General features: G+C 58.3%; 46 protein-coding genes and 1 pseudogene (2 of these 47 running past the window's edge). 33 read left to right on the top strand and 14 right to left on the bottom strand.

Annotated features, from left to right (window positions below):
• From P346_RS12035 to P346_RS12090, 12 genes are all read left to right on the top strand, one after another.
• Positions 1-3,685: the 3' portion of an alpha-2-macroglobulin family protein gene (locus tag P346_RS12035; RefSeq protein ID WP_032659431.1), read on the top strand. It extends 1,268 nt beyond the left edge of the window; the window shows 3,685 of its 4,953 coding nt (coding positions 1,269-4,953); its start codon lies beyond the left edge, outside the window; the stop codon is at positions 3,683-3,685.
• A gap of 1 nt (position 3,686) precedes the next feature.
• Positions 3,687-6,011, top strand: a complete 2,325-nt coding sequence (gene pbpC, locus P346_RS12040; protein WP_032659428.1) for a peptidoglycan glycosyltransferase PbpC — start codon at positions 3,687-3,689, stop codon at positions 6,009-6,011.
• A gap of 156 nt (positions 6,012-6,167) precedes the next feature.
• Positions 6,168-6,599 carry a nucleoside-diphosphate kinase gene (gene ndk / locus P346_RS12045; protein ID WP_003860625.1) on the top strand — a complete coding sequence of 144 codons (432 nt, stop codon included), beginning with the start codon at positions 6,168-6,170 and terminating at the stop codon, positions 6,597-6,599.
• Between the two features lie 169 nt (positions 6,600-6,768).
• Positions 6,769-7,935, top strand: coding sequence for a bifunctional tRNA (adenosine(37)-C2)-methyltransferase TrmG/ribosomal RNA large subunit methyltransferase RlmN (locus P346_RS12050; protein WP_014171168.1), 1,167 nt, complete (start codon positions 6,769-6,771; stop codon positions 7,933-7,935).
• Positions 7,936-8,228: 293 nt separating this feature from the next.
• On the top strand, positions 8,229-9,242 hold the full coding sequence (gene rodZ / locus P346_RS12055; RefSeq protein ID WP_032659426.1) for a cytoskeleton protein RodZ: 1,014 nt from the start codon (positions 8,229-8,231) through the stop codon (positions 9,240-9,242).
• A gap of 26 nt (positions 9,243-9,268) precedes the next feature.
• A complete protein-coding gene (gene ispG, locus P346_RS12060) occupies positions 9,269-10,387 on the top strand; it encodes a flavodoxin-dependent (E)-4-hydroxy-3-methylbut-2-enyl-diphosphate synthase (protein WP_023308814.1) in 1,119 nt (372 codons plus the stop codon).
• Between the two features lie 80 nt (positions 10,388-10,467).
• Entirely contained in the window at positions 10,468-11,742 is a 1,275-nt protein-coding gene (hisS, locus tag P346_RS12065; protein ID WP_032622984.1) for a histidine--tRNA ligase, read from the top strand.
• A 13-nt stretch (positions 11,743-11,755) separates the two neighbouring features.
• Complete coding sequence (locus P346_RS12070) at positions 11,756-12,376, top strand: YfgM family protein (protein WP_032659423.1); 621 nt, start codon at positions 11,756-11,758, stop codon at positions 12,374-12,376.
• A gap of 10 nt (positions 12,377-12,386) precedes the next feature.
• Positions 12,387-13,565: an outer membrane protein assembly factor BamB gene (gene bamB / locus P346_RS12075; protein ID WP_032659420.1), complete on the top strand. Its 1,179-nt coding sequence runs from the start codon at positions 12,387-12,389 to the stop codon at positions 13,563-13,565.
• 112 nt (positions 13,566-13,677) lie between these two features.
• Positions 13,678-15,150 carry a ribosome biogenesis GTPase Der gene (gene der, locus P346_RS12080; RefSeq protein ID WP_023308811.1) on the top strand — a complete coding sequence of 491 codons (1,473 nt, stop codon included), beginning with the start codon at positions 13,678-13,680 and terminating at the stop codon, positions 15,148-15,150.
• A gap of 300 nt (positions 15,151-15,450) precedes the next feature.
• On the top strand, positions 15,451-16,995 hold the full coding sequence (locus tag P346_RS12085; RefSeq protein WP_032659418.1) for a peptide MFS transporter: 1,545 nt from the start codon (positions 15,451-15,453) through the stop codon (positions 16,993-16,995).
• 55 nt (positions 16,996-17,050) lie between these two features.
• Positions 17,051-17,272, top strand: coding sequence for a zinc ribbon domain-containing protein (locus P346_RS12090; protein ID WP_032659416.1), 222 nt, complete (start codon positions 17,051-17,053; stop codon positions 17,270-17,272).
• Here the strand turns inward: P346_RS12090 and P346_RS12095 are convergent.
• The 3 genes from P346_RS12095 to xseA are packed head-to-tail and all read right to left on the bottom strand — an operon-like array spanning position 17,269 to position 20,071.
• A complete protein-coding gene (locus P346_RS12095) occupies positions 17,269-17,619 on the bottom strand; it encodes a protealysin inhibitor emfourin (protein ID WP_006811517.1) in 351 nt (116 codons plus the stop codon). The two genes, P346_RS12090 and P346_RS12095, sit on opposite strands and share 4 nt — an antisense overlap.
• Positions 17,620-18,639: a M4 family metallopeptidase gene (locus tag P346_RS12100; protein WP_032659414.1), complete on the bottom strand. Its 1,020-nt coding sequence runs from the start codon at positions 18,637-18,639 to the stop codon at positions 17,620-17,622.
• Positions 18,640-18,697: 58 nt separating this feature from the next.
• Positions 18,698-20,071: an exodeoxyribonuclease VII large subunit gene (gene xseA, locus P346_RS12105; RefSeq protein WP_032659412.1), complete on the bottom strand. Its 1,374-nt coding sequence runs from the start codon at positions 20,069-20,071 to the stop codon at positions 18,698-18,700.
• 158 nt (positions 20,072-20,229) lie between these two features.
• Between xseA and guaB the strand changes: the two genes are divergently transcribed.
• Positions 20,230-21,696 carry an IMP dehydrogenase gene (guaB, locus tag P346_RS12110; protein WP_023333022.1) on the top strand — a complete coding sequence of 489 codons (1,467 nt, stop codon included), beginning with the start codon at positions 20,230-20,232 and terminating at the stop codon, positions 21,694-21,696.
• A 67-nt stretch (positions 21,697-21,763) separates the two neighbouring features.
• The gene (guaA, locus tag P346_RS12115; protein WP_006811514.1) at positions 21,764-23,341 is read left to right on the top strand and encodes a glutamine-hydrolyzing GMP synthase; all 1,578 of its coding nucleotides are present in this window, start codon (positions 21,764-21,766) and stop codon (positions 23,339-23,341) included.
• Between the two features lie 146 nt (positions 23,342-23,487).
• Here guaA and P346_RS12120 read toward each other — a convergent pair whose 3' ends face one another.
• Complete coding sequence (locus tag P346_RS12120; protein ID WP_032659410.1) at positions 23,488-23,706, bottom strand: DUF7661 family protein; 219 nt, start codon at positions 23,704-23,706, stop codon at positions 23,488-23,490.
• A gap of 235 nt (positions 23,707-23,941) precedes the next feature.
• Here P346_RS12120 and P346_RS0121675 point away from each other — a divergent pair, with 235 nt between their 5' ends.
• The 3 genes and pseudogenes from P346_RS0121675 to P346_RS12130 all read left to right on the top strand — a co-directional run.
• Entirely contained in the window at positions 23,942-24,427 is a 486-nt protein-coding gene (locus tag P346_RS0121675) for a GNAT family N-acetyltransferase (protein ID WP_032659407.1), read from the top strand.
• Positions 24,428-24,712: 285 nt separating this feature from the next.
• Positions 24,713-25,048, top strand: a complete 336-nt coding sequence (locus P346_RS12125) for a YcgJ family protein (RefSeq protein WP_032659404.1) — start codon at positions 24,713-24,715, stop codon at positions 25,046-25,048.
• Between the two features lie 217 nt (positions 25,049-25,265).
• Positions 25,266-25,472 (top strand): annotated as a pseudogene (locus tag P346_RS12130) (NAD(P)/FAD-dependent oxidoreductase); the annotation flags it as partial.
• Between the two features lie 9 nt (positions 25,473-25,481).
• Here P346_RS12130 and P346_RS12135 read toward each other — a convergent pair.
• Positions 25,482-26,315, bottom strand: coding sequence for a MurR/RpiR family transcriptional regulator (locus P346_RS12135; protein ID WP_023338648.1), 834 nt, complete (start codon positions 26,313-26,315; stop codon positions 25,482-25,484).
• Positions 26,316-26,607: 292 nt separating this feature from the next.
• Between P346_RS12135 and P346_RS12140 the strand changes: the two genes are divergently transcribed.
• The 10 genes from P346_RS12140 (at position 26,608) to iolB (ending at position 39,820) form a co-directional block, all read left to right on the top strand.
• A complete protein-coding gene (locus tag P346_RS12140; protein WP_032659401.1) occupies positions 26,608-28,113 on the top strand; it encodes a CoA-acylating methylmalonate-semialdehyde dehydrogenase in 1,506 nt (501 codons plus the stop codon).
• An 11-nt stretch (positions 28,114-28,124) separates the two neighbouring features.
• Positions 28,125-30,050 (top strand): 3D-(3,5/4)-trihydroxycyclohexane-1,2-dione acylhydrolase (decyclizing), encoded by a 1,926-nt coding sequence (iolD, locus tag P346_RS12145; RefSeq protein ID WP_032659398.1) that lies wholly within the window; start codon positions 28,125-28,127, stop codon positions 30,048-30,050.
• A 391-nt stretch (positions 30,051-30,441) separates the two neighbouring features.
• Positions 30,442-31,428: an inositol 2-dehydrogenase gene (gene iolG / locus P346_RS12150; RefSeq protein WP_032659395.1), complete on the top strand. Its 987-nt coding sequence runs from the start codon at positions 30,442-30,444 to the stop codon at positions 31,426-31,428.
• 31 nt (positions 31,429-31,459) lie between these two features.
• Positions 31,460-32,389 (top strand): sugar ABC transporter substrate-binding protein, encoded by a 930-nt coding sequence (locus P346_RS12155; RefSeq protein ID WP_023333011.1) that lies wholly within the window; start codon positions 31,460-31,462, stop codon positions 32,387-32,389.
• A 48-nt stretch (positions 32,390-32,437) separates the two neighbouring features.
• A complete protein-coding gene (locus P346_RS12160) occupies positions 32,438-33,985 on the top strand; it encodes a sugar ABC transporter ATP-binding protein (protein ID WP_032659394.1) in 1,548 nt (515 codons plus the stop codon).
• A gap of 11 nt (positions 33,986-33,996) precedes the next feature.
• On the top strand, positions 33,997-35,025 hold the full coding sequence (locus P346_RS12165) for an ABC transporter permease (protein WP_028014045.1): 1,029 nt from the start codon (positions 33,997-33,999) through the stop codon (positions 35,023-35,025).
• Positions 35,026-35,033: 8 nt separating this feature from the next.
• Entirely contained in the window at positions 35,034-36,167 is a 1,134-nt protein-coding gene (locus P346_RS12170; protein ID WP_032659392.1) for a Gfo/Idh/MocA family protein, read from the top strand.
• A gap of 12 nt (positions 36,168-36,179) precedes the next feature.
• Complete coding sequence (locus P346_RS12175) at positions 36,180-38,084, top strand: bifunctional 5-dehydro-2-deoxygluconokinase/5-dehydro-2-deoxyphosphogluconate aldolase (protein ID WP_032659391.1); 1,905 nt, start codon at positions 36,180-36,182, stop codon at positions 38,082-38,084.
• Positions 38,085-38,095: 11 nt separating this feature from the next.
• The gene (gene iolE, locus P346_RS12180; protein WP_032659389.1) at positions 38,096-38,986 is read left to right on the top strand and encodes a myo-inosose-2 dehydratase; all 891 of its coding nucleotides are present in this window, start codon (positions 38,096-38,098) and stop codon (positions 38,984-38,986) included.
• Between the two features lie 9 nt (positions 38,987-38,995).
• Positions 38,996-39,820 carry a 5-deoxy-glucuronate isomerase gene (gene iolB / locus P346_RS12185; protein WP_032659388.1) on the top strand — a complete coding sequence of 275 codons (825 nt, stop codon included), beginning with the start codon at positions 38,996-38,998 and terminating at the stop codon, positions 39,818-39,820.
• Between the two features lie 253 nt (positions 39,821-40,073).
• Here iolB and P346_RS12190 read toward each other — a convergent pair whose 3' ends face one another.
• Complete coding sequence (locus P346_RS12190) at positions 40,074-40,541, bottom strand: DUF6130 family protein (protein ID WP_032659385.1); 468 nt, start codon at positions 40,539-40,541, stop codon at positions 40,074-40,076.
• Between the two features lie 51 nt (positions 40,542-40,592).
• Entirely contained in the window at positions 40,593-41,822 is a 1,230-nt protein-coding gene (locus tag P346_RS12195; RefSeq protein ID WP_032659382.1) for an MFS transporter, read from the bottom strand.
• Between the two features lie 97 nt (positions 41,823-41,919).
• Here P346_RS12195 and P346_RS12200 point away from each other — a divergent pair, with 97 nt between their 5' ends.
• Entirely contained in the window at positions 41,920-42,810 is an 891-nt protein-coding gene (locus P346_RS12200) for a LysR family transcriptional regulator (RefSeq protein WP_032659380.1), read from the top strand.
• Here the strand turns inward: P346_RS12200 and P346_RS12205 are convergent.
• A complete protein-coding gene (locus tag P346_RS12205) occupies positions 42,807-42,977 on the bottom strand; it encodes a YfgG family protein (RefSeq protein WP_023333002.1) in 171 nt (56 codons plus the stop codon). The two genes, P346_RS12200 and P346_RS12205, sit on opposite strands and share 4 nt — an antisense overlap.
• A gap of 370 nt (positions 42,978-43,347) precedes the next feature.
• On the opposite strand from P346_RS12205, the gene P346_RS12210 reads away from it, so the two are divergent.
• The gene (locus P346_RS12210) at positions 43,348-45,588 is read left to right on the top strand and encodes an EAL domain-containing protein (protein WP_032659379.1); all 2,241 of its coding nucleotides are present in this window, start codon (positions 43,348-43,350) and stop codon (positions 45,586-45,588) included.
• 4 nt (positions 45,589-45,592) lie between these two features.
• Here the strand turns inward: P346_RS12210 and ppx are convergent, their stop codons facing one another.
• The 4 genes from ppx to purM form a co-directional block, all read right to left on the bottom strand.
• On the bottom strand, positions 45,593-47,131 hold the full coding sequence (gene ppx / locus P346_RS12215; protein ID WP_023308773.1) for an exopolyphosphatase: 1,539 nt from the start codon (positions 47,129-47,131) through the stop codon (positions 45,593-45,595).
• Positions 47,132-47,134: 3 nt separating this feature from the next.
• Complete coding sequence (gene ppk1 / locus P346_RS12220; protein ID WP_032643595.1) at positions 47,135-49,195, bottom strand: polyphosphate kinase 1; 2,061 nt, start codon at positions 49,193-49,195, stop codon at positions 47,135-47,137.
• Between the two features lie 207 nt (positions 49,196-49,402).
• Positions 49,403-50,044 carry a phosphoribosylglycinamide formyltransferase gene (purN, locus tag P346_RS12225; RefSeq protein ID WP_032659377.1) on the bottom strand — a complete coding sequence of 214 codons (642 nt, stop codon included), beginning with the start codon at positions 50,042-50,044 and terminating at the stop codon, positions 49,403-49,405.
• Positions 50,041-51,078, bottom strand: a complete 1,038-nt coding sequence (purM, locus tag P346_RS12230) for a phosphoribosylformylglycinamidine cyclo-ligase (RefSeq protein ID WP_032659375.1) — start codon at positions 51,076-51,078, stop codon at positions 50,041-50,043. The genes purN and purM overlap by 4 nt, the downstream gene beginning before the upstream one ends.
• Before the next feature lie 266 nt (positions 51,079-51,344).
• On the opposite strand from purM, the gene P346_RS12235 reads away from it, so the two are divergent.
• From P346_RS12235 to P346_RS12250, 4 genes are all read left to right on the top strand, one after another.
• Positions 51,345-52,775, top strand: coding sequence for a 6-phospho-beta-glucosidase (locus P346_RS12235; protein ID WP_032659374.1), 1,431 nt, complete (start codon positions 51,345-51,347; stop codon positions 52,773-52,775).
• 227 nt (positions 52,776-53,002) lie between these two features.
• Positions 53,003-53,629 carry a uracil phosphoribosyltransferase gene (gene upp, locus P346_RS12240; protein ID WP_023308769.1) on the top strand — a complete coding sequence of 209 codons (627 nt, stop codon included), beginning with the start codon at positions 53,003-53,005 and terminating at the stop codon, positions 53,627-53,629.
• A gap of 211 nt (positions 53,630-53,840) precedes the next feature.
• Positions 53,841-55,130 carry a uracil permease gene (gene uraA / locus P346_RS12245; RefSeq protein WP_029739962.1) on the top strand — a complete coding sequence of 430 codons (1,290 nt, stop codon included), beginning with the start codon at positions 53,841-53,843 and terminating at the stop codon, positions 55,128-55,130.
• A 96-nt stretch (positions 55,131-55,226) separates the two neighbouring features.
• A complete protein-coding gene (locus P346_RS12250; protein ID WP_211438414.1) occupies positions 55,227-55,928 on the top strand; it encodes a DnaA inactivator Hda in 702 nt (233 codons plus the stop codon).
• 88 nt (positions 55,929-56,016) lie between these two features.
• On the opposite strand, the gene P346_RS12255 is transcribed toward P346_RS12250, so the two are convergent.
• Together P346_RS12255 and P346_RS12260 are read right to left on the bottom strand one after the other, a co-directional pair.
• Positions 56,017-57,438 (bottom strand): leucyl aminopeptidase family protein, encoded by a 1,422-nt coding sequence (locus tag P346_RS12255; protein WP_032659371.1) that lies wholly within the window; start codon positions 57,436-57,438, stop codon positions 56,017-56,019.
• On the bottom strand, positions 57,438-57,671 hold the end of the coding sequence (locus P346_RS12260) for a N(4)-(beta-N-acetylglucosaminyl)-L-asparaginase (RefSeq protein WP_032659369.1). 723 nt of this gene lie beyond the right edge of the window; the window shows 234 of its 957 coding nt (coding positions 724-957); its start codon lies off the right edge, out of view; it ends in the stop codon at positions 57,438-57,440. The genes P346_RS12255 and P346_RS12260 overlap by 1 nt, the downstream gene beginning before the upstream one ends.

Here is a 57,671-nt window from a genome sequence, read left to right as displayed (position 1 = left end):
CGTGCTGCGCCCGGATGGACAGGTCGCGCGTACGATTGTCGTCAAGCCAGAGAACGGGCTCTATCGCTTTAACTATCCGCTGGACAGCGGAGCGCAGACCGGTATGTGGCATATCCGCGCCAACACGGGCGATAACCTGCAGCGCCTGTGGGACTTCCACGTCGAAGACTTCATGCCGGAGCGTATGGCGCTCAACCTGAGCGGACAAAAAACGCCGGTTTCACCGCAGGATAACGTGGACTTTAACGTGGTGGGCTATTACCTGTATGGCGCCCCGGCCAACGGTAATTCTCTACAGGGCCAGCTTTTCCTGCGTCCGCTGCGTGACGCGGTGGCTGCGCTGCCGGGCTTCCAGTTTGGCGATATCGCCGAGGAGAACCTGAGCCGCAGCCTGGATGAAGTTCAGCTTACGCTTGATGAGCAGGGGCGTGGGCAGGTTTCTACCGAAAGCCAGTGGAAAGAGGTGCACTCTCCGCTGCAGCTGATCCTGCAGGCCAGCCTGCTGGAGTCGGGCGGTCGTCCGGTGACGCGTCGCGCTGAGCAGGCGATCTGGCCGGCGGCTGAGCTGCCGGGTATCCGCCCTCAGTTCGCCAGTAAAGCCGTTTACGACTACCGCACCGATACCACCGTCAACCAGCCGATTGTTGACGAGAACGGCAATGCCAGCTTCGATATCGTTTACGCCGATGCCAGCGGAGCGAAAAAAGCGGTGTCCGGTTTGCAGGTTCGCCTGATCCGCGAGCGCCGTGACTTCTTCTGGAACTGGTCTGAGAGCGAAGGATGGCAGTCTCAGTTCGATCAGAAAGACCTGGTTGAAGGCGAGCAGGAGCTGACTCTCAAGGCTGACGAGACGGGTAAAGTCACCTTCCCGGTGGAGTGGGGCTCATACCGTCTGGAGGTTAAAGCGCCTGATGAGATGGTTAGCAGCATGCGCTTCTGGGCTGGCTACAGCTGGCAGGATAACAGCGACGGCACCGGGGCCGCTCGGCCTGACCGCGTGACGCTGAAACTGGATAAGCCAGCCTATCAGCCAGGCGATACCATTAACCTGCACATTGCAGCGCCGTCAGCAGGTAAGGGCTATGCGATGATTGAGTCCAGCGAAGGGCCGCTGTGGTGGAAAGAGATCGACGTACCGGCAAACGGGCTCGATCTCGCTATCCCGGTCGACAAGGCCTGGAAACGTCACGATCTCTACCTGAGTACGCTGGTGGTACGTCCTGGAGATAAATCCAAATCCGCCACGCCGAAACGCGCGGTCGGCCTGCTGCATCTGCCGATGGGCGACGAAAATCGCCGCCTGAATATTGCGCTCGATAACCCGCAGAAGATGCGTCCAAACCAGACGCTCTCGGTGAAGGTGAAAGCCAGCGTTAAAGAGGGGGCGGTGCCGCAGAAAGTGAACGTGCTGGTCTCGGCGGTGGACAGCGGCGTGCTGAACATTACCGATTACGTTACGCCCGATCCGTGGCAGGCTTTCTTCGGCCAGAAGCGCTATGGCGCGGACATCTACGATATCTACGGCCAGGTCATCGAAGGGCAGGGCCGCCTGGCCGCGCTGCGCTTTGGTGGTGACGGTGATGAGCTGAAGCGCGGCGGCAAACCGCCGGTGAACCACGTCACTATTATTGCCCAGCAGGCACAGCCGGTAACGCTGGATGCCAACGGAGAAGGCACCATTACGCTGCCGATTGGTGATTTCAACGGCGAGCTGCGTCTGATGGCGCAGGCCTGGACGGAGGACGATTTCGGCAGCAGTGAAAGCAAGGTTGTGGTGGCCGCGCCGGTCATTACCGAGCTTAATACGCCGCGCTTCCTGGCAAGCGGAGATACCTCGCGGCTGACGCTGGATCTCACCAACCTGACCGACAAGCCGCAAACGCTGAACGTTGCCCTGACCGCGACAGGAAAACTGTCGCTGGAAGGCGGCCAGCCGCAGCCGCTTCAGCTGTCTCCTGGCGCGCGCAGCACCCTGTTTATTCCAGTGCGTGCGCTGGAGGGTTATGGTGACGGCGAGGTGACTGCTCAGGTGACCGGCCTGCAGCTTCCGGGCGAGACTTTCGCACCGCAGCAAAAGAGCTGGAAAATCGGCGTGCGTCCGGCGTTCCCGGCGCAGACGGTGAATACTGGTGCCATGCTGAATCCCGGCGAGTCCTGGACCGCACCGGCGCAGCATAGTAACGGTTTCTCTCCTGCTACCCTGCAGGGACAACTGCTGCTGAGCGGTAAACCACCGCTTAACCTGGCGCGCTATATTCGCGAGCTGCAGGCGTATCCTTATGGCTGCCTGGAGCAGACCACCAGTGGCCTGTTCCCGTCGCTCTACACCAACGCGGCGCAGCTGACTGCACTTGGCATTAAGGGCGACACCGATGACAAGCGCCGTGCGGCGATTGATATAGGCATCTCTCGCCTGCTGCAGATGCAGCGTGAAGACGGTGGTTTTGCGCTGTGGGATAAAAACGGTCCGGAAGAGTACTGGCTGACGGCCTACGTGACCGACTTCCTGGTGCGCGCGGGCGAGCAGGGATACAGCGTACCTGCCGATGCAGTGAATAACGCCAATAGCCGCCTGCTGCGCTATCTGCAGGATCCGGGCATGATGTCCATTCGCTATAGTGACGATACTCAGGCCAGCAAGTTCGCCGTGCAGGCCTATGCCGCGCTGGTGCTGGCACGTCAGCAAAAAGCGCCGCTGGGCGCGCTGCGTGAAATCTGGGATCGCCACGAGCAGGCGGCTTCCGGGCTGCCGCTGATGCAGCTGGGCATGGCGCTCAAACTGATGGGAGATGCGCCGCGCAGCCAGCAGGCGCTGGATCTGGCGCTCAAAACATCGCGTAACGACAGCAAAACCTGGATGGCCGATTACGGCAGCACGCTTCGCGATAACGCGCTGATGCTCTCTCTTCTTGAGGAGTACAAGCTGCTGCCGGATGCGCAAAATACGCTGCTGAATGCCCTGTCTGAACAGGCCTTCAGCCAGCGCTGGCTGTCAACGCAGGAGAGCAATGCGCTGTTCCTGGCAGGACGCTCGCTGCAAACCTTGTCCGGTACGTGGCAGGCGAAAACGTCTCTGTCTGAGACCGCATCAGGCGGCGATAAGTCACTGGTACAAAACGTGAGCGGCGACCAGCTTGGCGCGCTGCAGGTGACCAATACCGGGACAACACCGCTGTGGGTGCGCCTGGACAGCACCGGCTATCCGGAATATGCCCCTCAGCCGAGCTCGAACGTGCTGCAGGTTGAACGTCATATCCTGGCAACCGACGGTAGCAGTAAATCGCTCTCTTCGCTGAAGAGCGGTGAGCTGGTGCTGGTGTGGCTGGAAGTTAAAGCCAGCCAGAACGTGCCGGATGCGCTGGTGGTGGATCTGCTCCCAGCGGGTCTGGAGCTGGAAAACCAGAACCTGGCGAGCAGCAGCGCCAGCCTGCAGGACAGCGGCAGTGAGGTACAGAACCTGCTCAGCCAGATGCAGCAGGCGGATATTCAGCATATGGAGTTCCGCGACGACCGCTTTGTGGCTGCCGTGCCGGTAAACGAAGGTCAGCCGGTCACGCTGGTTTATCTGGCTCGTGCCGTGACGCCGGGAACCTACCAGGTGCCGGTGCCGATGGTGGAGTCTATGTACGTTCCGCAGTGGCGGGCAACGGGTGCGGCCAGCGGCCCGCTGATTGTTGTTCCGTAATATGCGAATGGCACGTCTGACACGCTCCCGCTGGCTATGGCTGGCGGGAGCGCTTCTCGTTTTATGGGGGCTGATTGTCGCCGCCGACCGCCTGTGGCCGTTGCCTCTGAAAGAGGTTAATCCCGCCCGGGTGGTGGTAGATGAGAAGGGCACGCCGCTCTGGCGTTTTGCCGATAGCGACGGGATCTGGCGCTATCCGGTTACGATTGAAGAGGTCTCTCCCCGCTACCTTGAGGCGCTGATCCAGTATGAAGATCGCTGGTTCTGGGATCACCCTGGCGTCAACCCGCTTTCTGTCCTGCGCGCTGCCTGGCAGGATCTCAGTTCTGGCAAAGTCGTCTCTGGCGGCAGTACGCTGACCATGCAGGTGGCACGCCTGCTGGACCCGCATCCGCGCACCTTTGGCGGCAAAATTCGTCAGCTCTGGCGGGCGATGCAGCTGGAGTGGCATCTTTCCAAGCGCGACATTCTCACCCTCTACCTCAACCGCGCTCCATTTGGCGGCACGCTGCAGGGCGTCGGGGCGGCAAGCTGGACCTATCTCGGCAAACCGCCGTCGCAGCTCAGCTATTCCGAAGCGGCGCTGCTGGCGGTGCTGCCACAGGCACCCAGCCGCTTGCGTCCGGACCGCTGGCCTGACCGGGCCGAGGCGGCGCGCAACAAAGTGCTCGACCGCATGGTCACGCAGGGCGTCTGGCCCGCGAAGCAGGTCAAAGAATCACGGGAAGAATCGGTATGGCTGGCGCCCCGACAGATGCCGCAGCTGGCACCGCTCTTTGCACGCATGATGCTCGGCAAAAGTCGCGACACTAAAATTGTCACCACGCTGGATGCCGGACTGCAGCGGCAGCTGGAAGAGCTGGCGATGAACTGGAAATCTCGCCTGCCGGCACGAAGCTCGCTGGCGATGATCGTCGTGGATCACACCGATATGAAAGTGCGCGGCTGGGTTGGATCGGTGGATATTAACGATGACACGCGTTTCAGCCACGTGGATATGGTCAATGCGATCCGATCCCCGGGATCGGTGTTAAAGCCCTTTATCTACGGCATGGCGCTGGACGATGGCCTAATCCATCCCGCCTCGCTGCTCCAGGACGTTCCCAGAAAAACCGGTGATTATCGCCCAGGGAATTTTGACAGCGGGTTCCACGGACCGGTCAGCATGAGTGAAGCCCTGGTGCGCTCCCTCAACCTGCCCGCGGTACAGGTACTGGAAGCCTACGGGCCAAAACGTTTTGCCGGGATGTTGAGCAACGCAGGCTTGCCGCTGATCCTGCCCGCGGGGGCGCAGCCGAATCTGTCTCTGATCCTCGGCGGGGCAGGCGCCCGGCTGGCGGATATCACAGCGGCCTACAGCGCGTTTGCCCGACACGGTAAGGCGGGAAGGCTGCGGTTACAGCCGGGTGACCCGCTGATTGAACGTCCGCTGCTGTCGCAGGGCTCGGCGTGGATTATTCGCCGTATTCTGGCGAACGAGGCGCAGCCGCTGCCGGATAATGCATTACCGCAGATCGCGCCGCTGGCGTGGAAAACCGGCACCAGCTACGGCTACCGCGATGCCTGGGCCATCGGTCTGAATGCCCGTTACGTGATTGGCATCTGGACCGGACGACCGGACGGCACGCCGGTGGCGGGGCAGTTTGGTTTTGCCAGCGCGGTTCCAATTTTAAATCAGGTAAATAACCTGCTTCAGTCACGCTCAACGGTAGACGAAGCCCGCCTGCCGCGCGATCCGCGCCCAAAGAGCGTCGGGCGGGGCGTGATTTGCTGGCCGGGCGGCCAGTCGCTGCCGGAAGGAAGTGAAAACTGTCGGCGTCGCCTGTCGACCTGGCTGCTGGAAGGGAGTGAACCGCCCACGCTGCTATTGCCCGAACAGGAAGGCATACGCGGCATTCGCTTCCCGGTCTGGCTGGATAAAACGGGTAAACGCGTGGCGGCAGATTGCCCTGATGCAACGGAAAAAGTCCTGGATGTCTGGCCGCTGCCGCTGGAGCCGTGGCTGCCGGCGACCGAACGTCGCGCGGTACGGGTCCCTTCTTCATCAACCACCTGTCCTCCGCTGTCGCAGGACGCACCTGCGCCACTCATCCTGACAGGCGTGCGTGAAGGGGCCGTAATCAAACGTCTGCCGGGAGAATCCCGCGTTTCGCTGCCGCTTCAGGCGACCGGCAATAGCGGTGAGCGCTGGTGGTTTTTGAACGGTGAACCGCTGAATGTGAAGGGAAGAGTTTACACATTACAGCTTGATAAATCTGGCGATTATCAGTTACTCGTTATGGATGAGACCGGGCAGGTCGCGACGGTGAATTTTACGCTGCAGTGATCTGAAAACAGCTTTCAGATGTGAGCTGTTGCTAAAACTCGTCTTATTTTAAAAAAATGTTACCTGAATCCATAGGCAATGGCGCTATTGCTCATTATAATCCGCGCCACACCATACTCAGGTATGCAAAACAACAGAACATTGACAGAGGTTATCATGGCTATTGAACGTACTTTTTCCATCATCAAACCAAACGCGGTGGCAAAAAACGTTATTGGCAGCATCTTCGCTCGCTTTGAATCTGCAGGGTTCAAAATTGTTGGCACCAAAATGCTGCACCTGACCGTTGAGCAGGCTCGCGGTTTCTACGCTGAGCACGAAGGTCGCCCATTCTTTGACGGCCTGGTTGAGTTCATGACCTCCGGTCCAATCGTGGTATCCGTGCTGGAAGGCGAAAACGCAGTACAGCGTCACCGTGACCTGCTGGGCGCAACCAACCCGGACAACGCGCTGGCAGGTACTCTGCGCGCTGACTATGCGGACAGCTTCACCGAGAACGGCACCCACGGTTCTGACTCTGTTGAATCTGCTGCGCGCGAAATCGCTTTCTTCTTCGCAGAAGGCGAAGTGTGTCCACGCACCCGTTAATTTAACGGTTTCGTTTACACATTATTTTCGTAAATGCCGCGTCCAGACGTGGCATCCCTGCGCCAGACTTTGTACAATGCAACGCCCCGGACGAGCAGACTGCTTTCCGGGGCGTTTCTATTCAACCCTCCATGGGCCATAACGTGTAACAACGAGGCCGGAAAATATTATGTCTGAACTAGTGAATACCTCCGAAGTCGCCATTCCTGCGGTTCCCAATAAAAATGGAAAAATCAACCTGCTGGATCTGAACCGTCAGCAGATGCGCGAGTTCTTTAAAGAGATGGGCGAAAAGCCGTTTCGTGCCGATCAGGTCATGAAGTGGATGTACCATTACTGCAGCGACAATTTTGATGACATGACTGACATCAATAAGGTCCTGCGCAACAAGCTCAAAGAAGTGGCTGAAATCCGCGCACCGGAAGTGGTGGAAGAGCAGCGCTCAGCGGATGGCACCATCAAATGGGCGATTGCGGTCGGCGATCAGCGCGTTGAGACCGTCTACATCCCGGAAGAAGACCGCGCCACGCTGTGTGTCTCCTCTCAGGTAGGTTGTGCGCTGGAGTGCAAATTCTGCTCTACCGCGCAGCAAGGCTTTAACCGTAACCTGCGCGTGTCTGAAATTATCGGCCAGGTCTGGCGTGCCGCGAAAATCGTGGGTGCGGCAAAAGTAACCGGTACGCGTCCTATCACCAACGTGGTGATGATGGGGATGGGTGAGCCGCTGCTGAACCTGACCAACGTTGTTCCGGCGATGGAAATCATGCTGGATGACTTCGGTTTTGGTCTGTCCAAGCGTCGCGTCACGCTGTCTACCTCTGGCGTTGTGCCTGCGCTGGACAAGCTGGGCGATATGATTGACGTTGCGCTGGCGATCTCCCTGCATGCACCAAACGACGAAATTCGTGACGAAATTGTGCCGATCAACAAAAAGTACAATATCGAAACCTTCCTCGCTGCTGTGCGTCGCTATCTGGAGAAATCCAACGCCAACCAGGGCCGCGTCACCATCGAGTATGTGATGCTTGACCACGTTAACGACGGTACCGAACATGCGCATCAGCTGGCTGAACTGCTGAAAGATACGCCATGCAAAATCAACCTGATCCCATGGAACCCGTTCCCGGGCGCGCCGTATGGCCGTAGCTCGAACAGCCGTATCGACCGTTTCTCCAAGGTGCTGATGGAGTATGGTTTCACCACTATCGTGCGTAAAACCCGTGGTGATGACATTGATGCAGCATGCGGACAGCTGGCAGGTGATGTTATTGACCGTACCAAACGTACCCTGCGTAAACGCATGCAGGGCGAGACGATCGCGGTTAAAGCTGTTTGATTATTATGCACTCACGGCGCATTATCTGCGCCGTGAAGCATACTCTTACTGAATAATCAGTCAGATTCGTGATGACTGAACAATAATTACGGTGCGTTTCATCCGACTTTCGGGCAGTATGTAACGACGTAACAACAGTTTAGCCGTACGGGCAGGGCTGTACTGTCATCTCCGGGCTGACAGTCTTATACTCTCTGTTCAAGGTTAACTGACCAGAAGTTTCGCGGTGCGGGTGGCATTGTGACTCACCGGCACCTGAACCCTTATTTTTCACGTACCAGTAGTTGTAGCGAATGAATACTGAAGCCACTCACGACCAACATGAAGCACTCTCCACTGGCGTTCGTCTTCGCAACGCCCGTGAACAACTCGGACTCAGCCAGCAAGCCGTTGCGGAACGCTTGTGCCTGAAGGTTTCCACGGTTCGCGATATTGAAGAAGATAAGGCACCCGCCGATCTGGCTTCAACGTTCTTGCGCGGTTATATCCGCTCTTACGCAAAACTGGTGCATATCCCCGAAAACGAATTACTGCCAATGATGGAGAAGCAGGCACCGGTCCGTGCAGCAAAAGTTGCGCCGATGCAGACCTTCTCCCTGGGGAAACGTCGTAAAAAACGCGATGGCTGGCTGATGAGCTTTACCTGGCTGGTGCTGTTTGTGGTGATCGGTCTGACCGGCGCATGGTGGTGGCAAAACCACAAGGCCCAGCAGGAAGAGATCACCACCATGGCCGATCAATCCTCCGCCGAACTCAACCAGGCCGGGAGTGAGAACGGTCAGAGCGTGCCGCTGAATACCGACGGCTCAGCTTCCTCAAGCGAGCCACAGACCGCAGCGCCAGACGCGTCGGCGACCGATGCAGCACAGGCTCCGGCAGCCACGGCTAACACCGCTGCGCCGCAGGCTCAGGATCAGAACGCGGTTGTTGCCCCTTCTCAGGCGAATGTTGATACTGCGGCGAACGCGCCTGCGGCTACTCAGCCTGCGGACAATAGCGCAGCGACTCTGCCAACCAGCCCGGCGGGTACGGCGACAGCAGCCGATCCCAACGCGCTGGTGATGAACTTCAGCGCCGACTGCTGGCTGGAAGTGACTGACGCGACAGGTAAAAAACTGTTCAGCGGCCTGCAGCGTAAAGATGGCACGTTAAACCTAACCGGCCAGGCTCCCTATAAACTTAAAATCGGCGCTCCGGCAGCGGTACAGATCCAATATCAAGGAAAACCTGTCGACCTGAGCCGCTTTATCAGAACTAACCAGGTTGCACGTCTTACCGTTAATGCCGAACAATCAGCAGCACAGTAACAGACGGGCAACGCGGGAGATTTTTCATGCATAACCAGGCTCCGATTCAACGTAGAAAATCGAAACGGATTTACGTTGGGAATGTGCCAATCGGCGATGGGGCACCTATCGCCGTTCAGTCGATGACCAACACGCGCACCACCGATGTGGAAGCAACGGTCAATCAAATCAAAGCATTAGAACGTGTAGGCGCGGACATTGTTCGCGTCTCCGTCCCGACCATGGATGCCGCTGAGGCGTTCAAACTGATCAAACAGCAGGTCAGCGTTCCGCTGGTGGCTGATATCCACTTCGACTACCGTATCGCACTAAAAGTGGCCGAATACGGCGTCGATTGCCTGCGTATTAACCCAGGCAACATTGGTAACGAAGAGCGTATCCGCATGGTCGTGGACTGCGCCCGCGATAAAAATATTCCTATCCGCATCGGCGTTAACGCCGGTTCTCTGGAAAAAGACCTGCAGGAAAAATACGGCGAGCCGACGCCACAGGCGCTGCTCGAATCCGCGATGCGTCATGTCGATCATCTCGATCGTCTTAACTTCGATCAGTTCAAAGTCAGCGTAAAAGCCTCCGACGTGTTCCTGGCGGTAGAGTCTTATCGTCTGCTGGCAAAGCAGATCGACCAGCCTCTGCACCTCGGGATCACCGAAGCGGGCGGCCTGCGCAGCGGCTCTGTAAAATCTGCGATCGGTCTGGGGCTGCTGCTCTCTGAAGGGATCGGTGACACCCTGCGCGTCTCGCTGGCGGCCGATCCGGTCGAAGAGATCAAAGTCGGTTTCGATATCCTGAAATCACTGCGTATTCGCGCGCGTGGGATCAACTTCATTGCCTGCCCAACCTGCTCACGTCAGGAGTTTGATGTGATCGGGACGGTGAATGCCCTGGAGCAGCGTCTGGAAGACATTATCACCCCGATGGACGTCTCCATCATCGGCTGCGTGGTAAACGGTCCGGGTGAAGCGCTGGTGTCAACTCTGGGCGTAACCGGCGGTAACAAGAAAAGTGGTCTCTATGAAGATGGCGTTCGTAAAGATCGTCTGGATAATAGCGACATGATCGACCAGCTTGAAGCCCGCATCCGCGCCAAAGCCGCCATGATGGACGAAACACAGCGTATCAGCGTTCAGCAGGTTGAAAAATAACGTGATGGGAAGCGTGCCGCTTCCCATGTATGATTGAACCCATTCTTTGGGTTTTTTTTGTATATAGAAAGAGAATAAACGTGGCAAAAAACATTCAAGCCATCCGCGGCATGAACGATTATCTGCCTGGCGAAACCGCCATCTGGCAGCGCATTGAAGGCACACTGAAGCAGGTGCTCGGCAGCTACGGTTACAGCGAAATCCGTTTGCCGATTGTAGAGCAGACCCCGTTATTCAAACGCGCGATCGGTGAAGTCACCGACGTGGTTGAAAAAGAGATGTACACCTTTGAGGACCGCAACGGCGACAGCCTGACCCTGCGTCCGGAAGGTACGGCGGGCTGCGTACGCGCCGGCATCGAACATGGTCTTCTGTACAATCAGGAGCAGCGCCTGTGGTATATCGGCCCGATGTTCCGCCACGAACGTCCTCAGAAAGGTCGTTATCGCCAGTTCAATCAGCTGGGGGTGGAAGTCTTTGGCCTGCAGGGCCCGGACATCGACGCTGAGCTAATTATGCTGACCGCCCGCTGGTGGCGCGCCCTCGGTATCGCCGATCACGTTTCCCTTGAGCTGAACTCTATCGGTTCTCTGGAAGCACGCGCTAACTACCGCGATGCGCTGGTGGCGTTCCTGGAACAGCATAAAGAGAAGCTGGACGAAGACTGCAAGCGTCGCATGTACAGCAACCCGCTGCGCGTTCTGGATTCCAAAAACGCGGATGTTCAGGCACTGCTGAACGATGCGCCTGCGCTGGGTGACTACCTGGATGAAGAATCTCGCGAACACTTCGCGGGCCTTTGCAAGCTGCTTGAAGCGGCAGGCATCGCCTATACCGTGAACCAGCGCCTGGTGCGCGGTCTGGACTACTACAACCGTACCGTGTTTGAGTGGGTGACTACCAGCCTCGGTTCTCAGGGCACCGTATGTGCGGGCGGCCGTTATGACGGTCTGGTTGAGCAGCTTGGCGGTCGCGCAGCCCCTGCTGTTGGCTTCGCGATGGGCCTTGAGCGACTTGTTTTGCTGGTTCAGGCAGTTAATCCGGAATTTAAAGCAGATTCCGTTGTCGATATATACCTGGTAGCTTCAGGCGCGGAAACGCAGTCTGCGGCAATGCAGCTTGCCGAACGCGTGCGCGATGCGCTGCCGGGCGTTAAGCTGATGACCAACCATGGCGGCGGCAACTTTAAAAAACAGTTTGCTCGTGCCGATAAGTGGGGCGCAAGTATTGCACTGGTGCTGGGCGAGTCCGAAGTGGCTAACGGCGAAGTGGTGGTGAAGGACCTGCGCTCTGGTGAGCAGACAACGGTAACGCAGGACGGCGTTGCGGCGCACTTGCGCACTCTATTGGGCTAAGGAGAAGGACTGCGTGGAAATTTACGAGAACGAACACGATCAGGTCGACGCGATTAAGCGCTTCTTTGTTGAAAACGGCAAAGCGCTGGTTGTTGGGGTTATTTTAGGTGTCGGTGCGCTGATAGGCTGGCGTTACTGGAACAATCATCAGGCGGATTCCGCGCGCGGCGCGTCCCTGTCCTATGAAAATACCGTTAGCGCAATTCGTGCCGATCAGCCGCAAACGCTGACGGCGGCAGAAAAATTTGCGGCTGACAACAAAAACACCTACGGTGCACTGGCTGCGCTGGAAGTGGCTCAGCAGTACGTTGATAAGAACGAACTGGATAAAGCCGCTGCACAGCTCTCGCAGAGCCTTGCTGCGGCCAGCGATGAGAACCTGAAAGCGGTGATCAATCTGCGCCTGGCACGTATTCAGGTTCAGCAGAAAAAAGCTGACGATGCGCTGAAAACGCTCGATACCATCAAAGGCGAAGGTTTTGCTGCCATCGTTGCCGATCTGCGCGGTGAAGCACTGCTGAGCAAAGGTGACAAAGCGGGCGCGCGTAAAGCGTGGCAAGCTGGCGTAGAGAGCAATGCTTCACCTGCGCTGAGCGAAATGATGCAGATGAAAATAAATAATTTGTCCGTCTGAGAGGGACCCGATGCAATTGCGTAAATTACTTCTGCCAGGACTGCTTTCTGTTACGTTATTGAGTGGTTGTTCACTGTTCAGTGGCGAAGAAGACGTTGTGAAAATGTCCCCACTGCCGACGGTTGAAAACCAGTTTACCCCATCCACCGCGTGGGATGTCTCCGTGGGCAATGGGATTGGTGATTTCTATTCCAACCTTCATCCTGCGTATGCAGACAGCGTTGTCTATGCCGCTGACCGCAAAGGTACCGTGAAAGCGGTGAACGCCGATGACGGGAAGGAAGTATGGTCCGTTAACCTGGCGGAAAAAGACGGCTGGTTCTCCCGTAAACCTGCACTGCTGTCTGGCGGTCTGACCGTTGCCGGTGGCCATGTCTACGTGGGCAGCGAAAAAGCGCAGGTTTATGCGCTGAACAGCAGCGACGGTTCTATTGCCTGGCAAACAACCGTAGCGGGTGAATCCCTGTCTCGCCCGGTGGTGAGCGACGGCCTGGTGCTGATTCATACCAGCAACGGCCAGCTGCAGGCGCTGAACGAAGCTGACGGTCTGGTGAAATGGACCGTTAACCTGGATATGCCTGCGCTCTCTCTGCGCGGCGAATCCGCACCGGCTACCGCATTTGGTGCTGCCATTGTGGGCGGTGACAACGGTCGCGTGAGCGCAGTGCTGATGCAGCAGGGCCAGATGATCTGGCAGCAGCGTATCTCTCAGGCCACTGGCTCAACGGAAATTGACCGTCTGAGCGACGTAGACACAACGCCGGTCATCGTTAACGGTGTGGTTTACGCGTTGGCCTATAACGGCAACCTGACCGCGATGGATCTGCGCAGCGGCCAAATCATGTGGAAACGTGAGCTGGGCTCTGTGAACGATTTCATCGTTGAGGGCAACCGCATCTATATGGTTGACCAGAACGACCGTCTGCTGGCGCTGAGCACCGAAGGCGGCGTGACGCTGTGGACGCAAAGCGATCTGCTGCACCGTCTGCTGACTGCTCCGGCACTGTACAACGGTAGCCTGGTGGTTGGCGACAGCGAAGGGTATATGCACTGGATCGATCCGGATAACGGTCGCTTTGTTGCACAGCAAAAAGTCGACAGCTCTGGTTTCCTGACCGATCCGGTTGTGGCCGACGGCAAACTGCTGATTCAGGCAAAAGACGGCACACTGTACGCGATCACGCGTTAATTACCCGGCGGTTGTAGTATACTAAACGGCTCCTGTTCACTCAGGAGCCGTTTTGACATTTTTAAAAACGCCGCGAAAGCGACGTTATTTTGAATTTTATGAGGCTTCAAACATGGTACCTGTGGTCGCGCTTGTCGGGCGCCCTAACGTTGGAAAATCCACTCTTTTTAACCGTTTAACACGCACCCGTGATGCGCTGGTTGCGGATTTCCCGGGGCTGACGCGTGACCGTAAGTACGGTCGTGCAGAGGTGGAAGGACGCGAGTTCATCTGTATTGATACCGGTGGTATTGACGGCACAGAAGACGGCGTTGAAACCCGCATGGCGGAACAGTCGCTGCTGGCGATTGAAGAAGCGGACGTAGTGCTGTTTATGGTGGATGCGCGCGCTGGCCTGATGCCGGCGGACTCCGCTATTGCCAAACACCTGCGTTCACGCGAAAAGCCGACCTTCCTGGTGGCGAACAAAACTGATGGCATCGATGCCGATCAGGCCGTCGCGGATTTCTGGTCTCTGGGCCTCGGTGAAATCTACCCGATTGCGGCATCTCATGGCCGTGGCGTCACCAGCCTGCTGGAAACCGTTCTGCTGCCGTGGGTTGATGAAGTGAACCCGCCGGAAGAAGTCGACGAAGACGCTGAATACTGGGCGCAGTTCGAAGACGGAGAAGAGGGCGAAGAAGAGCCTGAAGACGACTTCAACCCGCAGGATCTGCCGATCAAGCTGGCTATCGTGGGTCGTCCAAACGTAGGTAAGTCTACGCTTACTAACCGTATTCTGGGTGAAGAGCGCGTGGTCGTTTACGACATGCCGGGCACCACCCGTGACAGTATCTACATTCCTATGCAGCGCGATGAGCGTGAGTATGTCCTCATCGACACCGCCGGGGTGCGTAAGCGCGGGAAAATCACCGATGTGGTGGAAAAATTCTCCGTTATCAAAACCCTGCAGGCGATCGAAGATGCCAACGTCGTGCTGCTGGTCATCGACGCGCGTGAAGGTATCTCCGATCAGGATCTCTCTCTGCTCGGCTTTATCCTCAATAGTGGGCGCTCACTGGTTATCGTGGTCAACAAGTGGGATGGCCTGAGCAATGAAGTGCGCGAGCAGGTGAAAGAGACTCTCGACTTCCGTCTGGGCTTTATCGACTTCGCCCGCGTGCACTTTATCTCTGCGCTGCACGGCAGCGGCGTGGGTAACCTGTTCGAATCCGTACGTGAAGCGTATGACAGCTCCACCCGTCGTCAGAGCACCGCGATGCTGACCCGCATCATGAACATGGCTGCAGAAGACCATCAGCCGCCGCTGGTGCGCGGCCGTCGCGTGAAGCTGAAATATGCTCACGCCGGTGGTTACAACCCGCCAATCGTAGTAATTCACGGCAACCAGGTGAAAGACCTGCCGGATTCCTACAAGCGCTATCTGATGAACTACTTCCGTAAATCGCTGGACGTGATGGGCACGCCTATCCGTATCCAGTTCAAGGAAGGGGAAAACCCGTTTGCCAACAAGCGCAACACCCTGACGCCAAACCAGATGCGTAAGCGTAAACGTTTGATTAAACACATTAAGAAAAGCAAATAAGCTTTGCCTGCTTCACGAAAGCCCGCGTTTATCGCGGGCTTTTTTTTGCCGAATCATACCGCCGGTTTTCTCTGTGTGAAGTCAATCACTATTCACTTTTAACCAAGTTTAAATCTAAGAAAGTAGACAATCGTCGAATTTTCATCTTAAAGTCCAGGGTCCGGTACTAGACAAAACTAGCGCCTGGTTATCAAATGGTTAACTAACTTTTCGCCGCATGTAAAAAATCGGCCAGATACGTAACTGGCCGGCGTACATGCTGGTGTTTACAAGCACGACGACATACCTTTCGGGAGAATTATGCAATCCACTGTTAATCAAAAAGAGAGCCGAACGTTCTTCGGCCATCCGTATCCGCTCGGTTCCCTGTTCTTCACCGAGATGTGGGAGCGTTTCTCGTTTTACGGCATCCGTCCGTTACTGATCCTGTTTATGGCCGCCACTGTCTATGACGGCGGGATGGGCCTGGCGCGTGAAAATGCCTCGGCGATTGTCGGTATCTTTGCCGGTACCATGTACCTGGCCGCGCTGCCGGGCGGCTGGCTGGCCGATAACTGGCTCGGTCAGCAGAGAGCCGTCTGGTACGGTTCGATCCTGATTGCGCTCGGACACCTGTCGATCGCGCTCTCAGCGGTAATGGGGAACAACCTGTTCTTTATCGGCCTGATGTTCATCGTGCTTGGCTCCGGGCTGTTCAAAACCTGTATCTCGGTGATGGTCGGCACCCTGTATAAAAAAGGCGACGCGCGTCGTGACGGCGGTTTCTCGCTGTTCTATATGGGCATCAACATGGGCTCGTTCATCGCGCCGCTGATTTCCGGCTGGCTGATTAAAACCCACGGCTGGCACTGGGGCTTTGGTATTGGTGGCATCGGGATGCTGGTGGCGCTGATTATCTTCCGCGTGTTTGCCGTTCCGGCGATGAAACGCTATGACGGCGAAGTCGGCCTCGACTCCACCTGGAACAGCCCGGTGGTGAAGCGTAACGGCGTGGGCGTTTGGCTGCTGGCGCTGGCGGCAGGCGTGGCAACGATCGTGACGCTGATTGCGCAGGGCGTGATTGTGATTAACCCGGTCGCGGTAGCCAGCGTGCTGGTCTACGTGATTGCGGCATCCGTTGCCCTCTACTTTATTTATCTGTTTGTCTTTGCGGGGCTGAACCGTAAAGAGCGCGCCAGGCTGTTGGTCTGCTTTATTCTGCTGATCTCCGCGGCTTTCTTCTGGTCCGCGTTTGAGCAGAAGCCAACCTCATTCAACCTGTTTGCCAACGACTACACTAACCGCATGATTGGTGATTTTGAAATCCCGGCGGTGTGGTTCCAGTCAATTAACGCCCTGTTCATCATCCTGCTGGCACCGGTGTTTAGCTGGGCATGGCCGAAGCTCGCGAGCAAAAACATTCGTCCGAGCAGCATCACCAAGTTTGTTATTGGTATTCTGTGCGCGGCGGCGGGCTTTGGCCTGATGATGCTGGCGGCACAGAACGTGCTGAGCAGCGGTGGAGCGGGGGTATCGCCGTTCTGGCTGGTGGGCAGCATCCTGATGCTGACGCTCGGCGAACTGTGCCTGAGTCCGATTGGCCTGGCGACCATGACGCTGCTTGCGCCGGAAAGAATGCGCGGCCAGATGATGGGGCTGTGGTTCTGCGCCAGCGCGCTGGGTAACCTGGCGGCGGGCCTGATTGGCGGCCACGTGAAGGCCGATCAGCTGGATATGCTGCCGGATCTCTTTGCCCGCTGCTCCGTCGCGCTGCTGATTTGTGCCGCGGTACTGATCGTCCTCATTGTTCCGGTGCGCCGCATGCTGGAAAATGCGCAGACTAAACCGGCAGCTAACGCCTCTTAAACCTCTATCTTGCCGGGGCGGCGTTATGCCCCGGTAAAACCCAACAGGAGAGAATATGTCGATTACCTGCCCGGAATGTCAGGCACCGCTGGAGCCCCAGAATGGGGTAGCGCACTGCGACAGCTGTCATAAAGATATTGCGCTTGAAGCCCGCTGCCCGGAGTGCCATCAGCCACTCCAGGTTTTAAAAGCCTGCGGCGCGGTGGACTATTTCTGCCAGAACGGCCACGGTCTTATCTCTAAAAAACGCGTGGAGTTTGTTCGGACCGAAGGTTAATCGCAGACGCAGCCTTCGCCTTTCTGCCACAGCTCGACCAGCGACTCGGGCGCTTCCTGCTCGGGTACCAGCACGATGATATCGGCGTAGTGCGCCTGATTTTGCCCGGTCCAGATAATCTGGATGCGGAAATAGCGCTGGTCGCCGCTGCCGGGTGAAGAGGCTTGCCCGGGCGGCTGGCCGCGTGGAAAAGCCTGCTCCAGGATGCTCACCAGGCGCTGGCGCTGTGCTTCATTGAGCGAGGAGAGCGCGATGGTGCGCTGTCCGCTCAGCTTGGGAATAAAAGCGACGCCGCCTTCCCGGGCCAGCTCAACCACGGCGTCATCCGTCAGTTCCGGAACCTGCATTTACAACACTCCCACCTGTTCCCAGGCTTGCTTAATGGCCGCTCCAACGTCGCCGCCGGAGCGTTTCTCTCCGTGCGCGATCGTCAGTTTTGCGAAGGCCTCAAAATCCGCATCCTGCGCCAGTTTGCGATCGCAAACCGTGTCGTACCAGGCATAACCCGCTTTTTCCCAGGCGTAGCCGCCGATCGCCGTCGCGGCCAGATAAAATGCCCGGTTGGGGATGCCGGAGTTCAGATGCACGCCGCCGTTATCCTCGCGCGTTTTAATGAAATCTTTCATGTGCGCAGGCTGTGGGTCTTTGCCCAGCAGAGGATCGTCATAGGCGGTGCCGGGTTCAGACATTGAGCGCAGCCCTTTGCCGTTGATCCCTTTCGCCAGCAGCCCTTCGCCAATGAGCCAGTCAGCTTTATCGGCGGTTTGCTTCAGATGGTACTGCTTGACCAGCGAGCCAAACACGTCAGACAAAGACTCGTTCAGCGCGCCCGACTGTTCAAAATAGATAAGCCCGGCTTCGGTCTCGGTCACGCCGTGGCTCAGCTCGTGCGCCACCACGTCGATGGCGATGGTAAAGCGGTTAAATATTTCCCCGTCGCCGTCGCCGAATACCATCTGCTGTCCGTTCCAGAAGGCGTTCTGATATTCCCGGCCGTAATGCACGGTGCCGGTCAAAATAAGCCCTTTATTATCGAGCGAATCACGCTGATATTCTTTCCAGAAGAAATCATGGGTAATGCCCAAATAATCGTAGGCTTCATCCACCGCCACATCGCCGTTCGACGCCTGGCCTTCGTAACGCACCTGCGTACCCGGCAGCTCCTGGGTCTGCTTCGCGTCGTAAATATCGCGTTCCAGCTGCCCGGCTTTATTCACGTGCGGCGCGGCGGGTTTGCCGGGCATGTGGGCCATCAGCGTCTGGACATGAGTCAAGGTCTGACGGGCACAGCGCTGCTGCGGCTCGGAACCGCTTTCGATAATACGACGAAGAATATAAGGGGGAATAACGCTATGAAGATGGGGCATGCTGCTCTCCTTATTAAAAAAGGGAATAGCAGCAGTATAGTAAGTAACCGGCGAAGAATTATCCGGTTTTACGCTGACGCGTTTTTTTCACCGGTTTAATTGATTTCACTTCGCTTTCTACCCAGCCGTCTGAAAGACGCGTCGTCAGCACATCGCCGGTATTCACCTGTTTGGTCTGCTTCAGCACTTTGCCGTCCGTCGCCGTCGTCACGCTATAGCCGCGCGCCAGCGTGGAGAGAGGGCTGACGGCTTCAAGATGGGTCACCGCATTGCCAAAACGTTCGCGGGTGGTGCTCAGGCGCGCCCGGATAGTCTCCGCCAGACGATACTCCAGCTGTTGGATCCGCGTTTGTGCGCGATAAATTTTCGGCTGCGGGTTCTGCTGGTTCAGGCGCTGCGTCACGCGCTGCTGGCGCGATACCGCGCGCTTGAGCTGCGCGTCCACCGCAACGCTCATGCGCTGGCGCAGGCGCTCCAGCACGGTCTGCTGGCGCGCCAGACGCAGCTGCGGATGCTGCTGCTGAAGTCGATGATGAAGCTGGGTAAAGCGGCGGGTACGGTTGGCAAGGAAGTAGTCCATCGCCATCTCAAGGCGCTGCTGGCCGTTCTGAATCTGACGCAGCAGTTCCAGCTGGTTGCGGCTGACCACTTCCGCCGCCGCGGACGGCGTAGGCGCGCGCAGATCCGCCACAAAATCGGCTATCGTTACGTCCGTTTCGTGGCCGACGGCGCTCACCACAGGGATAAGGCTGGCAAAGATTGCCCGCGCCACGCGCTCGTCGTTAAAGCTCCATAAATCTTCCAGCGAGCCGCCGCCGCGCCCGACGATGAGCACGTCGCACTCCTGACGGGCGTTCGCCAGCTCAATGGCGCGAACTATCTGGCCCGGCGCATCGTCACCCTGAACGGCGGTCGGGTAGATGATGACGGGCAGGGAAGGGTCGCGACGCTTCAGCACGTGCAAAATATCGTGCAGTGCCGCACCGGTTTTCGAGGTGATGACCCCAACGCAGTGGGCGGGGGAGGGCAGCGTCTTTTTGTACTGCTGGTCGAACAGCCCTTCGGCAGAGAGCCTGGCTTTTAGCTGTTCATACTTCTGCTGCAGCAGGCCTTCGCCCGCAGGCTGCATGCTCTCGACGATGATCTGATAATCGCCGCGCGGCTCATACAGGGTGATATTGGCGCGAACCAGAACCTGCTGGCCGTGCTGGGGGCGGAACGTCACGCGGCGGTTGCTGTTGCGGAACATCGCGCAGCGCACCTGGGCGGTGTCGTCTTTTAAGGTAAAGTACCAGTGACCGGAGGACGGCTGCGTGAAGTTAGAGATCTCACCGCTGATCCAGACCTGCCCCATTTCCTGCTCAAGCAGCAAACGCACCGTCTGATTCAGGCGGCTGACAGTATAAATTGAGGGGGATTGAGAGGATAACATGTGAGCGGGATCAAATTCTAAATCAGCAAGTTATTCAGTCGATAGTAACCTGCTGAGAGGCAATCGCAAGCTTTTTTATAAAAAAGTGTGGATGCAATCGGTTACGCTCTGTATAATGCCACGGCAATATTTAACCACCCAGGTCAGAGATATTGCCCATGCTACGTATCGCTAAAGAAGCACTGACGTTTGACGACGTCCTCCTCGTTCCCGCTCACTCCACCGTTCTGCCGAATACTGCCGATCTCAGCACGCAGTTGACGAAAACCATTCGCCTGAACATTCCTATGCTCTCTGCGGCAATGGACACCGTGACTGAAGCGCGCCTGGCTATCGCCCTGGCACAGGAAGGTGGCATTGGCTTTATCCACAAAAACATGTCTATCGAACGTCAGGCGGAAGAAGTTCGCCGCGTGAAGAAACATGAATCCGGCATCGTGTCTGACCCACAGACCGTTCTGCCAACCACCACGCTGCACGAAGTGAAGGCCCTGACCGAACGTAACGGCTTCGCCGGTTACCCGGTTGTGACCGAAGAGAACGAGCTGGTCGGTATCATCACGGGTCGTGACGTACGTTTCGTGACTGACCTGAACCAGCCTGTCAGCGTCTACATGACGCCAAAAGAGCGTCTGGTTACCGTTCGCGAAGGCGAAACCCGCGACGTGGTGCTGGCAAAAATGCACGAAAAACGCGTTGAAAAAGCGCTGGTTGTTGACAGCAGCTTCCACCTGCGCGGCATGATCACCGTTAAAGATTTCCAGAAAGCAGAACGTAAACCTAACGCCTGTAAAGACGAGCATGGCCGTCTGCGCGTCGGCGCTGCGGTTGGCGCAGGTGCCGGTAACGAAGAGCGCGTTGACGCGCTGGTTGCTGCGGGCGTTGACGTCCTTCTGATTGACTCCTCTCACGGCCACTCCGAAGGCGTTCTGCAGCGTATTCGTGATACCCGTGCTAAATACCCTGACCTGCAGATCATCGGCGGCAACGTGGCCACTGGCGCAGGCGCTCGCGCGCTGGCTGACGCTGGCTGCAGCGCGGTGAAAGTGGGTATCGGCCCTGGCTCCATCTGTACCACGCGTATCGTGACCGGCGTGGGCGTTCCGCAGATCACCGCCGTGTCTGACGCGGTTGAAGCGCTGGAAGGCACCGGTATTCCGGTTATCGCTGACGGCGGTATCCGCTTCTCTGGCGACATCGCCAAAGCCATCGCCGCGGGCGCAGCTGCCGTGATGGTAGGCTCCATGCTGGCCGGTACCGAAGAATCCCCGGGTGAAATCGAACTCTACCAGGGCCGTTCTTACAAATCCTACCGCGGTATGGGCTCCCTGGGCGCGATGTCCAAAGGTTCCTCCGACCGTTACTTCCAGACCGATAACGCTGCAGACAAACTGGTGCCGGAAGGTATCGAAGGTCGCGTTGCCTATAAAGGCCGTCTGAAGGAGATCATTCACCAGCAGATGGGCGGCCTGCGCTCCTGTATGGGTCTGACCGGCTGTGGTACCATTGACCTGCTGCGTACTAAAGCGGAATTCGTACGCATCAGCGGTGCGGGTATCCAGGAGAGCCACGTTCACGACGTGACGATCACCAAAGAGTCCCCGAACTACCGTCTGGGCTCCTGATAAATTTCCGCGCCCGGCTTCTGCCGGGCGCTCTGTTTTTGTTTCACTTGCCTCGGAATTAGCGTCAATGACGGAAAACATTCATAAACATCGCATTCTCATCCTGGACTTCGGTTCTCAGTACACTCAGCTGGTGGCGCGTCGCGTGCGTGAACTGGGCGTTTACTGTGAGCTGTGGGCGTGGGATGTCACGGAAGCACAGATTCGCGAATTCAATCCAAGCGGCATCATCCTGTCCGGCGGCCCGGAAAGCACCACCGAAGAGAACAGCCCGCGCGCGCCGCAGTACGTGTTCGAAGCTGGCGTGCCGGTGTTCGGCGTGTGCTACGGTATGCAGACCATGGCAATGCAGCTGGGCGGCCACGTAGAAGGCTCCAACGAGCGCGAGTTTGGCTACGCACAGGTAGAAGTTGTGACCGACAGCGCGCTGGTGCGCGGTATTGAAGACTCCCTGACCGCAGACGGCAAGCCGCTGCTGGACGTGTGGATGAGCCACGGTGACAAAGTTACCGCCATCCCCTCTGACTTCGTGACCGTTGCCAGCACCGAAAGCTGCCCGTTCGCGATCATGGCGAACGAAGAAAAGCGCTTCTACGGCGTGCAGTTCCACCCGGAAGTGACCCACACCCGTCAGGGTATGCGCATGCTGGAGCGCTTCGTGCGTGACATCTGCCAGTGTGAAGCCCTGTGGACCCCGGCAAAAATCATCGACGACGCCGTTGAGCGTATCCGCCAGCAGGTTGGCGATGACAAAGTGATCCTCGGCCTCTCCGGCGGCGTGGACTCCTCCGTGACCGCGATGCTGCTGCACCGCGCCATCGGCAAAAACCTGACCTGCGTCTTCGTGGACAACGGTCTGCTGCGTCTGAACGAAGCCCAGCAGGTTATGGACATGTTTGGCGACCACTTCGGTCTGAACATCGTTCACGTGGAAGGCGAGCAGCGCTTCCTGGATGCGCTGAAAGGCGAGAACGATCCGGAAGCCAAACGTAAAATCATCGGCCGCGTGTTCGTGGAAGTGTTCGACGAAGAAGCGCTGAAGCTGGAAGACGTGAAGTGGCTGGCGCAGGGCACCATCTACCCTGACGTGATCGAGTCTGCAGCCTCCGCAACCGGTAAAGCGCACGTCATCAAATCTCACCACAACGTGGGCGGCCTGCCGAAAGAGATGAAGATGGGCCTGGTTGAACCGCTGCGCGAACTGTTCAAAGACGAAGTGCGTAAGATCGGCCTGGAACTGGGTCTGCCGTACGACATGCTCTACCGTCATCCGTTCCCGGGGCCGGGTCTGGGCGTGCGCGTGCTGGGCGAAGTGAAGAAAGAGTACTGCGACCTGCTGCGTCGCGCGGACGCGATCTTCATTGAAGAGCTGCACAAAGCTGACCTGTACAACAAGGTAAGCCAGGCGTTCACCGTGTTCCTGCCGGTTCGCTCTGTAGGCGTGATGGGCGATGGCCGTAAGTACGACTGGGTTGTTTCCCTGCGTGCGGTGGAAACCATCGACTTCATGACCGCGCACTGGGCGCACCTGCCGTATGACTTCTTAGGCCGCGTGTCTAACCGCATCATCAACGAAGTAAATGGTATTTCCCGCGTGGTGTATGACATCAGCGGTAAGCCACCGGCTACGATTGAGTGGGAATGATTTCCCAACCGGAAACGTCTGGTACTAACAGCTTCTAAATTATCTCTAAGCCCGCGGATTGCGGGCTTTTTTTTGGGCCATGGCTGGCAATATCATGCCATGTTAGTGCCTGGAGCGGGCGCAATGTAAGGCTATCCATTAAATCCTTATTCAATACGTTCCACATTTGGAAAACGCTCGGTTGCGGCTTCATGGAAAATGTCACCCAGCCAGCCGGCAATCTCGCCTTCAGTCATATCGTCTGGAATAGCGATGTCATAGAGCCGAGAAAACTTCCTCTCCGTCAGGTCAGCACGAAATACCAGCCACCGATCATTCTTACGTTGAACGCCAATATGCCGTCCAAAAACGTTATATATCAGCATATGCAATCTCCGATCATGCTAGTGAGTTCCTGTATCTATGATACATACGTCAGAGCAGGCCAGAGAGTGAATCGTACAAATATGAAAGGTCAGCGTCCGCATCTCGCTAAAAATGCTTTAATCAACTATGGAATAACTGCGTTATTTTAACAATTTTCGATATAAACTTTATTGATATAGCTTTATTGCTTTTATATTAATTTTAAACTCATATATTTTGCTTAAGGAGGAATGCGTGAACATTATTATCTGCAAACCACACGAATATTCTGATTTGGTTGATATTTTTATCGAGATGGAAAAATACTATAATCAGGACCTTTGCTTGTCCAGGAATGACATGACCGCATATCTGAGGGATAAGGTCCTTGCCGTCGACTCTAATACCGAAGTTCACAAAGTGGTTTTTGATGGAGTAATAGCTGCGTTTTCATGCGTATCAGTGATGTACCCTTCACCACGTTTCAGCGGGCAAATGTTTATCAAAGAGCTTTTTGTTTCTGCACCTTTCAGGAGGGCTGGAATTGGTAGAAAGCTGATGAGTTTTATAGCCTGTCGAGCACAAGAGCGGGGGTGTTTACAACTCGATTGGTTATCTGTGGCAGCAGACCCATTGGCGCAGAAGTTTTATGAATCTCTCGGTGCTCAAGTTATCAAGGGTGTTAACTATCATCGGATTTTTGGCACCAAAATAGATGAGCTTGCCCGTAGTGCCGGCTGAAGTACTCTGGAAAAGACACGCGCTGTTGATAAAAATAGCATAATGGTAGATCCGCTCCTCGCTCACGCTGGACCTAACTGGGATAGGCCCTTGGAATTGCCTACGAGCCGAACTTTCGACAACTGTTAGGTCACCAAAAAGCTAAACGTGGCATTTCGTGTTGAAACTCTGAACCATCCAGGATATTACACCCATTGTAAATGGTTCCACCGCGCCCTGTGCAAAGCTGGCACTCATTAACCAACGGAGATTATCATCTTGAACAAGTCAATACTCGCATGCTCTATGGCCGCTCTGCTGGCTGTGTCCGCCATGTCCGCTCAGGCCAGGACCCCCGCCAGGCTCAAGTCGCCAGTATCGGGTGTGCTCTGTGACCGATATGTATGCGCCAATAACAAGGGATTATCCCGCGATTTGACAGAGACGTATCTCGGTAAGAAGGCTGCTGCAAACGAAGTGTTCACGTCGAGCAATGTCGATCTGACCGAATTCACCTTTGCCAACGGCATTTTCTGCGATGTGAAGGAACGACTGTGCCGTGAAGATCGCTATTATGGCGCGAACGGACAGCGCTCCGGGGCCGTATCTAAAAAGTACACAAAGCTGCTCTTTGGCGAATAATGGTGATGAAAAGAGGCCACAGGAAGAGACTACGTTATAGGGATGTAAATTATATTTTGTTGCATACATTATAAATGATGATGTGATTGTCAAAATTAAATTTCTCATTAAGGGTTTTATTGCGGAATATTATTCCATTACTACCCTTTAGCTGAGCGTAACAGTGAAGCGGTCTGGTTACGTGAATTCCCATTCACTACCATGAGCGAATAATGGAATGAAAAACCGCATAATGATTGTCGGCGGCGGCACGGGAGGAACCATTGTTGCCAACCTGCCGGCCAGAAAATTACTACGTGAAATTGCTGCCGGTCAGGTAGAGCCGGTACTGATTTCCGAATCACCGGTGCATTACTACAAACCGGCGTTTATGTATGTCGCGTTTAATCTCTTCCAGCATCATGAGCTGGCCCGGCCTGAACGGCATTAGGGGCTATTTCTCCCCGCCACCCAACCGATACGCCAGCGCCACCACCAGCGACTGCACCAGGCACAGCGTCGCCGACTGAGACCGGAACGCATCCACCTGCGCCTCTTTCACCACAAAGCAGAGATCGCTGAACGTCGCCAGGGGGCTTATCTGGCTGTCCGTAATCACGATCTGCCGCGCGCCGACGCTGGCGGCGGTTTCGCTGACCATCACCGTCTCTTCCGCGTACGGCGAGAAGCTGATCGACACCACAATGTCGCGCGCCTTAATGCGGCTGATCTGCTCGCGCAGCATCCCGCCCATGCCGTCGAGCAGGATAGGGCGACACTCGAGGTGGCTCAGGGCGTAGGTCAGATACGCGGCGACGCTAAAGGAGCGCCGCAGTCCGGCAATGTAGATGGTGTCGGCGTCGGCCAATAGCTGCACCGCGCGCTCCAGCATTTCCGGTTCGGCGCGGGCGGCCAGCTGCTGTAGCGCCTGCGCGTTCGAGCGGGCGAACTCCTGCAGGATATCGAGCGGCGTTTCCGGCACGGCCTCGCTCTCCATTTCGCGGAACAGCCGGGCGCGGTCGCTGTAGCTGGCGGTCTCCTCCACCAGGTTCATGCGAAACAGCTGTTTCATTTCGTTGAAGCCGGTGAAGTCAAAGGCGTTGGCAAAGCGGATCAGCGTCGAGGGCGGCACGTCGGCGCGCTCGGCAATGACGGCAACCGTATCAAAGGCCACGCTGTTGGTGTTATCCAGCACGTAGCGGGAGACCTGCTGCAGCCTCTTGCTCAGGCTATCGTAGCGGTCGCGGATTTGCTGCTGCAGTTCGTTCAGGCTGGTTGCTGTCGTCATCTTATCCCCCAAGTACAGTCTTATGATTCTAAACGCAAAACCGCGTCTTTTAAATGTCGGCCATCCATCTGGCAGCAAAAATGAAACAGAAACTTCAGTCATTTCCTCGCCCGAAATTCCTTAATAGCGCACGCTGCGCCAGTGTTGTTCGCTGTTAACATAAAAATCCATCCTTGATCACAATAATCATCATTTATTTTATTTCGACTTAAAATGGAATATTTGTTTCATATATAGTGTTCAGTACACAGCGTTCAGGTAACAGTCACGTATCAACAGCGAGAGGTTAAGGATGGAGACGGTAGCGAATTTTATTCACGGCGAATGTGTCACCGGTTCAGGCCAGCGCGTTCAGGGGATCTTCAATCCGGCCACCGGCGAGCAGATCCGCCAGGTTGTGATGAGTACGGCGCAGGAAACGGAGCAGGCGATTGCCGCCGCGCAGCAGGCGTTTCCGGCATGGGCGCGCCATGCTCCGCTTAAGCGCGCGCGCGTGATGTTCCGCTTCAAGGCGCTGCTGGAAGAGAATATGGATCGCCTGGCCCGCATCATTAGCGAAGAGCACGGCAAGGTCTTCTCCGACGCGGTGGGCGAGCTGACCCGCGGCCTGGAGGTGGTGGAGTTTGCCTGCGGCATTCCGCATCTGCAAAAGGGCGAACACTCGGCGAACGTCGGTACCGGCGTCGACAGCCACTCGCTGATGCAGCCGCTCGGCGTCTGCGCCGGGATCACGCCGTTTAACTTCCCGGCGATGGTGCCGATGTGGATGTTCCCGATTGCGCTGGCAACCGGCAACACCTTCGTGCTGAAGCCGTCGGAAAAAGATCCTTCGCTGGCGCTGGCGCTGGCGCAGCTGCTGAAAGAGGCTGGCCTGCCGGACGGCGTCTTCAACGTGGTTCAGGGCGATAAAGAGTCCGTTGACGTGCTCCTGACCGACCCGCGCGTGCAGGCGGTGAGCTTTGTCGGCTCCACGCCGATTGCGGAATACATTTACCAGACCGCGTCCGCCCACGGCAAGCGCTGTCAGACGCTGGGCGGCGCGAAAAACCACTGCATCCTGATGCCGGACGCCGACATGGAGATGGCGACCAACGCCATCATGGGCGCGGCCTACGGCGCGGCGGGGGAACGCTGCATGGCGCTCTCGGTGGTGCTGGGGGGGGGGGAAAAAACCGCCGATGACCTCTGCGCCCGGCTGGAAAAACAGATTGCCGCGCTGCGCGTCGGGCCGGGCCTGGACCAGTCGCCGGAAAACGAAATGGGGCCGCTCATCTCCTCCGCGCACCGCAGCAAGGTGCTGGGCTACATCGACAGCGGGGATGCGCAGGGGGCGAAACTGCGCGTGGACGGTCGCGGCTTCAGCGTGAAGGGCCACGAGCAGGGCTACTTCGTCGGGCCGACGCTGTTCGATAACGTCACCCCGGAGATGACCATCTATAAAGAAGAAATTTTCGGCCCGGTGCTTTCTGTGGTGCGCGTAGCAGATTACGCCAGCGCGGTGGATCTGATTAACCGCCATGAATATGGTAATGGTTCGGCAATCTTCACCCGCGACGGCGGCTGCGCGCGCCGCTTCTGCGAAGAGGTGCAGGCGGGCATGGTGGGGGTCAACGTGCCGATCCCGGTGCCGATGGCGTTCCACAGCTTCGGCGGCTGGAAGCGCTCGATTTTTGGCGCGCTCAACGTCCACGGCAGTGACGGCGTGCGCTTTTACACCCGAATGAAAACCATCACCGCGCGCTGGCCGGAAATGCAGCAGGAGACAGGCGCTGCGTTCTCCATGCCGACGCTGGGCTGACAGGAGGTTTTATGCAAACCGAACGTATGACCATGGCCCAGGCGCTGGTCCGGTTCCTTAATCAACAGTACGTCAGCGTGGACGGTGACGAAACGCCCTTCGTGGAGGGCGTCGCCACCATCTTTGGGCACGGCAACGTGCTGGGTATCGGTCAGGCGCTGGAGCAGGATCCCGGTCATCTGCAGGTGATGCAGGGCTGCAACGAGCAGGGCATTGCCCATATGGCTACGGGATTCGCCAAACAGCACCGCCGTCAGCGCATTTTTGCCGTCACCTCCTCCGTCGGGCCGGGTGCCGCCAATATGGTGACCGCGGCGGCCACCGCCACGGCGAACCGCATCCCGCTCCTGCTGTTGCCGGGCGATATCTACGCCAGCCGCCAGCCGGACCCGGTGTTGCAGCAGATCGAGCAGTATCACGATCTCAGCATCAGTACCAACGACTGCTTCCGTCCGGTCTCCCGCTACTGGGACCGCATCAACCGTCCCGAGCAGCTGATGAGCGCCATGTTAAGCGCGATGCGAACGCTTACTGATCCGGCAGATACCGGCGCGGTGACCATTTGCCTGCCGCAGGACGTGCAGGGGGAAGCCTGGGACTACCCGCTGAGCTTCTTTGCGCGTCGCGTGCATTACATCGAGCGCCGTCCGCCTGACCCGCAGCGTCTGGCGCAGGCGCGGGCGCTGATCGCCCGCAAGCGTCGTCCGCTGGTGGTGTGCGGCGGCGGCGTGCGCTATTCCGGCGCGCATGAGGCGTTTCGCGAGTTTGTCGAGACGCTGCGGCTGCCGTTTTCTGAAACCCAGGCCGGAAAGGGGGCGCTGGTAAGTGACCACCCACTTAACCTGGGCGGCGTAGGGGTAACGGGCGGAATGGCCGCCAACCGGCTCGCGCCACAGGCTGACTTAGTGATCGGCATCGGCACGCGCCTGACCGACTTTACTACCGGCTCCAAGGCGCTTTTTTCCCACTCTGACGTCGAATTCCTGCTGCTGAACGTGGCCGAGTTTGATGCCCTGAAGCTTGACGCCACCGCGCTGATTGCCGATGCCCAAACCGGGCTCCAGGCATTGACCCACGCGCTCGGGGATTATCGCAGCGCCTGGGGAGAGGCGATCGCCGGGGCGAAGTCCGCCTGGCGCGACGAGTGCCGCCGCCTGTGGGATCGCCAGTGGCGCCCTGACGACGCGCCCGAGGTGGCGGGGCACCTGGATGCGCAGCTGGCGGAATACGGCGAGACGCTCAACACCCGCCTGACCCAGACGCGGGTGCTGGGGCTGATCAACCAGCATATTGAAGATAACGCCGTCGTGGTGGGCGCGGCCGGTTCGCTGCCGGGCGATTTACAGCGCCTCTGGCAGGTCAAAACGCCGGACAGCTATCACCTGGAGTACGGCTACTCCTGCATGGGCTACGAGATTGCGGCAGCCCTCGGCGCGAAGCTCGCCAGACCCGAACTGCCGGTGTACGCCATGGTGGGGGATGGCTCCTACATGATGCTGCACTCCGAGCTGCAAACTGCGGTACAGGAGGGCATTAAGGTCACCGTTCTGCTGTTTGATAACGCCAGCTTCGGCTGCATTAACAACCTGCAGATGGGGCACGGCATGGGGAGCTTTGGCACGGAAAACCGCCACCGTAACCCGGAGACCGGGCGGCTTGACGGGCCGCTGGTGAAGGTCGATTTTGCGCAAAACGCGGAAAGCTACGGCTGCCGCGCGTGGCGGGTGAACGACGAGCAAAGCCTGCTGGCGGCGCTGGAGGCGTCACGGGCGCATCCGGGCCCGACGCTGCTGGACATCAAGGTGCTGCCGAAAACCATGACCCACGACTACGCCTCATGGTGGCGAACCGGTGACGCGCAGGTAGCGGAATCTTCTGCCGTGCGTGAGGCCGCGGAGCACACCCAGGCGCAGGTGAAAAAAGCCCGTCAGTATTGAGTTTTCTCTTCGTAACGAAATTTTCATTTCATTTTCCTCTCATCCTAACCCTCTCCCCAAAGGGGAGAGGGGATGGTTCGGTGCGGCCTTTTCTCCCTGGCCCACCTGGGGAGGGGGACGACTCGGGGCTGTCTTTTCTCCCTGGCCCACCTGGGAGAGGGGACGGCTCGGGGCTGTCTTTTCTCCCTCGCCCCTTTGGGGAGAGGGCCGGGGTGAGGGGAGCTGCTGTATGTCCTCCCATGTTGTGAGATTGATAACAAAATTTATCTCATTCATCTCAAAAGTGTTAACCCACACTCAAAAACATAATTTTCACTATTTATAAAAATGAAATAAATGTTTTATTTATAGGGTCGTTAGTTCACAGCATTCACCAACACCGGGAGCCGTTATGTTTAACATTGCTTTACTGGGCGCTGGCCGAATTGGCCAGGTACATGCAGCTAACATCGCCAGCCACGGCGCGACCACGCTCTGGTCCGTGGTTGACCCGAATCAGGAATTTGCCACCCGTCTCGCCGCGCAGTATCAGGCCCGTCAGCAGAGCCTGAACGAGGCGATGACCGACCCTAACGTTCACGCCGTGCTGATCGCCTCCGCCACCGATACCCACGCGGATCTGATTGAAATGGCCGCCCGCCACGGCAAGGCCATCTTCTGCGAAAAGCCGGTACACCTTGACCTCGCCCGCGTGCGCGACTGCCTGAAAGTGGTCAAAGAGTACGACGTGCCGCTGTTCATCGGCTTCAACCGCCGCTTTGACCCGCAGTTTCGCCGCGTGAAAACCGACGTGCAGTCCGGGCGCATCGGCAAACCGGAATCGCTGCTCATCATCTCCCGCGATCCGTCTCCGCCGCCTGCGGAGTACGTGCGCGTCTCCGGCGGCATGTTCCGCGATATGACCATTCATGACTTTGACATGGCCCGCTTCATCATGGGCGAAGAGCCGGTGTCGGTGTATGCCCAGGGCAGCAACCTGGTGGATCCGGCGATTGGCGAGGCGGGGGATATCGATACCGCGTTTATCGTCCTGAAATATGCCTCCGGCGCGATGGCGACCATCGTCAACAGCCGCCGTTCATCTTACGGCTACGACCAGCGCCTGGAGGTGCACGGCTCCGAAGGGCTGCTGTGCGCGGGCAATATTCTTGAAAACCAGGTGCAGCACTACGGCAAACAGGGCTGCACCAGCGCGCTGCCGGAACACTTCTTCCTGCAGCGCTACAAATCCGCTTACGCCGCGGAATGGGAACACTTTGTTGCGGTCCTGCGCGGCGAAGCGGTGCCTGACTGCAGCGGCGATGATGGTGAACGTGCGCTGTACCTTGCGGATAAAGCGCTGGAGTCACTGCGCAGCCAGCGCGAGATCGTCCTCTAAACACAACAACCCTACACAGAGAGACATAATAATGAAAAAACTGATCGTAGCCGCCCTCATCGCCATGACGTCCGGGGCCGCCCTCGCCGAAAACGAGCAAATTGTTTTCAGTACGCCAAACCTGGCCATGCCGTTTGAAGTTCACATGCAGCGCACGGCGGTGAAAGCCGCAAAAGAGATGGGCGTGAAGCTTCAGGTGCTGGACGGACAGGGCAGCTCGCCGAAGCAGGTAGCTGACCTGGAAAACGCCATCACCCGCGGGGCGCAGGGCTTTATCGTCTCCCCGAACGACGTCAACGCGGTCTCCAGCGCGGTGGATGAAATTCAGGATGCAAAGCTGCCGATCGTCACCCTTGACCGCTCCGTCGACAGCCAGAAGAAAGTGCCGCACTTTGGCGCCAACAACTACAAGGGCGGCCAGGCGGTTGGCGACTTCGTCAAAACCAAATTCCCCAACGGCGCGGACATCATTCTCCTCACCGGCCAGCCGGGCTCCTCTTCCAATATTGAACGCACCAAAGGGATCCGCGACAGCCTGAAGGCGGGCGGGGACAAATACAAGATCGTCGCCGATCAGACCGGCAACTGGATGCGTTCGGAAGGGATGCGCATCGTTGAAAGCGTGCTGCCTTCGCTGCCGAAGCGCCCGCAGGTGATCCTCTCCGCCAACGACGATATGGCGCTGGGCGCGATTGAAGCGCTGCAGAGCCAGGGCGTGAAGCCGGGCGAAATCCTCGTGACCGGCTTCGACGCGGTGCCGGAAGCGCTGGCCCGCGTGCGCGACGGCTGGCTGGCGGTAACGGCGGATCAGCGTCCGGGCTTTGCGGTGCAGACGGCGATGAGCCAGCTGGTGGCCAACGTGCGCGAGAAGAAAGCCATTACCGGGGCCGACTATCCGCCGACGCTTATTACCAAAGAGAACCTGCAGCAGGCTGAGCGTATCGGTGAGGCCGGTAACTAATATGTCCCGAGCCGCCTCTGGCGGCTCATCATGAGGAGGAGCAGACTGATGTCGCAACCCTTACTGAAAGTGACCGACCTGGCAAAAAGCTTTTCCGGCGTCTGGGCGCTGAGCAGCGCTCAGCTGACCGTCGGCAGCGGAGAAATTCACGCCCTGCTGGGGGAAAACGGGGCGGGAAAATCCACGCTGCTGAAGGCGCTCGCGGGCGCGCAGCCGCAAACGCGCGGGGATATCTGGTTCAACGGCGAAACGCTGCCGGTGGACGACTCTCCGGTGGCGCGCCAGAACAAGGGCATTATCACCATCTATCAGGAGTTCAACCTGCTGCCCAACATGACCGTCGCGGAAAACATGTTTCTCGGGCGCGAGCCGCGCAGGCGTAACCTGATCGTCGACGAAAGGGCGGTCAACCAGGAGGCGCAGGTCATTCTCGATTACCTCCAGCTGAACGTCGCGCCGACCACGCCTGTCGCCCGCCTGAGCGTGGCCCAGCAGCAGATGGTGGAGATCGCCCGGGCGCTGACCCTCAACGCCCGGTTAATCATTATGGACGAACCTTCCGCCGCGCTGAGCGACAGCGAGGTGGAAAGCCTGCACCGCGTGGTGCGGGAGCTTAAAAACCGCGGCGTGAGCATTATTTACGTTACCCACCGTCTGCACGAAGTTTTCCAGCTCTGCGATCGCTTCACCGTTTTCCAGGACGGCCGCTTTACCGGCACCGGCGCGGTGGCGGAGACCAACGTCGAACAGCTCATCCGCCTGATGGTCGGACGCGACGTGGCCTTTAACCGTCGCCCTGCCAGCGAAACGCATCATGAAGACAAACCCGTCCGCCTGGCGGTAAAGGGGCTGAGCCGCGAAAAGCCGCCGCTGGATCCGCACGGCATCGCCCTGCACGACATCAGCTTCCACGTCCACGCCGGGGAAGTTCTGGGCATTGCCGGGCTGGTGGGCGCGGGACGTACCGAAGTGGCCCGCTGCCTGTTTGGTGCAGACGCGTTTACCTCGGGGAGCTTTGAGCTGGACGGCGTGCCGTACCAGCCGCGCGACCCGCTGTATGCCCTCGATCAGGGCGTGGCGCTGGTGCCGGAAGACCGCAAAAAAGAGGGGGCAGTGCTGGGGCTGTCGATCCGCGACAACCTGTCGCTCTCCTGCCTCTCCTCGCTGCTGCAGTGGCGCTGGTTCGTGAACACCCGCAAAGAGGACGACCTGATTGAGTCCTACCGCCGGGCGCTGCAGATCAAAATGGTCAACAGCGAGCAGGAGGTGCGCAAGCTCTCCGGCGGCAACCAGCAAAAAGTGATCCTCGCGCGCTGCATGGCGCTCAACCCGCGGGTGCTGATCGTCGATGAGCCGACGCGCGGCATCGACGTGGGGACCAAATCGGAAGTGCACCAGGTGCTGTTTGACATGGCGAAAAAGGGCGTGGCGGTGATCGTGATCTCCTCCGATCTGCCTGAAGTGATGGCGGTGTCCGACCGGATCATCACCCTCAGCGAAGGCCGGGTGACCGGCGAGATCCACGGTGACGACGCTAACGAAGAACGGCTGATGACGATGATGGCCATCAACCACAACGCCCTGAACGCGGCATAACGGAGTTTCTCATGACGCAGATGATTTCTAAAACGCAGGCCCCGGTCAAACGCGCCGGACGCATCGATCCCATCGCCTTCTTCGAGCGCTTCGGGGTGCTGATTTTCATGATCCTGCTGCTGATCTTCTTCCAGTCGCAGAACAGCAACTTTTTCTCTGAACGCAATATTTTCAACATCCTGACCGAAGTGTCTATCTACGGGATCATGGCCGTGGGGATGACCTTCGTCATTCTCACCGCTGGAATCGACCTCTCCGTGGGCTCCATTCTGGCGGTGTGCGCCATGACCGCGGCGTACGTGATCAAAGGCGACAACTTCACTACCGTTGACCCGAACGCCTGGGGCGGCATGAGCTGGCTGATTGGGCTGGGGATTTGTCTGGCCATGGGCACGGCGATTGGCTTCCTGCACGGTCTGGGCGTCACCCGCCTGCGCCTGCCGCCGTTCATCGTTACCCTCGGCGGGATGACCATCTGGCGCGGCCTGACGCTGGTGATTAACGACGGCGCGCCGATTGCCGGTTTCGACCCTGGCTACCGCTGGTGGGGCCGCGGGGAGCTGCTCGGCATCTCTATTCCTATCTGGATCTTCGCCATCGTCGCCGTCGGCGGCTATCTGGCGCTGCATAAAACCCGCTGGGGCCGCTTCGTCTACGCCATCGGCGGCAACCCGGAGGCGGCGCGCCTGGCGGGGGTAAACGTCAAGCGCGTGCTGGTCAGCGTCTACGTGCTGATCGGCTGTCTGGCGGGGCTGGCGGGCTTCATCCTGAGCGCGCGTCTGGGGAGCGCCGAGGCGGTCGCCGGGATCTCCTTTGAACTACGCGTCATCGCCTCGGTGGTGATCGGCGGCACCTCGCTGATGGGCGGCTACGGGCGCATCGGCGGCACCATTATCGGCTCCATCATCATGGGCATTCTGATTAACGGCCTGGTGCTGATGAACGTCTCGGCCTACTACCAGCAAATTATCACCGGATTAATTATCGTTCTGGCGGTGGCATTTGATACCTATGCCAAAAGCCGTCGCGGCGCACTGTGAGGATCACGATGAAAGAGGTTCGTATTGGATTAATTGGCACCGGGTATATCGGCAAGGCGCACGCTATCGCCTATGCCCAGGCCCCGACGGTGTTCAACCTGCGCGGCAGGCTGGTGCGCGAGATGGTGGCGGAAGTCACGCCGGAGCTGGCGGCAGCGCGCGCGCAGGCGTTTGGCTTCAACCGCTCCACGGGCGACTGGCGGGCGCTGGTGGCCGACCCGGCCATTAACGTGGTGGATATTTGCTCACCCAACCACCTGCATAAGGAGATGGCGCTGGAGGCGATCCGCCACGGCAAGCACGTCTACTCGGAGAAGCCGCTGGCGCTGAACGCCCACGACGCGCGCGAGATGGTCGACGCCGCGAAGCGGGCCGGGGTGAAAACGCTGGTGGGGTTCAACTACATGAAAAACCCGACGGCGCAGCTGGCGAAGGAGATTATCGCGCGCGGCGAGATTGGCGAGGTGATCCACTTCTACGGCACCCACAACGAAGACTATATGGCCGACCCGCTGTCGCCTATTCACTGGCACTGCTTCAAAGAGACCGCCGGGCTGGGGGCGCTGGGCGACCTCGCGGCGCACATCGTCAATATGGCCCAGTATCTGGTGGGGGATATCGAGCAGGTCTGCGGCGACCTGAAGATCGTGGTCCCTGAACGCCCGGCGAAGGCCGGATCGTCGGAGATGATTGCGGTGGAAAATGAGGATCAGGCCCACGCGATGGTGCGCTTCGCGGGCGGGGCGCAGGGCGTGATTGAAACCTCCCGCGTTGCCTGCGGCCGCAAGATGGGGCTGTCGTATGTCATCACCGGGACGAAAGGCGCCATCAGCTTCACCCAGGAGCGCATGGCCGAGCTGAAGCTCTATCTGCATGACGATCCGGTGAACCGTCAGGGGTTCCGCACGCTGCTCGTCGGCCCGGCGCACCCGGACTACGCTGCGTTCTGCATGGGCGCGGGCCACGGGATTGGCTTTAACGATCAAAAAACCGTGGAGGTGCGCGACCTGGTGGACGGGATTGCCGCCGACGCGCCGATGTGGCCGGACTTCGAAGAGGGCTGGAAGGTGTCGCGCGTGCTGGACGCGATTGCACTCTCGCACCGGGAAGGACGCTGGCTGAACGTGAACGACATTGTCTGATGAGGTATCAACGTGGAAAAGCAGTTTGATGTGATATGCATGGGCCGCGTGGCGGTAGACCTCTACAGCCAGCAGATTGGTGCCCGTCTGGAGGACGCGTCGAGCTTCGCCAAATATCTCGGCGGGTCATCGGGTAACGTGGCGTACGGCACCGCCCGTCAGGGTTTACGCTCTTCGATGCTGGCGCGCGTCGGCGATGAACATATGGGCCGCTTCCTGCGCGAAGAGCTCAACCAGGTGGGCTGCGATACCAGCCATCTGATTACCGATAAACAACGCCTTACGGCGCTGGTGCTGCTCGGCATTAAAGACCGGGACACCTTTCCACTGATTTTTTATCGCGATAACTGCGCGGATATGGCGATTACCGCCAGCGATGTGGACGAAAGCTACATTGCCTCCGCACGTTGTCTTGCCATCACCGGGACCCACCTTTCTCATCCGCAGACCCGCGAGGCGGTGCTGACGGCGCTGGGCTATGCCCGCCGTCACGGCGTACGCACGGTGCTGGACATCGACTATCGTCCGGTGCTGTGGGGGCTCACCGCCTTAGGCGACGGGGAAACGCGCTTTATCGCCGCCGATAAGGTCACCCGCGAGCTGCAGGAGGTGCTGCACCTTTTCGACGTCATTGTCGGCACCGAGGAGGAGTTTCACATTGCGGGCGGCAGCACCGAGACCCTGCAGGCGCTTGGGCAGGTGCGCGCCGTCAGCGAAGCTGCGCTGGTCTGCAAACGCGGCGCGCTCGGCTGCTCGGTCTATACCGACGCCATTCCGTCCCGGCTGGACGACGGCCTGACGGTGACCGGCGTGCGCGTGGAGGTGCTGAACGTCCTCGGGGCGGGGGACGCGTTTATGTCCGGCCTGCTGCGCGGCTACCTGAACGACGAGGGCTGGGAGCAGGCGTGCCGCTACGCCAACGCCTGCGGCGCGCTGGTGGTCTCGCGCCACGGCTGCGCCCCGGCGATGCCGAGCAAAATCGAGCTGGATGACTATCTCTCCCGCGCCGCGATGGTGCCGCGCCCGGATCTTGACCCGCGTCTTAACCATCTCCACCGGGTGACCACCCGCCGCCGCGAATGGCCGGAGCTGTGCGTGATGGCCTTCGACCACCGCAGCCAGCTTGAGGATATGGCGATGCAGTGCGGCGCGTCGCTTAAGCGCATTCCGGCGCTGAAGCAGCTGATCCTGCAGGCCAGCCGCGAGGCGGCGAGCCGCGCCGGGCTGGAGGGCAAAGCCGGCCTGCTGTGCGACGGCACCTTTGGTCAGGACGCGCTGAACGCGATAACCGGCGAAGGGTGGTGGATTGGTCGTCCCATCGAGCTGCCGGGCTCCCGGCCGCTGGAGATGGAGCACGGCAACATCGGCACCCAGCTTATCAGCTGGCCGCAGGAGCACGTGGTGAAGTGTCTGGTCTTCTTCCACCCGGAAGACGCCCACGGCCTGCGCCTGGAGCAGGAGCAGAAAATCGCCGAGGTGTACCACGCCTGCTGCCGGTCCGGGCACGAGCTGCTGCTGGAGGTGATCCTGCCCGCGACCATGCCGCGCAGCGACGAGCTCTACCTGCGCGCCATCTCCCGCTTCTACAACCTGGGTATTTACCCGGACTGGTGGAAGCTGCCGCCGCTTTCCGCCGACGGCTGGACGGCGCTGAGCGAGATTATCGAACGCCGGGACCCGCACTGCCGCGGGGTGGTGATCCTCGGCCTGGACGCGCCGGCGGAACAGCTGCGCGCCGACTTCAAAGCCGCAGCGGGGCAGGCGGTAGTAAAAGGCTTCGCCGTGGGGCGCACGCTGTTTGGCGATGCGTCCCGCGCGTGGCTGAAGCACGATATTGACGATGCGCAGCTGGTGGCGCGCATCCGGGACAACTACCTGCAGCTTATCGCCTGGTGGCGCGAGCGCGGACACGCATAATGGAGACGACAATGAGTGTGCAATTAGGCATTAACCCGCTGACGTGGACGAACGACGATCTGCCTTCTCTCGGCGCGGAGACGTCGCTGGACACCTGTCTGAGTGAAGGGAAAGAGGCCGGTTTTGCCGGTTTCGAGCTGGGCAATAAGTTCCCGCGCGAAGCGCGCCTGCTTGGCCCCATCCTGCAGCGTCACGACCTGCAGCTGGTCTCCGGCTGGTACTCCGGCCGCCTGCTGGAGCGCAGCGTGGAGGAGGAGATCGCCGCCGTGCAGTCGCACCTGACGCTGCTGCGCGAGCTGGGGGCGAAGGTGCTGGTCTTTGCGGAAGTGAGCGGCTGCATTCACGGCGAGCAGCAGACCCCGGTGCATCTGCGCCCGCGCTTCCCGCAGGCGCGCTGGAAAGAGTACGGCGAGAAGCTCACCGAATTTGCCCGCTACACCCAGCAGCAGGGCGTGCAGATTGCCTACCATCATCATATGGGCACGGTGATAGAGTCCGCCGAGGACGTGGACAACCTGATGACTCACACCGGGGAGGCGGTTGGACTGCTGCTGGATACCGGCCATCTCACCTTTGCCGGGGCCGATCCGCTGGCGGTGGCGCAGCGCTGGGCGTCGCGCATCAACCACGTTCACTGCAAAGACGTGCGCGCCGACGTGCTGGCGGACGTCAAAAACCGCAAAACCAGCTTCCTCGATGCGGTGCTGAGCGGCGTGTTTACCGTGCCGGGCGACGGCTGCGTCGATTACCCGCCGATTATGCGTCTGCTGAAGGCGCAGGACTATCACGGCTGGCTGGTGGTCGAGGCGGAGCAGGATCCGGCGATTGCCCATCCGCTGACCTACGCCCGTTTGGGGTATAACAACCTGAGCCGCCTGGCGCGCGACGCCGGACTGATTTGAGGAGGCAACATGTCACGTCTGTTATCACGCTGGCAACAGCCGAACGCGGAGGGGCGCACCCAGTCCGTTACGCCGGAAAGCGCCGGGTGGGGGTACGTCGGCTTTGCGGCGTATGAGCTGCAGGAGGGGCAGACGCTGACGCTGCCCGCCGTCAGCGAAGAGCGCTGCCTGGTGCTGGTCGCCGGGCGGGCCTCCATCAGCACGCCTTCCGCGCAGTTTAACGATATTGGCGAGCGGATGAGCCCGTTCGAGCGCATCAAGCCCTGGGCGGTTTACGTTGCCCCGCAGGAGACGGTGCTGGTGAAGGCGCTGACGAAGCTGGAGCTGGCGGTCTGCGCCGCGCCGGGCAAGGGCACGTATCCGACGCGGCTGATTGCGCCGCAGGATATCGACGGTGAAGCGCGCGGCAAGGGCAACAACCAGCGCTACGTGCATAATATTTTGCCGGAAGACAGGCCAGCCGACAGCCTGCTGGTGGTGGAGGTGTGGACCAGTGAGGGCTGCACCAGCTCGTACCCGAGCCACAAGCACGACACGGATAACCCGCCGCAGGAGACGTATCTGGAGGAGACCTACTACCATCGCCTCAACCCGGAGCAGGGGTTCTGCATGCAACGCGTCTATACCGACGACAGAACGCTGGATGAGTGTATGGCGGTCTATAACCGTGACGTGGTGATGGTGCCGAAGGGCTACCACCCGGTGGCGACGATGGCCGGATATGACAGCTACTACCTCAACGTGATGGCCGGGCCGGTGCGCAAATGGATGTTCACCTGGGAAGAGGACCACGCGTGGATTAATCGCGATTATCCCGCAGAGAGCGGGGACTGAGACGGCCTTTCTTGTCGGGTGGCGCTGCGCTTACCCGACCTACAACACTGTTTTTTGCCGGTGGCGCTGCGCTTACCCGGCCTACGAGACTGCTTTTTGCCGGTGGCGCTGCGCTTACCCGGCCTACGACACTGCTTTTTGCCGGGTGCGCTGTACTTACCCGGCCTACGAAACCGTAGGCCCGTGCAAGCGCAGCGCCGCCGGGCAAAATTGTGCTCACCGGATCCGCCACGCCTGCTCAACTGACGGGTTCTTAAAAATGGTGGACCGCCGCGTGGGGCGGAACGGTGAATTCAACGGTTTTGTGGTCGAGCGGCTTGTGCGTCGGGTCGGCCAGAATAATCGTCACCTTGTGTTTACCGGCGGGCAGCCCCACGAGGATCACCGGCTCTCCGCTGGCGTCAGCCCAGTGCCACGGCGCGTCATCCACCACCACGTGAATGTGCCCGATGCGCGGCGTGACCTTGAGCGCTTCGGGGCCGAATACCGGCTCGATGCGCAGGTTTTCGGCCCGATACTGGATAAACACCGCGCCTTTGCTCAGCGGCCCGGCAAGCGGCGGATCGACTATCAGCCTGGCAGGCGGCTGCGGCTGCGCCAGCGGCGCAACGGCAGCGGGGCCGTTAACGTCCTCGGCGCTCAGGTTGTCCAGCGGTGTGGCCTGGGCATGGGCTACAGATGCCAGGACAAGCAGGGGGATAAGTGCATAACGACGAATCATCGGTCTCTCTCCTCATCGGTTCTGAATGGCGACAGGGAAAGAAAACCATTTTTATGTATCGGAGATATTTGCCGGAGGCGGCGTTTTGTACCCGTTTGTCAGCGTGGCGCTCTGGATACAGTGCGATACAGTTTGCCTGCATGGTCGACGCACAATCGCTATCGCCAGCCCGGCAATCACCAGCGTCAGGCCCGTTGATACCCACATTGCACCCGCGATCCCCAGCGTTTTATTCAGCCACGCATAGGCAAACGGTGAGGCTGCCGCCATCAGCTGACCGGGGATCAGCAGCATGCCGGTGCGGCGGGCATAGCTTTCGGTGCTAAACAGCTCCAGCGGCAGGGTGGCTTTTACGATGGTGACCAGCCCGTTGATGGCGCCGTAGCCCAGCACAAACCCGGCTGCACACCACATAAACAGGGCGCTGCTCATCCCCAGAAGAAAGCAGAGCGGCATGGCGAGCGCGGTAAAAAGCGTGAGTTTGAAGGGGGTCAAGCGGGCACCCGCCAGCACTTCCAGCGAGCGGGCGCCCGTCTGGCCGACTCCCCACAGCATGCCGATGGCGACCGGCAGGCCGTAGTGGGCAATAAACTCAGGCAGATGGGTGGACGTGCCGTTAGAGACAAAGGTGATGAGGGCAATGAAGGCGGCATAAAGCCAGGCGTTACGCCGCTCGTTGTTCAGCGGCGGCGCGGTGACCTTTGTCGTCACCGTCAGCCGCTGCCGGGGAAGCGTTCGAATCAGCATCGCGCTCAGCAGGCCGAAGAGAGCGTAGACGCGCAGCGCCTCCTGCCAGCTCATGACCTGAAGCAGAGCATCGCCCAGCGGCCAGAAGACAGCGGAGGCCAGCCCGCCCGCCAGCGTGACGCGTGAGATTGTTCTTCGCGCCTGCTGCCCGTAGAGGTTTACCAGCGCGGCGAAAAGCGCGTCGTACAGCGACAGGCGCATCCCTATACCGGTGACCAGCCAGGCGCAGTACCAGCCAAAAAGCGTCTGGGTAAACGCCATCCCTGCGCAGCTTGCGGCGATCAGCAACGTGCCGCTCATCACTACCTTCTGACCGCCAAAGCGTGCCAGCAGGCGAGCGACAAACGGGGAAACCGTCGCCATCACCAGCATCGCCAGCGTCAGGCCGAGGTAAATCTGCGGTGATGACCATCCCCGGTCGGCTGCAATCGCCAGTGCAAAGGTACCGGGCATATAAAACGAGATCCCCCAGTTGATGAGCTGATTACATCCCGCCGTGAGGGCGAGGCGGCGAGGCAGGGCGGGTGTTTCCATTGTTTTTCATTCCGTTATGCAGTTGTCCTGAGCATAACTCGCGCGCTATTGTGCTGGCAGGGCAGCAACCTTATGCGCGGTATAAGAGAAACTTTGAATGACAACGCTTAATCTGGGCTATCTCGCCACGTTCCGTCTGGTGATCCAGCGCGGCAGTTTTTCAGCGGCAGCGGATGCGCTGGGCATTTCCCAGCCCGCCGTCAGCCTGCAAATACGTCAGCTGGAGCAGTTTCTGCAAACGCGGCTGGTGGAGCGTACCGGGCGGGGGATTAAGGCTACGGCTGCCGGGCAGGCGTTGCTGGCGCACGGGGAGCGTATTCAGCTGGCGGTGGATGACGCCATCCGGTCCGTGAGCGCATTCAGCCACGATGTGAGCGGCACCATTACGCTTGGCACGGGGGCAACGGCCTGCATCCATCTTCTGCCGCCGCTGCTGGAGAAGCTGCGCCGAGACTATCCGCTCCTGAGCGTGGGGGTGACGACGGGCAACACCCTCGACATCGTCAGGGCCATCGAAGAGAACCGTCTCGATATGGGGCTGGTGACGCTGCCGGTGAGCGGCAGAGCGCTGGACGTCATGCCGGTAATGGACGAAGAGTTTGTTTTTATCGCGTCGCGGGAGCAGCAGGATGCTTTCAGGGACTTTACCCCGGAGGCGCTGCACGCTCAGCCGCTGATTGCCTTTGAATCAGGCAGCGGTACCCGGGCGCTGATCGATGGCTGGTTTGCGGCTAATGGATTGGCGATCGCGCCGGTGATGCAGCTTGGCAGCATCGAGGCGATCAAACGCATGGTTCGCGCGGGGCTGGGCTACAGCATTGTGCCGCGAATGGCGGTCGAACAGGATGCCGATCGCGAAGGGCTATGCGTGATGTCGCTTACGCCCATGCTGCAGCGGCAGCTGGCGGTGGTAATGCGACAGGATAAAATCCTCAGCAAAGGGATCGCGGCCATTATTCGGCTCGTGCAACATCCTGCGGCTGTTTAGCGATCGGCGGTGTCGACGGTCAGGCTGGATTGCTGCGACTGGGTTTTGTCCTGATGGTGGTACCAGGCGCCAATTGAAGAGTAAACGAAGCGGCCAAAGAAAAACAGGAAGCTGATGAGCAGTATGATGCGGGTCATTCGGGTATTAAATTGATGTCGTTTTCGCATACGCGTGACCTGACTCACTCTGTTTTTCCTGGATAAGCCCTTTTGGGCGACAAGGATATTAAGGCACAGCGGGAAGATGGGGTCAATTCTGATGTGTGTAAATAACCGTCAATGTTTACATTGATTAATGTTATTGAAATTAATTAATGCATTTACCATATTGATAATACGAAGAAAATAATTTCAAAAAATCGCCGCAAAAAGTTATTTGCGTAAAGTAGTTTGATTTAAGTCAACGGCTTCCCGGCCCTGATATTTAAAATCCTTCCTCCATACAGTTCGCCCCGCAAGCCGCCGGGCGGCGCGTACGTCAGGTTGGATGCCTGTCTTTATTTTCCCTCTGGAGCAAAAGGGGTTTAACCGGGCATCTATGAACATTCTGGCTTTCCTGAAAAAAAATGAAAACCGCTGGTGGGCATTACCGCTTATTTTGCCTGTGGTTTTACTTCCCGTGCTGAGCATCGCGAATACATTCACGCAGCTGGGCGACGGCATTGCGGCACTCTATTATTTGCCCCTCTCATTTTTACTTTCGCTGATGATGTTCTTTGGCCTGGAAGCGCTGCCCGGGATCGTATTGTCGCTGTTTATCCGCTATTACCCGTCGGTCGGGATGTTTGAAACCGTCGCGGGGATCCTCCATTTTGTCGTCCCTTTAGTGCTCAGCTGGGGTGGCTACCGGGTGTTTGCGCCCAGACGGAATATGACCGCGTACGGCGACGTGCGGCTGATGGCGCAGCGCATCTTCTGGCAGGCGTTCTGCCCCGCGACGCTGTTTCTGGTGCTGTTTCAGTTTGCGGTGTATTTAGGCGTGTATGAGAGCCGCCAGAGCCTTGCGGGATTAAATCCCCTCAATATTCGCACGCTCATCAACTATCAGACGCTGCTGGTCAGCGGGCTGACGGGCGTGCCGCTGAGCTATCTGCTGATCCGCCTGCTTCGTCATCCGCGCTATATCAGAAGCCTTCTCTCGCAGATCCGTTCCGAGATAGACAAAAAGGTGACGGTCGTTGAGTTGTTGGTGTGGGCTATCGCGCTTGGCGGGCTGCTTTCGCTGCTGCTGCTTCCGATGAATGAGAACAGCTCCATTTTCACCACCAACTACACACTTTCCCTGCTGATGCCGGTGATGCTCTGGGGCGCGATGCGTTTTGGCTATAAGCTGATTTCGCTTATCTGGACGCCGATACTGCTGGTGTCTATTCACTATTTTTACCGCTATATCCCGGTGAATCCGGGGTATGACATTCAGCTGGCGATCACCTCTTCCAGTTACCTGGTCTTCTCCTTCGTGGTGATTTATATGTCGATGCTGGCGACACGGCAGCGCGCAGCGAACAAACGCTCCCGCAGGCTGGCGCTGCTTGACCCGGTCGTCCATATGCCTAACCTGCGGGCGCTGTCGCGCGATCTGGCGAAAAACCCGTGGTCGGCGCTCTGCCTGCTGCGCATTCCGGAGCTGGAAATTCTGGGCCGAAATTACGGCGTGTTGCTGCGGATTCAGTACAAGCAGCAGCTGGCGCAGTGGGTAAATGGCATTCTTCAGCCCAATGAGCTGGTGTATCACCTGACCGGGTATGACCTGGCGGTACGGCTTAACGCGGAATCGCACCAGCAGCGGATTGAAGCCCTGGACGAGCATATCAAGCAGTTCCGCTTTGTCTGGGACGGTATGCCGCTGCAGCCGCAGGTGGGCGTGAGCTATTGCTATGTCCGGTCCCCGGTTAACCATCTTTATCTGGTGCTGGGCGAACTGGGCGTGGTTGCCGACCTGTCGCTCTCCTCCAACCATCCGGAAAATCTTCAGCAGCGTGGGGCCGTCCATTTGCAGCGCAACCTGAAGGATAAAGTCGCGATGATGAGCCGCCTGCAAAAGGCGCTTGATAACGACGAATTCACCCTGCTGGTTCAACCCGTTCGCGGCATGCGTGGCGATTGCTATCACGAAGTCCTGCTCCGGATGCCGGATATCAACGGGCTATTGATCTCCCCCGACCAGTTCCTGCCCGTCGCGCAGGAGTTTGGCTTGTCTTCGCGGGTAGATTTGTGGGTGCTTGAGCACACCCTGCGCTTTCTCGCCGCGCATCGCGAAAGACTGCCCGGCCAGCGCTTTGCCATTAATCTTGCCCCGTCGACCGTGTGTCGGGTGCAGTTTCCGCTTGAGGTGAGTCGCCTGCTGGCGAAATACGCCATTGAGCCGTGGCAGCTGATCTTTGAAGTGACGGAGTGCAGCACCTTTTGCAATGCGGAGCAGGCGCTACACATCCTCCGGCAGCTGCAGAAAATGGGGGTACGTATTGCGATTGATGATTTTGGCACCGGCTATGCGAGCTATGCGCGGCTGAAAAGCGTGGACGCGGATATTCTCAAGATTGACGGCAGCTTTATTCGCAATATCGTCAACAACAGCCTGGATTATCAGATTGTGGCGTCTATCTGCCATCTGGCGCGCATGAAGAAAATGCTGGTGGTGGCGGAGTATGTCGAAAGTGAAGAGATACGTAGCGCGGTTAACGCGCTAGGCATCGATTATGTGCAGGGTTATCTGATTGGCAGACCGGCACCGCTTGAGTCACTGCTGGAAGCTGAGGCGTCCACCGCGGACGCCTGAGCCTTTACGCGGCGACGTCGGCGCTCTCTTCTTCAATTTTGAGCAGCCAGCCGGTGACCGCTTCCCAGTACTGCTGCTCTTTTTCCAGGTCCAGCAGGACCAGCGCGTTCTGGCTGAACCAGTCGTGCGGGAAGCTCAGCGTCCAGTGATGGTCGTCGGTTTTAAGCTTCAGCGTTGGCGGCGTGGTGGTGGCCTGACGCTGGTTATTGAGCAGCACGCCCAGGCGTAGCAGCTGAATAAGCGGCAGGAACTGTTTTTTCTTGAACAGCGTAAAACGCGGCAGGTCGTCGAGCTTGATAGCTTTGCGGTGATAACGCACCAGGGTCGCCATCATGGTTTGCTGCTCCTGGTTGAAGCCAGGCAGATCGCTGTTTTGCAGAATATAGGCCGAATGGCGGTGCATCCCGCTGTGGTTGATGTTCAGCCCCACCTCGTGCAGCATCGCGGCCCATTTCAACAGCGCGGCAAGCTGCGGGTGCGCGAGCTTCGGATTCTGCTCCTGCCACTGTTCGTACATCTGCACCGTGGTGTCCAGCACGCGCTTCGCCTGTTCACGGTCGATGTTGTACTGGTTGGCCAGGCTTTGCGCGGTGCGGCTGCGAATATCCTGATGGCGGAAGCGGCCTTCCATCTCATACAGCACGCCTTCACGCAGCGCGCCGTCCGACAGACGCAGCTCTTTTATGGCGAGGGCATCAAATACGCCGCAGAGAATAGCCAGCCCCGGCACGAATACCGCTTTACGCTCGTCGGAAAGCCCCGGCAGGCTTAAGGCGTCAAAACTTTTATGCTTCAGCACTTCTTCGGTCAGCAACGTCAGGCGTTCGGGCGTAATAAACCCGTCTTTTTCACCCATCGCCAGCAGCACTTCATGCGCCGCCTTGATGGTGCCCGACGCGCCCAGCGCCACATTCCAGCCCTGAATACGGTACTGCCAGGCCAGATTTTCCAGCTTCTGGACAGCTGCCATACGCGCGCGCTGGAAGTTCTCGCGGGTGATGGTGCCGCCCGGGAAATACATCTGCGCGAAGCTGACGCAGCCCATACGGCGGCTTTCCACCAGACGCGGCTCAAAGTCTTCGCCGATCACCAGCTCCGTTGAGCCACCGCCGATATCGATAACCAGCTTGCGCCCTTTTTCCGGCTGGGTGTGCTCAACGCCCATGAAAATCAGACGCGCTTCCTCGTTGCCGGAGATGATCTCAATCGGGTAAGGGATCACTTTTTCGGCCCGCTTGAGGAACTCCGGGGCGTTCAGGGCCTGGCGCAGGGTGTGGGTGCCCACGATGCACACGCTGGAGGGCGAGAAGCCCTGCAGGCGTTCAGCAAACAGCGACAGGCAGTTTAATCCGCGCTCCATCGCCTCTTCGCTGAGCATGCTGCGTTCATCAAGACCATCCGCCAGGTGTACGCGCTGCTTCAGACGACCGATGATCTGCAGCGCGCCATCCACCTCACGGGCGATGACCATGTGGAAACTGTTAGAGCCAAGGTCGACCGCGGCGAATTCCTGCGGGCGTGGGGTCTTATCATTTATCGGCATAGGTTAATCGGGTTGCTCGAGTGATTTGATATAGTCGTAAATCGCCAGTTGCGACCGCACTTTGCGGCGGTTGCCGCGCGGTACATAGCGGTTACTGAGTTCTTTGTCGATATAGCGTGCTTTCACGGTATCGCTGAACAGAATCTCGATGATGTCGAGGATCTGCTGCTTCAGACGCGGATCCAGCAGCGGTGCCGCGACTTCAATACGGTAGTCAATATTGCGCGTCATCCAGTCTGCCGAAGAGAGATAGACCTGTTTATCACCCGCATTATCAAAAATATAGATCCGATCGTGTTCCAGGTAACGGTCAACAATGCTAATCACGCGAATATTGTCGCTGATGCCTTCCAGTTCCGGGATCAGCGAGCACATGCCGCGGATCAGCAGGTTAACCGGTACGCCGGAGCTGGACGCCGCGTACAGCCTGTCCACCAGCCCTTTGTCGACAAGGTTGTTGAGCTTCAGCGTGATGCCGGACGACAGCCCTTTCTGGGCATTGGCGATCTCTTTATCGATCATATCGTACAGCAGACGGCGCGAGTTCTGCGGCGAGACCAGCAGATAGTCAAAGCTCACCGGACGGTACGGGTTTTCGATAAAGTTAAAGACCCGGCGCACTTCGTTAGTGATGCGGGCATCGGCGGTTAAGAGCGAGTAGTCGGTATAAATTCGCGCCGTTTTCTCGTTAAAGTTCCCGGTACCGATGTGGGCATAACGCACCACATCGTCGCCCTCTTTACGGGAAATCAGGAACAGCTTGGCGTGAATTTTCAGACCCGGCGCGGAGAAGATGACGTGCACACCGGCTTCCGTCAGACGGCGCGCCCAGTGAATGTTGGCCTCTTCGTCGAAGCGCGCCTGCAGCTCAACCACCACGGTGACCTTTTTGGCGTTGTGCGCCGCGTGGATCATCGCGTCGATGATGCGGGAATCTTTTGCCACGCGGTAGATGTTGATTTTGATCGCCAGCACGCTCGGATCGAACGAGGCCTGACGCAGCAGTTCGAGCACGTGCTCAAACGTGTGATACGGATAGTAAAGCAGGACGTCGCGTTCGCGAATGGCGTCGAATCCGTTGCGGAATTTATCGAACCACAGATGGCGCAGGCGCGGCAGCGGCTTGTTCACCAGATTGGCTTTGCCGACGTTCGGGAAGCCAATAAAGTCTTTAAAGTTGTGGTAACGACCACCCGGCACGATGGAGTCATAGCGCGAAATGGTCAGTTTATCGCGCAGCATCTCCACCATGGCGTCCGGCATATCACGCTGATAGACAAAGCGCACCGGCTCGGCCGTCAGGCGCTGTTTCAGGCTGGAGGACATCAGCTCCATCAGGCTGGCTTCCATCTCGTGCACCAGGTCATATTCGGCGTCACGGGTCATCTTCATCGAATAGGCATTTAACGCATCGTAATCGAAGAAGCCTTTGAAGATGTCATCCAGACAGTAGCGCAGGATGTTGTCCAGCAGGATCATCGGCTTGCGTCTGCGCGGGGTTTCCGGCGGCAGGTTCACAAAGCGCGGCACCTTGTCGGACGGGATCTCCAGCAGCGCGTAACGGATGGATTCACCGCGAATAATTTCCACCGCCAGGTAGGTGTAGTCATCCTTCAGGAACTGTACCAGATCGGTTTCGCGGTTGATCAGAATCGGGGTAATGTGCTGGCGCAGATAGTGTTTGAAGTAGTGGCGCAGCCAGTTTTGTTGGTTAACGGAAAGCTGGCGTTCGTTAATCAGGAAGATTTGATTGCGCGCCATCTCCAGCAGCAGTTCGTTATACAGGCCGTCAAATTCCTGATCGGCTTTCAGCACGCGGGACTGGATTTTGCCCAGCAGATGCCGCGAGTGCGAGTTTAAGCCCTGTTCTTCGCTGATGATGATGCGTCTTTTCAGCTCGGCAAAGCGAACCTTGTAGAACTCATCCAGGTTGTTGGAATAAATGCCCAAAAAACGCATGCGCTCGATCAGCGGGTTACTTTTGTCTGCCGCTTCCTGGAGTACACGTTCGTTAAATGCTAACCAGCTTAGCTCTTTCTCGATATATAACTTTTCCTGACCCATTACAGCTCACACTCCAGTTCAATCACAGGACGTGGTAAATCCGTCTCGTCCTTATTATGGCGAGCATTTCCACGATATGTCCAACAGTGCCAGAAAAGTATGACAGTTATTTTTTTTGTTGGGGATTTTAGAAGGTTGGAGAAGGGGATATCGGGTAATGCAATGTACAGGTCGGGTAAGCGCAGCAGCGCCACCCGACATAGCAAACTACTCTTCCGCCGCATGACCCTGCGGGGGTAACTTCACGCCGTCCAGCCAGGCTGCGCCGTCGCGCATCTCGAGACGCCCGTCGACAAACCAGCTGACCACCAGCGGGTAAATGGCGTGTTCCTGGGTCTGCACGCGTTCGGTCACGTCATCTTCGCTGTCGCCCTCAAAGACCGGGACTTTGGCCTGCAGGATCACCGGACCGCCGTCCAGCTCGTCGGTAACGAAATGCACGGAGGTGCCGTGCTCCTCATCACCGTTTTCCAGAACCTGACGATGGGTATGCAGGCCGGGATATTTCGGCAGCAGAGAAGGGTGGATATTCAGCAGACGACCAGCGAAGTGTTCGACGAAGGCCGGGCTCAGAATACGCATATAGCCCGCCAGCACGACCACGTCCGGCGCGTAGGCATCAATCTCCTGCACCAGCTCGCGGTCAAAGGCTTCACGCCCGGCGAACTGGCTGGCTTCCAGCGCGTGCGCAGGAATGTTTGCTTCCCGCGCGCGCTCAAGGCCGAACGCGTCGGCCTTGTTGCTGAAAACTGCCCGAATGGTGCCATTGATTTTCTTCTGTTTGCAGGCGTCTATGATTGCCTGCAAATTGCTTCCGTTGCCGGAAATGAGCACCACGATGTTTTTCATTCAATGACCACACGCTGTTCGGAATCGGAAGCTTTAATCGTACCGATTTTCCACGCGTTTTCACCTTTTTCAGTCAGCAGCTTAACCGCTTTATCCGCTTCGCTTGCCGGCAGGGCGATAACCATGCCCACGCCGCAGTTAAAGGTGCGGTACATTTCGTGAGAGCTCACGTTGCCTGCGATCTGCAGCCAGTTGAAGACGGCCGGCCACTGCCATGAGGATTCGTCGATCACCGCCTGGGTGTTATCCGGCAGGACGCGCGGGATGTTTTCCCAGAAGCCGCCGCCGGTCAGGTGAGCGATAGCGTGAACGTCGACGTTCTCGATCAGCTCAAGCACGTTTTTCACGTAGATGCGGGTCGGCGCCAGCAGATGGTCAGCCAGCGGTTTACCGTCGAGTTCGGTGGTCAGCGGGTCACAGCCGCTCACTTCGAGGATTTTACGCACCAGGGAGTAGCCATTGGAGTGCGGGCCGCTGGAGGCCAGCGCGATCAGCACATCGCCATCGGCCACTTTGCTGCCGTCGATAATTTCTGATTTTTCTACTACGCCGACGCAGAAGCCCGCGACGTCATAATCTTCGCCGTGATACATGCCCGGCATTTCTGCGGTTTCACCACCGACCAGCGCACAACCTGACTGCAGACAGCCTTCGGCGATACCGTTAATCACGCTGGCAGCGGTATCCACGTCCAGTTTGCCGGTCGCGTAGTAATCGAGGAAGAACAGCGGCTCTGCGCCCTGTACCACCAGGTCATTCACGCACATCGCGACCAGATCGATACCGATCGTGTCGTGACGTTTTAAATCCATCGCCAGGCGCAGTTTGGTGCCTACACCGTCAGTACCCGAGACCAGAACAGGTTCACGATATTTTTGCGGCAGCGCGCACAGTGCGCCGAATCCACCCAGACCACCCATCACTTCCGGGCGGCGGGTTTTTTTCACCACACCTTTGATTCGGTCAACCAGCGCATTACCTGCGTCAATATCAACACCGGCATCTTTGTAGCTGAGAGAAGTTTTGTTGGTCACGGCTTAAATCCCCACGCGATTGCATAGCTAGTAAGAAAAATCGGCGCAATTCTAACAGTCCAGGCAAACGTTTGCGAGCCTATTCTGGACGTGGGGATCTTTTTTTCTGTGTACCTTGTGAATGCAGCCAAACTTGACTCTGTTCACGAAAATGAAACCGGTTTCTGAGAACTGCTTGCAACGGTTATTCCCTTTGCACATCATCGAGCTGAAACCGGTTTCTGTAATTGTTTTTGCAGAAAATAACGCAGAATGAGGGAAAGCGAATGTCAGGATTTAAAGCAGATTTTCTGTGGGGCGGGGCCGTTGCGGCGCATCAGCTTGAAGGCGGCTGGAAAGAGGGCGGCAAGGGCGTGAGCGTGGCCGATGTCATGACCGCGGGGGCGCACGGCGTGCCGCGTGAAATCACCAACGGCGTGCTGGACGGGAAAAATTACCCTAACCATGAAGCCATCGATTTCTACCACCGCTATAAAGAAGACATCAAACTCTTTGCCGAAATGGGGTTCAAATGCTTCCGCACCTCTATTGCCTGGACGCGGATCTTCCCGAAAGGCGACGAGCTTGAGCCTAACGAGGCTGGCCTGAAATTCTATGACGATCTGTTCGACGAGTGCCTTAAGCACGGCATCGAACCTGTTATCACCCTGTCGCACTTCGAAATGCCTTTCCATCTGGTCACGGAATACGGCGGCTGGCGCAACCGTAAGCTGATCGACTTCTTCGTTCGTTTCGCAAAAGTGGTTTTCCAGCGCTACCAGCATAAAGTGAAGTACTGGATGACCTTCAACGAGATCAACAACCAGGCCAACTTCCACGAAGACTTTGCGCCGTTCACGAACTCCGGGCTGAAGTACGCGCCGGGTGAAGACCGCGAGCCGGTGATGTTCCAGGCGGCGCACTATGAGCTGGTGGCCAGCGCCCTGGCGGTGAAGGCGGGGCGGGAGATTAACCCGTCGCTGCAGATTGGCTGCATGATTGCCATGTGTCCTATCTATCCGCTGACCTGTGCGCCGGACGATATGATGATGGCGATGAACGCCATGCACCGCCGCTACTGGTTCACCGATGTGCACGTGCGCGGCAGGTACCCGCAGCACCTGCTCAACTACTTCGAACGTCGCGGCTTCGCGCTGGATATAACCGAAGAGGATAAAGCCGCGCTGAAGCAGGGCTGCGTAGACTATATCGGGTTCAGCTACTATATGTCCTTCGCCACCAAAGCGACGGCGGACAACCCGCAGCTGGACTACGACGAAAGCAAGAGCCTGGTCTCTAACCCGTACGTGCAGAAATCCGACTGGGGCTGGCAGATTGACCCGGTGGGTTTGCGCTACTCCCTGAACTGGTTCTGGGATCACTATCAGCTGCCGCTGTTTATCGTTGAGAACGGCTTTGGCGCGATCGACGTGCAGGAGAGCGACGGCACGGTGAACGACCAGTACCGTATTGACTACCTGGCCGCCCACATCCGCGAGATGAAAAAAGCGGTGGTGGAAGATGGCGTGGATCTGATGGGCTACACCCCGTGGGGCTGTATCGACCTGGTGTCTGCCGGTACGGGTGAAATGAAAAAACGCTACGGCTTTATCTTTGTGGATAAAGACAATGAAGGGAACGGCACGCTGAACCGCAGTAAGAAAAAATCGTTCGACTGGTATAAGCAGGTTATTGCGAGCAACGGCGAGAACCTGTAATTGTCGGGTGGCGCTAACGCTTACCCGACCTACACTACACGTAGGCCCGCGTAAGCGCAGCGCCACCGGGCAGAACCCCGCACCCAAGCCGGAGTCTCGCCTCCGGTTTTTTTGTCTCTAAATCACTTTGCTTGATATACGTCAAGCAACATGGGTATGGCCTAATCCGAAAAAAGCGGTATAATCCCGCGATTTTTTTGCGGACGCCACCTCAGAGGAGAAAGAGAATGAAGATTGTGGAAGTGAAACACCCACTCGTTAAACACAAGTTGGGCCTGATGCGTGAGCATGACATCAGCACGAAGCGTTTTCGCGAACTGGCATCTGAAGTCGGCAGCCTGCTGACCTACGAAGCGACCTCTGATCTGGAAACAGAAAAAGTCACCATCGAAGGCTGGAACGGCCCGGTGCAGGTTGAGCAGATCAAAGGTAAGAAAATTACCGTGGTGCCAATCCTGCGTGCCGGTCTCGGTATGATGGAAGGCGTGCTGGAGCACGTGCCAAGCGCGCGTATTAGCGTGGTGGGTATCTACCGTAACGAAGAAACCCTTGAGCCGGTTCCTTACTTCCAGAAGCTGGTGTCTAACATCGACGAGCGCATGGCGCTGGTAGTTGACCCAATGCTCGCGACCGGTGGCTCTATGATCGCTACCATCGACCTGCTTAAAAACGCGGGCTGTAACAGCATTAAGGTGCTTGTACTGGTTGCCGCTCCGGAAGGGATCGCGGCGCTGGAAAAAGCGCACCCGGACGTTGAGCTGTATACCGCCTCTATCGACCAGGGCCTGAACGAGCACGGATACATCATCCCGGGGCTCGGCGATGCCGGCGATAAGATCTTTGGTACGAAATAATCGAATAACGATAAATAAGCCGACTTTGATAGTCGGCTTTTTTTTGAATAAAACACTTATCCCCTAAATAATTCGTGTTGCAGGAAGGCGGCAAACGAGTGAATCCCCAGGAGCTTACATAAGTAAGTGACTGGGGTGAACGAGTGCAGCCAACGCACATGCAACGCGAAGTATGACGGGGATACAACAATACTACTCAGAGGAAAACACTATGACGCGCCGTGCTATCGGGGTGAGTGAAAGACCGCCGCTTTTACAGACTATCCCGCTTAGTTTGCAGCACCTGTTCGCCATGTTTGGCGCAACCGTGCTGGTGCCAATCCTGTTCCACATTAACCCGGCCACCGTGCTGCTGTTCAACGGCATTGGTACGCTGCTGTACCTCTTTATCTGTAAAGGCAAAATCCCGGCGTATCTCGGGTCGAGCTTCGCCTTTATCTCGCCAGTGTTACTGCTGCTGCCGCTGGGTTATGAAGTCGCGCTGGGCGGCTTTATCATGTGTGGCGTCCTGTTCTGCGTGGTGTCCTTCATTGTGAAGAAAGCCGGTACCGGCTGGCTGGACGTGATGTTCCCCCCTGCGGCGATGGGCGCAATCGTTGCCGTCATCGGTCTTGAGCTGGCGGGCGTCGCGGCGAATATGGCCGGTCTGCTGCCTGCTGACGGTCAGTCACCGGATTCCAAAACCATTATCATCTCGCTGGTAACGCTGGGCGTAACGGTGTTTGGCTCCGTGCTGTTCCGCGGCTTCATGGCGATTATCCCGATCCTGATCGGCGTGCTGGCGGGCTATGCGCTCTCCTTCGCAATGGGCGTGGTGGACACCACCCCGATTGCTCAGGCCCACTGGTTCGCCCTGCCGACCTTCTATACGCCGCGCTTTGAATGGTTTGCTATTTTCACCATTCTGCCTGCGGCGCTGGTGGTCATTGCGGAGCACGTCGGCCACCTGGTGGTGACGGCGAACATCGTTAAGCGCGATTTAATCCGCGACCCGGGCCTGCACCGCTCCATGTTTGCGAACGGTTTCTCCACCATCATCTCCGGTTTCTTCGGCTCTACGCCAAACACCACCTACGGCGAGAACATCGGCGTGATGGCGATTACCCGCGTCTACAGTACCTGGGTTATCGGCGGCGCGGCGATCATCGCTATTCTGCTCTCCTGCGTCGGCAAGCTGGCGGCAGCGATTCAGATCATTCCTGTACCGGTGATGGGCGGCGTTTCTCTGCTGCTGTACGGCGTGATCGGTGCCTCCGGTATTCGCGTGCTGATTGAATCCAAAGTGGATTACAGCAAAGCGCAAAACCTGATCCTGACCTCCGTTATCCTGATCATCGGCGTGAGCGGCGCGAAGGTGCACATTGGTGCGGCCGAGCTGAAGGGCATGGCGCTGGCGACCATCGTCGGCGTGGGCCTGAGCCTGATCTTCAAGCTGATCTCGGTCATCCGCCCGGAAGAAGAAATTCTCGACGCGGACGACAGCGAAAAAGCGCCACACTGATCGTATTACCGGGCGAGGGATCGCCCGGTTCTCTCCTTGCAGGTTCCGTGTTAAACTCCATTCCGATTTTACGTAGGATCTCTGGTTGAGGTATTTCTGAACGGACCGGCACAGCTCTCTCTGCCACTCTATCTCCCTGACGACGAAACTTTCGCGAGTTTCTGGCCGGGTGATAACCCCTCTTTACTGGCTGCACTGCAAAACGTGCTGCGCCAGGATCACAGCGGATACATCTATATCTGGTCACGCGAAGGCGCGGGGCGCAGCCACCTGCTGCATGCCGCCTGCGCGGAGCTTTCGGCGCGCGGAGATGCGGTAGGCTATGTGCCGCTGGATAAACGTACCTGGTTCGTGCCTGAGGTGCTGGAGGGAATGGAACATCTCTCGCTGGTTTGCATCGATAATATCGAATGCGTGGCGGGTGACGAGCCGTGGGAAATGGCGATCTTTAACCTCTACAACCGCATTCTGGAGTCGGGTAAAACCCGGCTGCTGATCACCGGCGATCGTCCGCCTCGCCAGCTCAATCTGGGGCTGCCGGATCTGGCGTCTCGTCTGGACTGGGGGCAAATCTACAAGCTCCAGCCGCTGTCGGATGAAGATAAGCTTCAGGCGTTACAGCTGCGCGCAAAGCAGCGCGGGTTTGAGCTGCCGGAGGACGTGGGGCGTTTCCTGCTGAAGCGCCTGGACAGGGAAATGCGCACGCTGTTTGACACGCTCGATCAGCTCGATCGCGCCTCTATTACCGCCCAGCGCAAGCTGACCATTCCGTTTGTGAAAGATATTCTTAAGCTTTGAGTTTTTTGCCCGGTGGCGGCTGCGCCTTACCGGGCCTACGAAAACCCGCCGCACTTTGTAGGCCGGGTAAGGCGCAGCCGCCACCCGGCTAAAGATCCCCCATCAGATGCTCAACCAAAAGCGGAATCGGTCTTCCCGACGCTACGCTCCGTCCGTTTTCTCGCCACAGCGCCGTACCGCTAATGTCCAGATGGGCCCACGGAATATCTGGCGGGCAGAAGTGATGCAGTAGCCACGCCGCCGAGGCGCTGATCGCCGCATTGTTGGTCGGCGTGTTGCACAGGTCGGCAATCGCGCTGTCGGTCTGCTTTTTCAGCCGCGCATCCAGCGGCAGGGACCACACTTCATCGCCGCTCTGCTTACCCGCCACCGTCAGCGCCGCGCGCAGCGGTTCATCCTGCGTCATCAGCCCACTCAGCTCATACCCCAGCGCCTTCACGACTGCACCGGTTAAGGTCGCCATATCAATAATATAGCGCGCCTGCGGATGGCGCTGGCTGGCCCAGGCGATGGCGTCCGCCAGCACCAGTCGGCCTTCGGCATCGGTGTTGTTGATTTCAACCGTGGTTCCGTTGCAGGCCGTTGCTACCGTGCCGGGCTGCATGGCGTCCGGGCCGATGGCGTTTTCCGCCAGCGCCAGCACGCCCATGATGCGCACGGGCAGCGCCAGCTCTGCGACGGTGAGCATCAGGCCCAGCACGTTAGCCGCACCGCACATGTCGTATTTCATGGTGTACATGCCCGCGCCTTCCTTCAGCCACAGGCCGCCGGTATCAAAGGTAATGCCTTTACCCACATAGCAGCGCACCGGGCCTTCGTTGACGCCGTCATAATGGATCGCCAGCAGGCGCGGCGGACAGGTCGCCCCTTTGCCGACGGCGTGCAGCAGCCCCAGACCCTGCTCAACGATCTGCTTTTCATCCAGCACCTCAGATCTCAGGGCAGGGAAGGCGGCACACAGTTTTTGCACCTCTTCCACCACAAACTGAGGCGTGCATCGGTCGGACGGGATATCCGCCAGACGTCGCGCCGCGACCATGCCGTTGGCGATGGCCTGCTGCTGGCGGAAGATCCCCTCCAGTTTTGCCTGCTGTTCCGGCAGGCAGAGGGCGGTGATGTGCGTAAGTCGCACCGCCGATTCATCCGTTTGCTTCAGCTTCAGGTCGCTCAGCCTGTGCGCCTGATTAAAGAGAAAACGCAGAACCTGCGCCAGCACCACATCGTCGATATCGGTAACGTCCAGTATCAGCTCCGGGCTGACGGGCGAGGCCAGCAGCGGGCGCAGCGCCGTCAGTAATCCTTCGGTCAGGCTGTCCTGCCAGAGCGCATCCGGCAGCAGGGTGATGCGGGCAAAAGGCGCGCAGCCAAAGCGGGTGTCTGCGATGCTGGCAGACTCGCGCATTTCCGCGACCAGCGCCGTTTCGGGCAAATGCGTACAGGAGGCGGAGGCAATCAAATGGCTCTGCGGCTTCGCGTCAGAAAGTGCGGTGATAAACTGATACGTAATCATCATGACTCCTCAATCGGCGCGCGGATCCGCGCGGCATAGGCCTGCATCCACGCATCGTCTACCGCGTGATAATGCGTTTTCTCCCGCAGGCGTTCGGTACGAAAAACGGTGAGGGGCTGGCGAGCCGTCGCCACCACGAACGAAAAGGTTTTGATGTTGGTGGCGGCACCGAATTCGCCCCTGTTGTTCATGCACACCACGGAGAGATCGCCCGCGCGGCCAAAGCGCGACAT

It is taken from the genome of Enterobacter sp. DC1, from assembly GCF_000568075.1.
GTDB lineage: Bacteria > Pseudomonadota > Gammaproteobacteria > Enterobacterales > Enterobacteriaceae > Enterobacter > Enterobacter asburiae.
Note: the sequence above shows the minus strand (reverse complement) of the source record. Positions and strands in the feature narration are given on the sequence as shown.

What these genes read in the sequence shown, in the direction of transcription:
- P346_RS12210 (WP_032659379.1), top strand. Translation starts at nt 43,348, where the DNA reads ATGAACATTCTGGCTTTCCTGAAAAAAAATGAAAACCGCTGGTGGGCA.
- pbpC (WP_032659428.1), top strand. Translation starts at nt 3,687, where the DNA reads ATGCGAATGGCACGTCTGACACGCTCCCGCTGGCTATGGCTGGCGGGA.
- P346_RS12135 (WP_023338648.1), bottom strand. Translation starts at nt 26,315, where the DNA reads ATGACGACAGCAACCAGCCTGAACGAACTGCAGCAGCAAATCCGCGAC.
- P346_RS12095 (WP_006811517.1), bottom strand. Translation starts at nt 17,619, where the DNA reads ATGCAGGTTCCGGAACTGACGGATGACGCCGTGGTTGAGCTGGCCCGG.
- guaB (WP_023333022.1), top strand. Translation starts at nt 20,230, where the DNA reads ATGCTACGTATCGCTAAAGAAGCACTGACGTTTGACGACGTCCTCCTC.
- P346_RS12100 (WP_032659414.1), bottom strand. Translation starts at nt 18,639, where the DNA reads ATGCCCCATCTTCATAGCGTTATTCCCCCTTATATTCTTCGTCGTATT.
- P346_RS12125 (WP_032659404.1), top strand. Translation starts at nt 24,713, where the DNA reads ATGGCCGCTCTGCTGGCTGTGTCCGCCATGTCCGCTCAGGCCAGGACC.
- P346_RS12140 (WP_032659401.1), top strand. Translation starts at nt 26,608, where the DNA reads ATGGAGACGGTAGCGAATTTTATTCACGGCGAATGTGTCACCGGTTCA.
- P346_RS12165 (WP_028014045.1), top strand. Translation starts at nt 33,997, where the DNA reads ATGACGCAGATGATTTCTAAAACGCAGGCCCCGGTCAAACGCGCCGGA.
- iolD (WP_032659398.1), top strand. Translation starts at nt 28,125, where the DNA reads ATGCAAACCGAACGTATGACCATGGCCCAGGCGCTGGTCCGGTTCCTT.
- P346_RS12190 (WP_032659385.1), bottom strand. Translation starts at nt 40,541, where the DNA reads ATGATTCGTCGTTATGCACTTATCCCCCTGCTTGTCCTGGCATCTGTA.
- P346_RS12160 (WP_032659394.1), top strand. Translation starts at nt 32,438, where the DNA reads ATGTCGCAACCCTTACTGAAAGTGACCGACCTGGCAAAAAGCTTTTCC.
- iolB (WP_032659388.1), top strand. Translation starts at nt 38,996, where the DNA reads ATGTCACGTCTGTTATCACGCTGGCAACAGCCGAACGCGGAGGGGCGC.
- P346_RS12235 (WP_032659374.1), top strand. Translation starts at nt 51,345, where the DNA reads ATGTCAGGATTTAAAGCAGATTTTCTGTGGGGCGGGGCCGTTGCGGCG.
- purN (WP_032659377.1), bottom strand. Translation starts at nt 50,044, where the DNA reads ATGAAAAACATCGTGGTGCTCATTTCCGGCAACGGAAGCAATTTGCAG.
- xseA (WP_032659412.1), bottom strand. Translation starts at nt 20,071, where the DNA reads ATGTTATCCTCTCAATCCCCCTCAATTTATACTGTCAGCCGCCTGAAT.
- P346_RS12170 (WP_032659392.1), top strand. Translation starts at nt 35,034, where the DNA reads ATGAAAGAGGTTCGTATTGGATTAATTGGCACCGGGTATATCGGCAAG.
- der (WP_023308811.1), top strand. Translation starts at nt 13,678, where the DNA reads ATGGTACCTGTGGTCGCGCTTGTCGGGCGCCCTAACGTTGGAAAATCC.
- P346_RS12255 (WP_032659371.1), bottom strand. Translation starts at nt 57,438, where the DNA reads ATGATTACGTATCAGTTTATCACCGCACTTTCTGACGCGAAGCCGCAG.
- iolG (WP_032659395.1), top strand. Translation starts at nt 30,442, where the DNA reads ATGTTTAACATTGCTTTACTGGGCGCTGGCCGAATTGGCCAGGTACAT.
- P346_RS12085 (WP_032659418.1), top strand. Translation starts at nt 15,451, where the DNA reads ATGCAATCCACTGTTAATCAAAAAGAGAGCCGAACGTTCTTCGGCCAT.
- ndk (WP_003860625.1), top strand. Translation starts at nt 6,168, where the DNA reads ATGGCTATTGAACGTACTTTTTCCATCATCAAACCAAACGCGGTGGCA.
- P346_RS12090 (WP_032659416.1), top strand. Translation starts at nt 17,051, where the DNA reads ATGTCGATTACCTGCCCGGAATGTCAGGCACCGCTGGAGCCCCAGAAT.
- ppk1 (WP_032643595.1), bottom strand. Translation starts at nt 49,195, where the DNA reads ATGGGTCAGGAAAAGTTATATATCGAGAAAGAGCTAAGCTGGTTAGCA.
- P346_RS12050 (WP_014171168.1), top strand. Translation starts at nt 6,769, where the DNA reads ATGTCTGAACTAGTGAATACCTCCGAAGTCGCCATTCCTGCGGTTCCC.
- P346_RS12195 (WP_032659382.1), bottom strand. Translation starts at nt 41,822, where the DNA reads ATGGAAACACCCGCCCTGCCTCGCCGCCTCGCCCTCACGGCGGGATGT.
- iolE (WP_032659389.1), top strand. Translation starts at nt 38,096, where the DNA reads ATGAGTGTGCAATTAGGCATTAACCCGCTGACGTGGACGAACGACGAT.
- P346_RS12155 (WP_023333011.1), top strand. Translation starts at nt 31,460, where the DNA reads ATGAAAAAACTGATCGTAGCCGCCCTCATCGCCATGACGTCCGGGGCC.
- P346_RS12200 (WP_032659380.1), top strand. Translation starts at nt 41,920, where the DNA reads ATGACAACGCTTAATCTGGGCTATCTCGCCACGTTCCGTCTGGTGATC.
- ispG (WP_023308814.1), top strand. Translation starts at nt 9,269, where the DNA reads ATGCATAACCAGGCTCCGATTCAACGTAGAAAATCGAAACGGATTTAC.
- P346_RS12205 (WP_023333002.1), bottom strand. Translation starts at nt 42,977, where the DNA reads ATGCGAAAACGACATCAATTTAATACCCGAATGACCCGCATCATACTG.
- ppx (WP_023308773.1), bottom strand. Translation starts at nt 47,131, where the DNA reads ATGCCGATAAATGATAAGACCCCACGCCCGCAGGAATTCGCCGCGGTC.
- bamB (WP_032659420.1), top strand. Translation starts at nt 12,387, where the DNA reads ATGCAATTGCGTAAATTACTTCTGCCAGGACTGCTTTCTGTTACGTTA.
- P346_RS12120 (WP_032659410.1), bottom strand. Translation starts at nt 23,706, where the DNA reads ATGCTGATATATAACGTTTTTGGACGGCATATTGGCGTTCAACGTAAG.
- rodZ (WP_032659426.1), top strand. Translation starts at nt 8,229, where the DNA reads ATGAATACTGAAGCCACTCACGACCAACATGAAGCACTCTCCACTGGC.
- guaA (WP_006811514.1), top strand. Translation starts at nt 21,764, where the DNA reads ATGACGGAAAACATTCATAAACATCGCATTCTCATCCTGGACTTCGGT.
- uraA (WP_029739962.1), top strand. Translation starts at nt 53,841, where the DNA reads ATGACGCGCCGTGCTATCGGGGTGAGTGAAAGACCGCCGCTTTTACAG.
- upp (WP_023308769.1), top strand. Translation starts at nt 53,003, where the DNA reads ATGAAGATTGTGGAAGTGAAACACCCACTCGTTAAACACAAGTTGGGC.